Source organism: Corynebacterium sp. ACRQK, from assembly GCF_022345965.1.
In the GTDB taxonomy this organism is placed as follows: Bacteria; Actinomycetota; Actinomycetes; order Mycobacteriales; family Mycobacteriaceae; genus Corynebacterium.
The window spans coordinates 56885-114555 of sequence record NZ_JAKRMU010000008.1 but is presented as its reverse complement, the minus strand read 5'-3'; the positions used below and the strand labels follow the sequence as shown (position 1 = coordinate 114555).

The window sequence follows — 57671 nt, the reverse complement described above, 5'->3', positions numbered from 1 at the left end:
TCCCTCCGGAGTTGACTGTTGGTAACTAACCGCTAGTTCTCGCGCTCCGGCTTCACGATCGGGAACAGCACGGTCTCACGGATGCCCAGACCGGTCAAGGCCATCAGCAGTCGGTCGATACCCATGCCAGTGCCGGCTGTCGGCGGCATGCCCTGCTCCATAGCAGCCAGGAAATCCTCGTCCAGGCGCATGGCTTCATCGTCGCCATTGGCCGCCAGGCGTGCCTGATCCTCGAAGCGCTCGCGCTGGATCACCGGGTCGACCAGTTCGGAATAACCCGTAGCCAGCTCGAAGCCGCGAACGTACAGGTCCCACTTCTCAGTGACACCCGGCTTGCTGCGGTGCTGGCGGGTCAGTGGGGAGGTCTCTACGGGGAAGTTACGCACGAAGATGGGGCCTTCCAGCTGGTCCTCGCACAGGACCTCCCAGATCTCCTCCACCAGCTTGCCGTGACCCCAGCCGCCCTTGGCAGGAACGTCTAGGCCAATGACCTTGGCAATTTCCTTCAGTTCCTCAACGGTGGAGTCGATCGTCACCTCTGGCTGGCCGGAGTACTTGCGCGCAAGTGCCTCGTTCAGCGAGGGGTACATCTCGATTTCCTTCCACTCCCCGCCGAAGTCGAACTCGGTGCCGTCGGCGAGGCGCACCTTGCCAGTGCCCTCCAGGTCGGTGCCCTTGGTTAGCTGGTCCACGATGTACTGGATGGATTCGCGGGTGGTGCGGGCGCAGTCATCGTAGTCGCCCCATGCAGCGTAGGTCTCTAGCATTGCGAACTCCGGGGAGTGGGACTTGTCCACGCCCTCGTTACGAAAGTTGCGGTTGATCTCGAAGACGCGATCGATACCGCCCACCACGGCGCGTTTCAGGAACAGCTCCGGCGCGATGCGCAGGTACAGGTCGATGTCCAGCGCGTTGGAGCGTGTGACGAACGGTCGAGCCGCCGCGCCACCGTGCAGGGTCTGCAGCATTGGCGTTTCGATCTCTACGAAGCCCTCGCCTTCCATGTAGTCGCGCAGCGCGCGGATGACCTTCACGCGCGTCATCGCGTTCTTGCGAGCCTCCTCACGCACGATCAGGTCGTTGTAACGCTGGCGCACGCGGGTCTCTTCGTTCATCTCTGCGAACGCTACGGGCAGCGGGCGCAGGGCCTTGGCAGCCATGACCCACTCGCTGGCCATGACAGACAGCTCGCCACGACGAGAGGCGATCACGCGACCAGTCACACCGATGAAGTCGCCGAGGTCCACGTCAGCCTTCCAGGCCGCGAGTGCGTCCTCGCCAACCTCCGCCAGAGAAAGCATGGCCTGCAGCTGCGTCCCGTCGCCATCCTGCAGGGTGGCGAAGCACAGCTTGCCCGTGTTGCGCATGAAGATCAGGCGCCCGGTCACGCTCACTACATCCTGGGTTTCTTCGCCTGCGGCGAGGTAAGTGACGCCCTCTGCCTCCACCGGCTGCTCTTCAGCTTCACCGTCAGTCTTCTTCACTGCCCACTGTGCGCGCACCTCGGCCAGGGAGTGGGTGCGTGGCACCTCTACCGGGTAAGCGTCCTTGCCGGATTCGAGGATGCGCTGCCGCTTTTCACGGCGGATGCGTAGCTGTTCGGGCAGGTCTTGTGCGGGGGTATTTGCTGCGTCAGTCACGCTTACAAAGCCTAGCGCATGGGGCGGACAGGTAATCGATTGAGGCATGCAGGTCGCCCGGGGGTGTTAGCTTTAGGGAACATAAGACGTTTTGTTCCCCTTACTCCTAGGTAACTTCCACCAGTCAGTAAGTTTCACCAGTCATAACCGGAAGTAGTCACAACCAGAAAATAAAGGAAGCACTCGACATGTCTTCTTCACGCCCCACTACCCGCAGCCACGCTCGTGCTTACGCCCGCGCTCTGACAGCCTGTCTAGCTGCAGGCGCTTTGACTTTCACCGCCAGCTGCTCTGCTTTCCAGCGCCCGGAGGGCGCCAGTGAAGAGATCTCCTACGGGGGCCAGAACGGCGACTCCGGTGGCGACAAGGGCCAGCCAGCTCCGAGCAGCTACTCGGAGGTTTCCACGGAGATCAGCGACGACCAGCTGCGAGAGATCTTCGCCGATGGCAAGTTCAGCGACTGCAAGCTGGACCAGAAGTTTTACGACAGCGCCTACGTGGATGGCGCGAAAATGATTCCGCTAGATTCGGCCGATGTCTACGTCAACGAGGAGACTTGTTCTGGTTATGTAAAGCCACAGGTAAGCGGCGACCAGCCAGAAGAGCTCAAAGATACGTCGATTTATGCCGGACTATCCGCCACTAAGCACGGCTCCAACCTCGACAACATGGCCCCCAACGATGCCGAATGGAACGATCTATCCGATGAGGGCCTTAAGGGGTGGCAATCCATCGAGATGCAAGATATGTGCGTGCTTGCCGGCCCGGAGGGCACTCCACTGGAATACGCGGAGGTTATCTCCACCTTCACCTGTGATTCCGTCAAACCCCTGCTGCGTTCATTGACAAACCTGGCAAACCGCTACCAGGAGCTCGAAGGTAAGGAAGCGAACATCGGCGAAGCTGACGGTCCGCTGGAGATCGGTGATCGCGTCGAGATGGATCTCGTGGACGATAGCTTCCGCGAAGCCCGCGACAAGGCCAAGGGCAAGGACGAGTCGACCACTGAAGAGGTGGGAATCGGCAAGGTGGAGATGAAACTGAAGGACTCTGAGATCCTCATCGACAATCCGCGGGACTACAGCAGGCTCTGTGTTGAGGTGGAGTATGCCTACGAGGATGAAGCACCGATCACTCCGCCGACCGAGATCGGCGTACAGGCTCCCAACGGTGAGTTCGAGGTGTTGAGGGCGGAAGGCGCTCTGCAAGCCTTGTCCGATGAAGGTAAAGGCAGCCAGCGTTATTGCTCGGAGGTTGGCATACGATTCGGCAACACCGACTTCGTTGTTACGGGCCTGAAGACTCTCTCGGCGACTAAAGAAGCTCTAGAGAAAGAAGGAATCCCGCTGTGGCGCATCCACGTAGAGCGCAACGACGACGGGAACTACGAGATCAGCTAGGTCTCCGGGTGGCGCGGGTTCTTTAACCCCGAGCCGTCCGGCACGTGGGCCGGGTCTCCGCCCAGCTCCACCTGCTTGTTGTTTTCGTCCACGAAGACCACGCGCGAGGCGTAGTTCTTCAGGTCTTCCTCGCTGTACTGGGCATAGCCGATGATAATGACGAGGTCACCGGGGCTGATCAAGTGCGCGGCGGCACCGTTGATGCCGATCACGCCGGTACCCCGGTCGCCGGTGATGGCATAGGTCGTCAGGCGATTGCCGTTATCGATATCGACGATATCGATCTGCTCGCCTTCGAGGATGTCGGCGGCTTCCATCAGATCAGCGTCGATGGTGCACGAGCCGACGTAGTGCAGGTCGGCCTGTGTGACCGTCGCACGGTGGATCTTTGATTTCAGCATGGTTCGCAACACGGGTGAACACCTTACTCGGGGCTAACCAAATAAGCTATTTAGCTGTTACTTTGCGCGACGCAGATCGGGCGCCCGGGTGGCGCCCGAAGCGGAGCCTAAGCGTTCCGGTGCGCGCCGTCGCTCGGCAGGGCGACCACGAACTCGGGCTCGTTGAAGCCCTTCCCCGCGAAAGCCCTGGAGACTGCCGCGGCCGTCGCCTCCACCCGATCCTCGCGCAGCAGCGCAATCGCGGAGCCGCCGAAGCCGCCACCGGTCATGCGGGCACCCAGCGCGCCCTCGGCCATCGCAACGTCCACGGCAGTATCCAGCTCCGGGACAGTGACCTCGTAGTCATCGCGCAGGGAGGCGTGACTACCCTGCATCGATCGCCCGAAGGCCTCCATGTCCCCGGCGCTGACCTGGCGGATCGCCTCGGCGGTGCGCTCGATCTCGCTGACCACGTGGCGCACGCGGGCGGCCACCACCACCGGATCCATGTCGTTGGACTTGGCCCAGCCCACGGAGGCATCCTCGGCCTCCTCGGCGAAGCGCAGGCTGCTAACCCCCAGGTCTGCGGTTACTCCGTCGATCACCGCGCGTCGCGCAGCATACTGTCCGTCGTTCAGCTGGTGCGGGGCGTTCGTGTTCATGATGAGGATCGCCAGCCACCGCGCCGCAATGTCGAAAGGCACTGGGGTAGCACTATCTTCGGCGAAGTCGATGGCCAGCGCGTGGCCGGCCTGGCCGAACAGCGAAATGCGCTGGTCAAGACCGCCCGTCGAGGCGCCGACTACCTCGTTCTCTGCTCTTATGGACGCCCCCATGAGCTCGTTGCGAGCCGCATCATCGAGGGGCGTACCGCCGTAGAGGTCGTAGGCCGCGAGAGCCGCCGAGCATTCCAGTGCAGCGGAACTGGAGAGCCCCGCGCCGACGGGAACGTCTGACTCGATGGCGAGGTCCAGGCCACCAGCGGGCATCAGACCAGCCTCGGTAGCGGCCCAAATGGCGCCGACGGCGTACCCCGCCCAGTTGGCGGGATTACCGGGGCCGACCTCGGCGACGGGGATCTCAAAGTGGACAACCTCCGCGGGCTCGCCGAAGCGGGAGGCCACGCGGTACACACCGTCGTCGTTCTTGGCCGCAGCTACGTAGGTGCGCTGGGAAAGCGCGAAGGGCAGGCTGATGCCATCGGCGTAGTCGACGTGCTCGCCGATCAGGTTCACGCGCCCCGGCGCGGACCACACGCCCGCCGGTTCGTAGCTGTAGACCTGCTGGAACAGGGACTGCACGTCGGCAGTGCCCTGCTCCTCGGAGCGGGTCTGCAGCCAGCGCGGGGTGCCCGCGTCCTGTGCCGCGTTGGTTTTCTTAGTTGGCATTGTCGGCGACCTCCCGGAAGCGCTCCGCGATCCTCTCCGGGGTGGTGTCGGAGATCCAGGCCTCCTGGCCCGACTCGCTACCGGCCAGGAACTTCATGCGTCCTGGGGATCGCATCATCGAATACAGCTGCAAGTACAGGCGACCGTTCTCCCGGTCCTCCCCCACCGGCGCCTGGTTCCAGGCAGCGATGTAGGGGGTGCGCTCCACTCCCTCGAAGAAGCGGTCCATGCGACCCAACAGGTCCAGGTAGAAGCGGGTCAGCTCGTCCTTCTCCTCGTCACTCAGCGCCGCGAAATCCGGGACCGCCCGGTTAGCCATGAGGATGACCTCCACCGGCCACTTCGCTGCCGCCGGAACATAGGCCGTGAAGTGCTCACCGGCCAAGAGTACGCGGGTGCCGGATGCCTTTTCGGCGGACAAGATGGCGTCAAAAAGATCCTTTCCGGTTTGCTCCCTAAACGCCCGAGCGCGTGCAGCCACCTCGGCGGCGCGCGGCGGGACGAAAGGATAAGAGTAGATCTGGCCGTGCGGGTGCTGCAGGGTCACGCCGATCTCCTTGCCGCGGTTTTCGAAGGGGAAAACGTAGCGAATGCCCTCAATGGCGGAAAGCTCGGCGGTGCGGTGCGCCCAGGCCTCAACGACCGTGCGGGCGCGCTCGTAGGGCAGATCCCTAAACGAGGAGTTCACGTCCGGGGTGAAGCAGACGACCTCGCAGCGGCCGATGGCGGGCTTGCGGGGAAATAGCTCCTGGCCGTCGACGTTGGTGGCGAAGTCCTCCGGCACCTCCATGTGGACCGACAGGGACGGGAAGCGGTTCTCGAAGACCACCACGTCGTAGTCGTCGGCGGGCACCTCGGTGGACAGCTCGCCGGGCTTGGTGGGAGCCAGTGGGTTCTCGTTGGCCGGGGGCATGAACGTGCGGTTCATGCGGTGCGCAGCGTAGACGTACCACTGGCCTGTCAGGGGATCCTGGCGCATTTCGGATTCCGTGGTGGCCTGCGGCAGGTCGCGGGAATCGTGCAGCTCGCGCTGCTTCTCCCCCGCAACATAAGCCGGTTCGTCGTCGAAGTACAGCAGCTCGCGGCCGTCCGCCAGCGTGGTTCGGGTTACTTTAAATTCGTGCTGCACAGCGTGGATCACTTCCTAGAAAGTCCTTGGGTGGGATGGTGCTTAGTTTAAAAATGCCCGCCTCCGGGTGAGGCGGGCAAGTGTGGTTACTTAGATTGCGAGGCCGGTGAGTCGGCGGAGTCGGCGGGATCTGCAGACTCAGCAGTTTCAACTGGTTCGTCAATCTTGACTGGATCCAGCTTGGTCCACAGGAAGAAGACCGCCGCCACAGCAACCATGGCAAGCCCGCAGACCAGGTTATACGTTTCGTTCTTCGGCTCGCCGGTGGTCACATCCATGCCCGGGTCCAGCAGGAAGTAACTGATCAAAAGCACAAGTCCGTACAGCCCCATGAGGGAGCCGATGACGTTGCGGATGTCGAAAGCTCCGGCCATGTGGGAACGCTTGGTTTTCTTAGCCGTGTTGTTAGCCATTGTGTCCGTTCACTCCTTTCTGAAAGTTTAAGCGCTCTTAGGCGAACACGATGTTGAGGACAAGTGCCATAACCAGGCAGAGGATACCCAGCGGGACGGTGCGGCGGTACCACGGCAGGGTGGCCTCGGCGGCGTCCGTGAGGTTTTCCTTCGGGGTGACGGACTTGACGAAGCCCACCAGCTCCTCGTCCGGCTTCGGCTCGGTGACCAGGGAGACCAGGACGGAGGCGATGATGTCCGTGACGAACGCCAGGGAGGCGGCAACGAAGGCCGTACCCTGACCCGGCAGGTTGAAGAACGTTGCGTCGGTGCTGCCGAAGGTGGCCACAGCCCAGTAGACGATTGCCACACCTGTACCGGAAACGAGGCCCACCCAACCTGCGGTGGGCGTCATGCGCTTCCAGAACATACCCAGGATGAAGGTGGCGAACAGCGGCGCGTTGAAGAAGCCGAACAGCGTCTGCAGGTAGTCCATGATATTGCCGAAGTTGGAGGCCAGCAGGGCGGTGAACACGGCAATGACGGTGGCGCCGACGGTCGCGATACGGCCGACCTTGAGGTAGTACTCGTCGTCGCGATCCTTGACGATGTAGGACTCCCAGATGTCGAAGGAGAACACGGTGTTGAAGGCGGAAATATTAGCCGCCATGCCGGCCATGAACGCGGCCAGCAGACCCGCGATAGCCACGCCCAGCAGGCCGTTCGGCAGCAGGTCGCGCATCAGGTACAGGATCGCGTCGTTCGGCTCGGCGGAACCATCCATGATCGGGGTGACTGTAGCGCCCGCGACCATGCCCGGGATGACCACCAGGAACGGGATGAACATCTTCGGGAACGCACCGATGATCGGGGTCTTGCGCGCAGACGACAGCGAATCGGCTGCCATGGAGCGCTGCACCTCCACGAAGTTGGTGGTCCAGTAACCGAAGGACAGCACGAAGCCCAGGCCGAAGACCAGGCCGATGGCCGAGACGATCGGGTTATCGAAGCCCGAGATCTCAGTGCCCGGCCAGGTGTGGAAGTGCGACGGGTCCGCTACCTTCTCCTGCAGGCCGGACCAGCCGCCGACTTGGTGCAGGCCGATCATCGTCAGCGGCAGCAGGGCCGCGATGATCACGAAGAACTGCAGAACTTCGTTGTAGATGGCGGCGGAAAGGCCACCGAGGGTGATGTACGACAGCACGATTGCCGCGGCCACCACCAGCGTGACCCACAGCGGCCAGCCGAGCAGGGAGTTAACCACCTTGGCCAGCAGCAATAGGTTCACACCGGCAATCAGCAGCTGGGCTACGGCGAAAGAGAGGCCGTTGACCAGGTGTGCGCCCTTGCCGAAGCGGCGGAGCATGAACTCCGGCACGGAACGCACCTTGGAGCCGTAGTAGAAGGGCATCATCACGATGCCGAGGAACACCATTGCTGGGATCGCGCCGATCCAGAAATAGTGCATGGTTTCGAAGCCGTACTGCACGCCGTTGGCCGAGTGGCCCACGATTTCTACGGCGCCCAGGTTGGCGGAGATGAAGGCCAGGCCCGTCACCCATGCGGGTAGCGAGCGGCCGGAGAGGAAGAAGTCAATTGAGCTGGACACTTTGGACTTTGCTGCCCAACCGATGCCCAGGACGAACGCGAAGTATAGGGCGACCAGCGCGTAGTCTACCCAGCTTGCGTCCAGGCGTAGTCCTTCAGCTGTCATAGCTGCGAACCTCCAGGAACGTCATGTTCCCGTCCCAGGCGCCAATCGTCTTATTTTTCAACTACCAGCGACGGAAACTATTGGATACTTTATGCATCTCGTATTCTAACGCCGCGGGGCGTACTAACGGAAATTTTTTTCTATTTCCAAAAGTACTTTTTCTAATTTGTGACGCCCTCACTCGGAACAAAAGAAATTCCACATTCGAAGCTGTGTTTTTCGCCTGGTTGTAGGCGAATGAGGTCTCGACCGGAGCGTAGTGCGTCCGGCGGGCACGTCATCGGTTCGACGGCCAGGGCCCGCCCCACACCGGGGTAGCCCTCGCGGCGGGCTGGGTCGGCAGTGAACACCTGAAACCAGTTGAAGCCCTCGCCTACCCATAGACGCACGCCCTCGCCGTCCGGGTTGAGCAGGCGCGCCTCGGACGGCGCATCCTCCTGCGCACTGATACCGCCGAAGCAGTGGTCCAGCCACACCCCGGCCATGCGCTGGCCGGTATCCAGGTCCGGAAGCACCCGGCAAGCCGGAAACTCCGGGCCGGCCGGCAGATTACGCACAGAATCCAAAGGCAGATTCGTGCCGACAGGCAGGTGCAGCACGCAGTCATCCAGCGGAGCTCCCAGGGCACTCAGGTAGGGGTGCCAGCCCAGGCCGAAGGGGCAGGAAGCATCGGCCTCGTTGCGGACGTCGAAGGCGGCACGCAGCCCCTCATTCGCGTCGAGGAACCACGTCACCCGCATGCGCAGCGGCCACGGCCATCCCTGGCGCAGGCCGGTGGACAGCTCCAGCGCCACGAAGTCCTCGCCTTGGTCGGCAACGTGCCAGGCCATCTGCCCCACGAATCCGTGGATCGCGGTGGCGCGGCCCGGCTCCGTGATGTCCAAACGGTGCAGCACGCCGTCGTGGGCGAAGACCCCATCGGCAGTGCGGTTCGGCCATGGGGCCAGCACAATTCCGGAGGATAGCGGCGGGTAGGCGCCCTCTGGGTAGGAAACCACCAGGGGCTTGCCCGCGTACTCCAGGCTGCGCAGCCCGCGACCGAAGGTAGAGATGCTGGCGCGGTACTCCCCAGCTGAAATGTCCACGAAGGGGTGCGAGTGTCGCTGCAGGGTGTCTAGATCGTCGCTCATGGTTCTACTCAGCTCTACTCAGTTCTGCTCAGCTCTACTCGCCAGCGTTGTCGGCAGGTGCGCTGCCTTCGCCGCCGTCATCCAGCCCCTTGAAGCCGGTGCCCAGGGGGACGCCCACATTGTCGATCAGGCGCGTGGTCCCAACGCGCGCCGCCACCAGCAGGCGGGCCTCGCCGTCCTCCGGGGTGTCGGAAAGATCCGTACCGCGCAGCTCAAGATAGTCGACGTCCACGCCCGAGGCGGCGTCCAGAATAGATCCAGCAGTCTGCAGCACTGCCGCAGAGCCCTGCTCGGCCACGAAAGCGCCGGCAGTCAGGGCGGCGGACAGAGTGAGGGCGAGCTCGCGCTCCTCGTCGGAAAGGTAGACGTTGCGGGAGGACTTCGCCAGGCCATCGGCCTCGCGCACGATCGGCACGCCGTGGACCTGCACCTCCATGTTCAGGTCCGTGACCATCTGCTGGATCAGCAGCAGCTGCTGGTAGTCCTTCTCCCCGAAGAAGGCGTGGTCGCAGTGCGTGATGGTGAAGAGCTTGTTCACCACCGTCAGCACGCCCGCAAAGTGAGTCGGGCGATGGGCGCCCTCCAGAATGCTGCCGGCTTCGCCCGGGTGGATAGTCGTGCGCGGGCCGTTGGGGTACATCTCGCGGGGGTTGGGGGCGAATACCGCGTCCACGCCCGCGGCTTTCAGTTTCGCGACGTCCTCGTCGAGGGTGCGGGGGTAGGCATCCAGGTCCTCTCCCTCGGCGAACTGCAGGGGGTTCACGAAAATGCTGACCACAACCAGTGCGCCCGGTATCTGCTGGGCGGCCTGCACCAGTGAGAGGTGCCCCTCGTGCAGCGCGCCCATCGTGGGCACCAGCGCCACGGGGCGGCCCGCCTTGCGCATGGCGCGGGTGAGCTGCCCGATCTTCTCAATCTCAGTGAAAACCTCTGCTTGGCCAGGTGTGAACGTCATGGCTCTTACTCTAGATCCAGCAGTCTTTCGACCTCAATAGCCCCCGCTTTAAGTGCAGTGCGGCGGGCCATCGCGGTGTAGGCGGCCTCTGCTGGCCCTTCCGCGGCTGAATCTGCCCCGTCCCCCAGCTCCCGCAGCGCTGCGCGGTGGCGCATCACCGCCTCCGCATCGTCGCGGGCGACTGGGCCGGTCAGCCCGTCGATGCGCTTGTCCAGCGCGTTATCCACCGCGGCGTGGGCGATTCGGCGCAGCAGTAGGGCGCTATCGGGGCTCTCCCCTGGCGCTTCCATTACGCGGTCCAGAATCTCCTGGGCATCCGTCAGTAGGGTCACCAGGTGGTTGGCCGCGTGCGCCATTGCCGCGTGATAGGCCGCCCGGTGGTGTTCGGGGATGGCAACGGGGACACCTCCCAGGCTGGCCACGAGTGTTTGCGCGACCACGTCGCCGACCTCGGAATCGCTGGTTACTCCCCACGCACAGCCGTCCAGCCGCTCGCTATCGACGGGGGTTCCGGTGAAGGTCATCGCCGGATGCAGAGCCAGCGGCAGCGCGCCGGTATCGGTGATTGGCTGCAGGATCTCGCAACCAAACGCCCCGGAGACATGCGCCACGATCTGCCCATCGCGCGTGTGCTGCGCGACTTCTTCTACCACTTCGGGAAGCTTCGGATCCGGCACCGCCAGCACCACGAGCGCGGCATGGGCGGTGCTGTCTAGGTTGATGCGGGGGAGGTTCGGGATTCTTTGTGACGCCAACTCTTCCGAACGCTCCGAATGCGCATAGATGCCATGCACGTGGTGGCCGGCGCGTGCGAAGGCCTCCGCCAAAGCCACGCCTACTTTCCCGGCGGAGATGATGCCGACGGAAAGGCGTGGCTGTTGAATGTCCGAGTTAGTTTCCGGGCCTGTCACAGGTGGTTTTTACTTCTCTCGATTCTTGAAGCGCTGCATCAGTTCCGCGACTGTAAGGCCATTTTCCACTTCGTCGGCGCGACGGCGACCGTGGGTGGTTCCCGTCGACCCAGCCTGCTCCTTAGCCTGCTCAGCCTGCTTCGCGTCAGCGTCTTGGGCGCCAGCTTCCTGGGCGGCGCCGGTGCTGGCATGGTTGGGACGAACGGCCTCTGCGCTCGGCATCTGAGCGCGGCGCTTCTGCGCGGGCTTCGGCTGAGTGGTCTTTTGCTGAGCGACCTTGTGCTCTGCGCGCTTGGCCTCGTCCATCGCGGTAGTGTCCACGACCAGCGGCAGCTGGGAGGTCTCCTCGGAATCCTGGCCGGTCCAGTTCACGGCAGCGAAAGTGCCAGTGTTGAACTTCGGCTTACTGCGGTGCTGTGCCTTGTGTGGCTGTGCTTGCTGGCCCGGCTGCTGCTGGCCTGCCGACTGGTGCGCCGGGCGGCCTGCAGTTTGTAGCGCCTGGCCGCCGACGCTATGTCCCAGCTCGCGGACTCGCTCGGCGGTCGCACGCACTGCGCGCTGCTCGCCCTCGTCGAAGTCCTCGCCGGTCAGCTCCGAGAGCTGCTTGCGCATGTGAGCCAGCTCCGCACGCAGCTCCGCCAGGTGCTTATCTCGCTGATCCTGGGACTTCTTGGCCTCCGCCGCGTACTTTGCCTGCGTCGCAGCCTCGCGCCTTTCCAGCTGAGCACGCTCATGCTCCAGCTGCGACTGGAAGTAACTCTCCTGGTTCTCGGCCTGCTCGCGCGCCAGCTTCAAAGCACCCGAGTATCGCAGCACCAACACCACGCCGAAGAAGGCAGCCCAGAGGGCAGCGATAAGCGCCACCTTCAGCCAGCCATCGGAATCCATAAACAGCATCAGCACGCTGGCCAGCAGCGCCAGCACCACCAGGCCAAACATCAGGAAGCGGGAGAGTCCCGAAGGCTCGTTGGAAGCCACGGAAGATCCCTGGAAGTCGGAGCCCTGAAAGTCCGAGCCCTGACGCGCGGAGTCGTCGTATCCCAGGGATTCCGGGGACTGGTGCCCGTCGAAGGGCTGCGACTGCGGCTGGTGAGACTGCTGTGGCTTAGGGGACTGCTGGAAGCTCATGGACAACACACTACCCAACGTCGAGCCCGTTGGGCGTTAATGGCGCATCCGGCGGTGGCGCTTCGCAGCTGCGTTCCAGCCAAACCCCGGCCACTACGGCTGCCAAAGCCCCCAGAGCCCCGGCAATCACGCCCGGCACATCGGCCTCCGCGGCCATAAGGTGCCCCGCATTCGGCAGAACATAGATTCCCACCCCGACGAACACTCCCAGGAACACCGACCCGGCCCACGCCGTGGCCTGGCCGAGCGCCAGCCACTGAACCACCGTCGTCGGCTGCATCTGCGTGCGATCCATCCCCACCCCGCTGCTGCTGCCGATGCGCTTGCGGATCACCCAACCCGCCACGGCGCACACGATTGCAAAGATCCACAGAGGCACGGAGCCGGTGATCTTAATCGGCGGGAAACTTCCATAAAAGCTCAGCGTGCTGACCCCGGCGATGAGGGCGCACACGATCGCCACGACTGCCAGCGTGGAAATCTTCGTGCGCTTCAGCGGGCTCATGTGCTGCCTCTTTATCCCTCGTCTTTGGTTCTATCCTTTGGCCCTAGCCTTTAGCCTTCGCCAGGGTCCGATAGTTCGGATCGATCCGCCGGGACGATAGCCTCCCGCTCGGCCGGATCAACATCTTCCAGCCACTCCAGGATGCCTCGCCCGCCCAAGGTACACCAGGGTTCCCGGACCAGCTGCAGGTCGCTCAGCGGCACCAGCACAAACGCCCGCTCGTGGGCGTAGGGGTGCGGAATAACCAGCTCAAACCCCCACTTTCCCTGGGATTGCAGGGGCTGGAACTGGGCGTCAAAACAAAAAAGAATGTCCACATCGACGGTGCGCGGGCCCCACCGGACCTCGCGCTCCCGCCCCGCGACGGCCTCGGCGAATTGGCAGTGGTGCAGCAGTGCGAGCGAGTCCAGCGACGTGCGTACGGCCACCACGGAGTTGCGGAACTCCTGCTGCTCCACCCCACCCCATGGCGGGGTGACGAAGATCCGCGACTTCTCCACGATCTCGATGGCCGGGTGCATCGCCAGCAGCTCGTAGGCGCGTTCGATCTGTGCGGTGGGGCTGCCCACGTCGCCGGGCATATTCGAACCGATTCCCAGGAAGGCTGTGATCATCGCTTGGACCTCCGAGCCACTACCCGCACGTCGCCGAACGGGTGGGCGATCGGCGCCTGCGGCTTGTGCACCGTGACCTCCACGGCGTACACCCCGCCCAGCTCCGCAACCTGGTCGGCAATCTTCGAAGCCAGCGTTTCGATCAGGTCGTGCCCCTCCTGCACCTCGACCGCGTTCACGGCGATGTCGGCCAGCTGCACGTAGTTGATCGTGTCTTCCAACGAGTCCGAATCTGCCGCGGCGCGGAAGTCCGTCCACACCACCATGTCCACGATGAACTTCTGGCCGGTGTTCTTTTCTTCCGAAAACACGCCGTGGTGGCCGAAAGCCTCCACGCCGATGAGCTCGATGCGGTCAGCCACGTCGCGCCCTCCATTGCTCGTCGATGTCGGGGCCGCGTCCGGTGGCCATTGCGTGTGCGACGTCCACTGCGGCCCGTGTCGGGGCTACTTTATGCACCCGGACGGCCCATGCGCCAACTGCCGCCGCCAGCGCGGAGGTGGCCGCCGTCGCATCGTCCGCCGATTCCGGCGTGCCGGGGTTGCCGTCGCTAGCTGGGCGCAGCGCGGTGAGGAAGCGCTTGCGCGAGGCCCCCACCAGCACCGGATAGCCCATCTGCACCAGCCGTTCAGTCGCGCCAAGGAGTTGCCAGTTTTCCTGCGGAGTCTTCGCGAACCCGATCCCGGGATCCAGGTAAATCTGTTTCTTTGTGACGCCTACTGCCTCCGCCGCTTCGATCCTCTGCTCTAGCCAACCGATGACGTGGCCAACGATGTCCTCGCCGTGGTCGTGGTAGCCCTCAGCTCCGGCAAAGTCCGCGGCGTTTCCTTTGTTCCAGTGCATCAGAATGATCGGCAGGCCGGATTCCGCGGCCAGCGGAAGCATGTCTGGGTCCGCCAGGCCGCCGGAGACGTCGTTGAGGTAGGTGACGCCCGCTTTCCAGGCGGCCTGCGCTGTGGATGCCCGCATCGTGTCGATGCTGGTGGCGATTCCCCGGCGGGATAGCTCCTCGATGACAGGGGTGACGCGGGCAGCCTCGACCTCCGGGGCGACGCGGGTGGCGCCCGGGCGGGTGGATTCCCCGCCGACGTCGATGATATCCGCGCCGTCGGCGACCATCGCCTCGGCGTGCGCCAGCGCGGCTGCGGTGTCCGGGTAGGCCCCGCCGTCGGAGAAGGAATCCTCGGTGACGTTGAGGATGCCCATCACGAGGGTGCGCTGGGGATTGTTGGTGCTGGGGTTGTTCATGCTGGTATCAGCCACGGTAAAACCAGTCACTGGCGGATCAGCGCCATCGCCTCTGCGCGGGAGGCCGCGTTCTTCTGGAATCCGCCACGAACCGCAGAGGTCACCGTGTTGGCCCCGGGCTTGCGGATGCCGCGCATGGCCATGCACAGATGCTCAGCCTCCAGAACAACGATCACTGCGGAGGGGTTCAGCTTGTCCACCAGCGCGTCGGCCACCTGTGAGGTCAGGCGTTCCTGGACCTGCGGGCGCTTCGCCAGGCCGTCGATCAGGCGGGCCAGTTTGGACAGGCCGGTGACCTTGCCGGATTCGCCGGGGATGTATCCGATGTGCGCCTTGCCGAAGAAGGGCACCAGGTGGTGCTCACACATGGAATAGAAGGTGATGTCGCGCACGAGCACCAGCTCGCGGTGATCCTCGCTGAAGGTCTTGTTGAGAACCTCCGTGGGGTCCTCGTATAGCCCGGCGCACGTCTCGCGGTAGGCGCGAGCAACACGGGCCGGGGTTTCCTGCAGACCCTCGCGGTCGGGGTCTTCGCCGATGGCGAAAAGGAGCTCGCGGATGGCCGCCTCTGCCCGCTCCTGGTCGAAGGAGCCGGGGGCGAGCGGCTGCTGTGGGTTATTCACTACTTGTCTTCCTGCCTGTGCTGGCCACCGGACTCGTTGCCGTTGTAGCCACCGTTGTGCCTATCCCAAGGGAACGTCTGCTCCGGCATCTCGCCGCGACGATAACGCGCCTGCGGTTCTTGCGAGCGCTGCTGTTCAGGTTGCGGCTGCTGCTCGGGCTGCACAGCTTGCTTCTGCTGCGCGGGCTTCTCCGGCTGGTGATCCGGCTGCTCGTTCTCGGGCAGGCGGAACCCGCGCTCCTCCTCCTCCGGCGGCACCGGGCGGGCGATGCTTTGACCCTGCTGCCTCTGCTGGGTCTGCTGGCCGTGTTGGCCCTGCTGGGTCTGCGAGAACTGCTGCTGACCCTGCTGCAGGCGCTCGGCCTGGCGCTGCTCGTTCTGCGCCTTACGTTTTTCCATGCGTGCGCGGCGAGCAGCGGAGAAGAAGTTGGTCTTCTCCGGCGGCTCCTCGCCACGCTCGCGAGCCAGCTCGACCGGGGTCTTCACCGGCTCGCGGTGGTCGCACGGACGGTCCAGATCCTGCATCGGGAAGATATCCGAGACTTCGCGGGTCTCAATGCCCTCGAAGATGGCCTCCAGGTCCGGACGGCGCAGCGTTTCCTTCTCCAGCAGCTTGGAAGCCAGGGTGTCGAGGTAGTCCCGGTTCTCGCGCAGCACGTCGTAGGCCACCTGCTGGGCCTTGTTCATCAGCATGCGCACCTGGTCGTCGATCTGATTGGCCACGCTCTGGGACGGCTGGTTACCGCCCTGGCCGCCGCGGCCGACGAACGGGTCTCCGTCGTCCTGGCCGTACTTCACGGCGCCCACAACCGGGCTCATGCCGTACTCCACCACCATCGCGCGGGCGATGTTCGTTGCCATCTCAATATCCGCAGAAGCGCCGGTGGTCGGGTTGCCGAAGACCAGTTCTTCGGCTGCGCGGCCGCCCATGGCGAAGACCAGGCGGGCGAACAGTTCGGAGCGGTTGTACATGCCCTTGTCGTCCTCAGGGGCGGTCATGGCATGGCCACCGGTACGGCCACGCGCGAGGATCGTCACCTTGTAGACGCGGTCGATGTCCTTCATCGCCCAAGCCGCCAGCGTGTGGCCGCCCTCGTGGTAGGCGGTGACCTTCTTCTCGTGCTCAGAGATAATCTTCGAGCTGCGGCGCGGGCCACCCACCACGCGGTCGGTGGCCTCTTCCAGCGCGTCAGCGGTAATCACATTGCCTTCCACGCGGGCGGTCAACAGGGCGGCCTCGTTCAGCACGTTCTCCAGGTCCGCACCGGACATGCCCGCGGTACGCTTGGCCAGCGACTTCAGGTCCACGTCCTTGGCCAGCGGCTTGTCCTTCGCGTGCACGTTCAGGATCTGTTCGCGGCCCGCTAGGTCCGGGTTGGTCACCGGGATCTGGCGGTCGAAGCGGCCCGGGCGCAGCAGCGCCGGGTCCAGGATGTCCGGACGGTTGGTGGCGGCCATCAGGATCACTCCGTCGCGGTCGCCGAAGCCGTCCATCTCCACCAGCAGCTGGTTCAGGGTCTGCTCACGCTCGTCGTGGCCACCACCCATGCCGGCGCCACGCTGACGGCCGACCGCGTCGATCTCGTCGACGAAGATGATGCACGGCGAGTTCTCCTTCGCCTGCTTAAACAGGTCGCGCACGCGGGAGGCGCCCACGCCGACAAACATCTCCACGAAGTCCGAACCGGAGATGGTGAAGAAAGGCACGCCTGCCTCACCGGCCACAGCGCGAGCCAGCAACGTCTTACCCGTACCAGGCGGGCCGTACAGCAGCACGCCGCGCGGAATCTTCGCCCCCAGCGCCTCGTAGCGGCTCGGGTCGGTCAGGAAGTCGCGGATCTCATCCAACTCCTCCACGGCCTCGTCGGCACCGGCGACATCGTCGAAGGTCGTATCCGGGTTGTCCTTATTCAGCTGCTTGGCAGTGGATTTGCCGAAGCCGAAGGCGCCCATGCCGCTGCCTCCCTGCATGCGGGACAGCATGAAAATCAGCAAACCGAAGATCAGCAGCATCGGAAGCAGCATCACCAGCAGGCTGCCCAGGAAGCTATCCTCGGTGACCTTGGTGTTGTACTTCTCCGCCTCGGACTTCTTCACCGCGTCGAAGATCTCGGGCGCTGCCCGGCCTGGGTACTTCGCGATGACCTGCTCGATATCCTTTTTGCCTTCGACCTCGATAGAGTCCTTGAGCTTCAGCTGTACTTGCTGCTCACGATCGTTGATCTGAGCTTCCTTGACGTTCTTGTCTTCCAGCTGCTTCAGGGCTATTGAGGTCTCGACCTCGTCGTAGCCGCGGGCGTCATCAGTTAAAACACCGAACGCATAGATCGCGATGAGGATCACAGAGACAATGCCCGCGATCCTCAGTACCTTCTTCTTGTCCATATTTCCTAGAGTGTTGTTGGTTTAAATTGCCGTGTGAACAGCGCTATTTGGAGCTTAATGGATTTCAGGCCAGCGCTTTACTGGTAAACCCGCGGGTGCAGAGTGCCCACGTAGGGCAGGTCGCGGTAGCGCTCGGCAAAGTCCAGGCCATAACCCACAACGAACTCGTTGGGGATGTCAAAGCCGACCTCGGCCAGGTCGATCTGCACCTTCTGCGCCTCCGGCTTGCGCAGCAGCGTAACGACGGACAGGGACTTCGGGTTGCGGTTGCGCAGGTTCTTCAGCAGCCAGGAAAGGGTCAGGCCGGAGTCGATGATGTCCTCAACGATCACCACGTTGCGGCCCTCGATGTCGCGGTCCAGGTCCTTCAGGATGCGCACCACACCAGAGGAGCTAGTGGAGTTTCCGTAGGAGCTCACGGCCATGAACTCCAGCTGCGTCGGGATGTCGATCGCCCGCGCGAAGTCGGTGATGAAGAACACCGCGCCCTTCAGCACGCAGATCAGGATGAGGTCGTCTTCCTCGTCGCGGAAGCGGTCAGCGGTGGCTTTGGCTAGCTCGTTGATGCGGGTGTGCAGCGTTTCTTCGTCGATGAGGATACTTTCCAGATCGTCGCCGTATGGGTTTTCCGGGACGTTGAAGTTCTTCTCGCTGTGCATCGCAGACCTCGTTTTCCTCATTTGTTTTGCAGTGCTTTCGCAGTGTGGCTTCGCTGTCTAGGCTCCGCTGCAGTGGCTTCGCCGTTTTGTGCCTGCCTGGCATTCTAGCGCGCAGCTGCTACCTGGGGACAGTCGCTAACTTTAGGTAACCATCGCAGCGTTGCACGACGAGTCGGTGGGTGCGCCGTTGCTCGCTGGATGCAGATGGGTTTTGGAGCCACGGCACGGCTGCCCCTCCTTGCCCCTTCCATGCGATGACCAGCGCGTCTATCGCGTTGAGGTGTGCGCTCGTGAGGGGTCCGGCCTTATCTGCCAGCCATTGTTTGAGCACTCGGCGCCGCAGTGCCGCTGGTTGTTGTTGTAGTTCGGCGCAGTTTAATGACGCCCCCTCCTCCGCCGCTTGCAGTTCCCGCCCAGCGAGCTCGTCGAGCAGCTCGACGTCTTCGCGGAGCATCCGTGCGGTACGGGCCATGTTCGCACCGATATGCTCCCCGAGCGCATCTTCCAGGTACGGCAGCACATGGGTGCGGATGCGGCTGCGCAGGTAGGCATCGCTGGAGTTGTGCGGATCCTCCCACCAGCTAAGGCCGGCAGCGCGGCATTCGGACTCAGTCTCTGCGCGGGTGCAGTTCAGCAACGGGCGGCCGAGCCACGTGGCCCCCGCGGCCACGGCCGCGTGGTCGGTGTGTACGGATCGCATCCCGGCGATGGCTTCCGCCCCGGAGCCACGGACCAGCCCGATGAGCATTCCTTCTGCGTCGTCATCCGCCGTGTGGGCTACCAGGAGGGGCCGTCCGGCAGCTGCCGCGCCCAGGGCTTCATAGCGCGCCTGGCGCGCCGGGCCCTCCCCTGGGCCTTCCACGTCGACGGTGCGGATCTCCGCCGTCGCGCCTAGAGACAGTGCGGTATCCGCGGCCTGACACGCCACCTGCGCGGAGCCTTCCTGCAGCTGATGATCCACCACTACCGCGTGTACCTTCACCCCGCAGCGCAGCAGGCCGTGCACCAGCGCCAGGGAGTCCGCCCCGCCGGAAAGCCCCACTACTACCCCGGCGCGAACCTGTGTTGCACACGCTGCGGGCTCGGGGCTGGTTCCGCTCGCTTCCCCGGTTTCCAGCTCTCGCAGCCAGGCTCGGATCTGAGACTGCACACTCATGGCTTACTCGGTTTGCTGTGCCTACTTGTTACTGGGCCTACTTGGCTGAACGCACCGCGTTCGCCAGCCGATCCAGTGCCGGACGGGCGGAGTTGGGATCGGACTCATTGGAGAGGAACGCAAACGTCAGCGCCCGTCCGGAATCCGTCATAACCGTACCGGCCAGAGCGTTCACGCCGGAAAGAGTGCCGGTCTTGGCGCGCACCCAGCCGGCGGAGCCCTCCGCGCCGGAGCCGGAACCATAGCGCGCCTCCAGTGTGCCCTCCACGCTGGATACCGGCAGCATGTCCAAGATGTCGCGCACCTCCTTATTAGAGAGCACCCCATCTAGCTCGTGGGCGGTCAGGCGATTCTTCTCGCTCATGCCGGAATTGTCGAAGAGGGTCGCATCCTTGGTATCGATGCTGTGCCCCTTCAGCACGTCGAGGGTCGCGCTCGTGGCGCCCTCGAAGGTCTGCGGCTTGCCCTGGGACTCCGCAATCTCCCGGCCAATGGCTTCGGCCATGATGTTGTCGCTGTGCACCAGCATGTCGCGCAGGCGCACGTTCAGCGGTGCGGACTTAACGCTTGCGATGGGGTCTTGGTCACCGAGACTGGGCGTCACTTCCGCAGAAACAGTGACTTCCGCATCCGCGCCGAGCGCATCGGCTAGAGCGCGCCCCACATCCTCACCAGGGTTGTGGGAGCGGGCGGAATCGGACTTATAGGGGTTGAGGCGGCCGGCATCGAGCATGACGGCATCCAAGTTGGCGACGTTGCCACCTTCGATGTCCTCGCGGTCCCAGGTCTTGTTGAAAAGATCGCCGGAGCGGATCGAGTTATCCACGACGATGGAGGTCACAGCTTGGCCCCCCAGCTTCTTCTTCGCCTTCTCGGCCAGCTTGGCTACCGAGGCTGCATCGGTGAAGAAGCCCTCGCCATCGCGGGACAGCGAAACATCGCCATCGCTGCGCAGGACCAGCCGACCCGGATCGTTCGGATCCTGCAGTAAGTCGGTGGACCAGCGGCCATCTTCGTCCAACGCCAGGATCGCGGCTGCTGCAGTGTACAGCTTGGTGGCAGAAGCTGGGGTGAGCTTCCGGTCTTCGTCCTTCGCCCACAGCACCTCGCCGGTCTCGACGTCGGTGACGGAAGCAGACAGTACTCCCAGCGCCGGATCCGCTGCAGCGCGCTGAATGGCTGCCTGCACATCCGGCACTTCCCCCTCGGGCGCGTGCATCACCGGCGTGGGCTCAGCCAGCTGCTCGGCGGCCTGCACCTCGTAGCGACCGTTTAGCGACCACACCACAGCAGCCCCCACCACGACCGCGACGACGACCACGAAGGCGAGGATGCTCCACAGCCATACTTTCAGGGACTTCTGCTCACTCACTCGTTTCACCCTAGCCGATAAAAGGCGCTCGGTTAGAATGGTGCACATGAGCAAAAAGATCGAAGTAACCATTGAAATCCCGAAGGGTTCCCGCAACAAGTACGAGATCGACCACGAGACCGGCAAGGTCCACCTCGACCGCTACCTGTTCACCCCGATGGCATACCCGGCCGACTATGGCTTCATCGACCACACCCTGGGCGAGGACGGCGACCCGCTGGACGCACTGGTGATCCTGCCGGAGCCGGTTTTCCCTGGCGTGATCGTTGAGGCCCGCCCGGTTGGCGTGTTCAAGATGACCGACGAGGCCGGCGGCGACGACAAGCTGCTGTGCGTGCTGGACGACGTCCGCTTCGACCAGTTCCAGGACATCGAGGACATCGATCAGTTCACCAAGAACGAGATCGAACACTTCTTCGTCCACTACAAGGATCTGGAGCCGGGCAAGGAAGTCAACGGCTCCGGTTGGGGCAACGCCGAGGAAGCAGTAAAGATCCTCGACGAAGCCATCGAGCGCTACAAGGGCTAGTTCGGACTAGCTCCGGCAAGCTAGGGCTCACGCAGAGCCGCTTGCCGGCGGGCGGCGATCTGGTGCACAACCTCAATGAGCGCCGCCCCGCCCGCACCCACGGCCAACCCCGTAAACATGAGCTTCAGGTTGCCCGTGTGCAGAATCAACAACTCGCGTAGCGGCGACACCAGGAAGATCACCAGGTAGCCACCCACGCAGCCGGCCAGCAGAAGCACCTTCCACCAATTCAGCGGCCGCGCCACAATACCCAGCACCCACAAACCCATGACGATCAGCGCCAGCAGCACGGCAGTACCGGCCTGTTGTCGCTGAATTTCCGGCACCTCCGCACCGGGGTAGATGATGATCCACATCGTCACGCAGATGCCGCCGATGAGCACGCCAGAGGGAATCGCCAAAGACAGCACGCGCCTGACGAAGCCGTCCCGCGGACGTTCCGTGTTCGGAGCCAGCGAAAGAATGAACGCCGGGATGCCGATGGTGAACCAGCCGGTGATCGTCACGTGAATCGGCTGGAATGGGAAAGAGATCCCCAGCACCGCCACCACCAGCGCCAGAACCACCGAGTAGACCGTTTTTGTCAGGAACAGGTGCGCCACGCGCTCGATGTTGCCGATCACCCGACGCCCCTCGGCTACCACGCGCGGCAACGCGGAGAACTTGTTCGTCAGCAGCACTAGCTGCGCCACGCTGCGTGTCGCCGGCGCGCCCGAGCCCATGGCCACCCCAATGTCCGCCTTCTTTAGCGCCAGCACGTCGTTAACACCGTCGCCGGTCATGGCCACCGTGCGGTTCTGGCGGTGTAGGGATTCCACCATCTGCTGTTTTTGCTCCGGGCTGACCCGCCCGAAGACGTTTCCGCGTTTGATCTCCGCATCGAAGGCTTCGTCGTCCAGGCTGTTCAGCGTGCGGGCATCCACCGCCACGAGCTCCCGGTCGGTCGCCTTGCGCGCGACCGCCGCCACGGAATCCGAGTTATCGCCGGAGATCACCTTGATGTCCACGTTCTGCTCGTCGAAGTACGCGAGCGTTTCGCGGGCGTCGGACCGCAGTTGCTGGTGCAACACCACGAGCACCGGTTCGGCCAGCTGCGGGGCGGAATCCATACTGAGGTCGTCTGTGCTGGCCCAGGCCTCCCCAGCGGTGTCTTCGAGCTTGCCGAACACAAGGACGCGCAGCCCCCGATCGCCCAGCTGCTTGGCGGTATCTGCGGCCGTTTCTGCGCTGCGGCCACCTTCCCGCAGAAGCACATCGGGGGCGCCCATGATCCAAGCGGTGGCGTCAGAGCAAGCGAACCCGGAAAACTTGTAGCGCGAGTTAAAGGGAATCTCGCGGCCCTGCCACTGGCCGGGCTCCACACCGCGCTCGCGCAGCCCGGCCGCGATGGAGCGGGCGGTGTCGTTCAGATCGTCCTGGGCGTTCAGCATGGAGGCGAGGTTGCGTGCCCAAGCTCCGTCGGCTTCGCTGCCGTCGGCGGCGACGATGGAATCCAGCTCCATCTCATTGGTGGTGAGGGTGCCAGTCTTGTCAGTGCAAACCGTATCGACGCGCGCGAGCCCTTCGATGGCGACGAGCTCGTTGACCAGGGCTTTGTACTTGCCGAGGCGAATCACGCCCGCGGCGAAGGCGATGGAGGTCATGAGCACCAGCCCCTCCGGCACCATCGGGACGATCGCAGCAGCCATGGAAAGGATGGATTCGCGCAGACCCGTATCGGAGCGAACCAGCTGGGTCCAGATCGTAAGGATGCCGGTGGGGATAAGCAGCCAGGTGATTACCTTGAGGATGCTGTTGATGCCGTTCATAAGCACGGAGTCGGTCAGCGAAAACTCGCTGGCCTGGGAGGCCAGGCGTGCAGCGTAGGCCTCATCGCCGACCCTATCTGCGCGGAAGACGGCGGAGCCTTCGTTGACGAAGGACCCGGAGAGAATCCCGTCGCCCTCGCCCTTACTCACGGCATCGGCTTCGCCGGTGAGCTGGGACTCGTCGACGCGCAGCGAACCCGCCACCACCGTACCGTCCACCACGACCTCGTCCCCACTGCGCAGCTTGATGATGTCCCCGAGGACGACCTCGTGCTGCGGGATGGTCTTTTCCTCACCATCGCGGATGACGCTGGGTTCTGATTCGCCGACGATGCGCAATTTGTCGAGGGTTTTCTTCGCGCGCAGCTCCTGGATCACGCCCACCGCGGAGTTGGCAATGATGAGCAAGCCGAAGGCTGCGTTGATGACCGAGCCGGTAGACAGAACGATCGCGCACAGTACGCCGAGGATGGCATTGACGCGGGTGAAGATGTTGGCCCGCAGGATCTGGGCCACGCTCCGGCCGGTTCCGCGGCTCTGTGTATTCACCTCGCCGCGCCGCGTGCGCTCCTCTACCTCGGCAGCTGTGAGGCCCCGCGAAAGGTCAGCCAGCTCTTCGGCACCGGCTTGCTCGCTGGCGTGCGCCAATTCAACCTCCTACGTAGATGGCCCGGCGGCATTCCACCAGGGTGCCCCATCCATTTAACTCCACGCTATTTAACTTCACGCCATTCGACTCCACCCTGCCGGCTGCCCCACCTTTGCCGCCTTTGCCTACAATGGGGCGCCATGAGTGAATTCGAAACCGTACAGCCCACCGATGTTCCTGCTGGCGCTCAGCTAATCGACATCCGTGAGGTGGATGAATACAACCAGTGGCACGCCGAGGGCGCGACCAACCTGCCTCTCTCCGAGCTGCAGGCTCGCTACGGCGAGCTGGATCTGAACGAGGATATTTACCTGATCTGCCTGTCCGGCGGCCGCTCCGCACGCGCCTGCCAGTGGCTGGAGCAGAATGGCATCGACGCAATCAACGTTGCTAACGGCACGGCCGGCTGGCGAGACGCCGGACTACCTATCGTGGGGCAACCCCACAATTAGACAACCCCCATAGTCAGCGTTATATTTAAGGCATGTCCGAAAACACGCCGCTACCCGCTGACTTGTTGTCTTCGCCCTCATTCCAGCTAGAGCGCCTACGCCGCCGCACCCGCGACTTCGTAGAGACCGCGCTCGCGGAAAAGGGCTTCAACCTGCGCGAATTCTGGGTTCTTGCCTGCCTCGTCGATGGCGATGCAGCAAGCCAGGCCACGCTAGGCGAAATCCTCGGGGTGGATCGCTCCGATATGGTTCGCCTGGTTGACTCCCTGGAAAAGCGCTCCCTTGCTAAGAGAGTTAAGGATCCCAAGGATCGTCGTCGCCAAATCATCTCGGTGACCAAGAAGGGCACCAAGACCTACACCAGCCTCTCCCCTCTGGTCGCCTCCGCAGAGGATAAGGCGCTAGACGAATCCACTTCCAAGCAGCTTAAGCACTTGAGCAAGCTGGCCAAGGCCATCATCTCTACCGAGGAGGCCTAGGCAAAAAGTGCAGATTCCTTCCCGGTACCTCCGTTCCCACGAGGCACCGGAGCCTCGCACGCTCATCGACATTGTGCGTGCGACGGCTTCAGCGTGCCCTGAAGCCCCCGCCATCGACGACGGCAAGGGGGTAATTACCTATTCCGAACTGCTCGACGAGATCAACGAAACCGCCGAGTGGCTACATAGCCGTGGCCTCGGGCGCGGCGACCGCATCGGCATTCGTATGCCCAGCGGTGATCGCTCGCTCTACATCGCTATTTTGTCCACCCTGGCTGTCGGTGCTGCCTATGTACCTGTTGACGCCGACGACCCCGAAGAACGAGCTTCCCTCGTATTCGGCGAGGCCGGCGTGGCCGCGATTTACGGCGCTGATGGGCTGCAGCTAGTCGACGAAAACCTGCAGGCAGATCTTGGGCCAACCTCCGGCAAGGCATTCGGCCCGAACCTGGAGACCGATGCCTGGATCATTTTCACCTCCGGTTCCACCGGCAAGCCGAAGGGCGTGGCGGTAACCCACCGCAACGCGGCTGCCTTCGTGGACGCGGAGGCAGAGATGTTCCTACAGGACGAGCCACTGGCTCCGGGCGACCGCGTGCTGGCCGGACTGTCCGTGGCCTTCGACGCTTCCTGTGAGGAAATGTGGCTGGCTTGGCGCCATGGCGCCTGCCTGGTGCCAGCCCCGCGTGCCCTGGTTCGCTCTGGTGTGGACCTGGGCCCGTGGCTGGTTTCCCGCAGCGTCACGGCCGTTTCCACTGTGCCGACCCTGGCCGGTCTCTGGCCCGATGAAGCTCTGGATGCCGTCCGTCTGCTGATTTTCGGCGGCGAAGCCTGCCCGCCGGAGTTGGCCGTCCGCCTGGCCACCGATTCCCGCGAGCTGTGGAACACCTACGGTCCGACCGAGGCCACTGTCGTGGCCTGCGGCACCACCATGGACGGGGTGCGCCCGGTTTCTATTGGCACTCCCCTGCGCGGCTGGGATCTGGCAGTCGTTGACGAAAACAACCAGCCGGTGGGCTGGGGCGAGACCGGCGAGCTGATCATCGGCGGCGTCGGCCTGGCCCGCTACTTGGATCCGGAAAAGGATGCGGAGAAGTTCGCACCCATGCCGGAGCTCGGCTGGGAGCGCGCCTACCGCTCCGGTGACCATGTACGCCTCGAGGAAGACGGCCTGTACTTCGTCGGTCGCATCGACGACCAGGTGAAAATCGGTGGGCGTCGAATCGAACTCGGTGAGGTAGACGCCGCGCTGTCCGCCCTTCCCGGAGTGCGCAGCTCCACCGTCGTGGTGCAGACCACCGGCGGCGGAGACAAGGTACTGGTGGGCTACGTCTCCACCGAGGGCAACGTCGAGGATTTCGACCAGCAGCGGGCGCTGGACCAGCTGCGCGACTCCATGCCCGCTGCCATGGTTCCGCGCCTATGCGCGCTGGACGAGCTGCCAGTGACGACCTCCGGCAAGGTGGACAAGAAGGCTTTGCCGTGGCCGCTGCCTTCCAGTGGCAACGCGGAGTTCGATAACCCGACTCAGCAGTGGCTGGCGGGGCTGTTCGCCGACGCGCTCGGCACGGCCGTGACCAGCCCGGATGCGGACTTTTTCAACCTCGGCGGCACCTCTCTGGGCGCGGCCACGTTGATCAGCCGCGTGCGCCAGGAGGTTCCGACCGTCAGCGTGCGCGATCTCTACGATCACTCCCGCCTGGGCGCGCTGGCCGAACACATCGACTCTCTACGCGAAAAGACCGGCAGCGCGGGCACTGGCCAGGCCGCACAGGCCAAGGACGTCAAGCCTGCCAAGCCGGTGGGCATCGGCACTCGCATTGCACAGGCCCTGATTCAGGTTCCGGCGCTCACTCTCGCGGGTGCGCAGTGGGTCACCTGGATCCTGGTGTTCAACGCAATCCTGTTCCACGGTTCCTCGTGGGCGGGCGACCTACCCTGGGTGGTCGACGTGCCGTGGGCCGTGGTCATCGCCGCGGTGGTTGTCTTTGCCACTCCGCTGGGCCGTCTGCCACTGTCCGCGCTGTTGATCCGTCTAATTACGGCAGGCATCGGAGAGGGCGACTACAAGCGCGGCGGCTCCGTTCACCTGCGCATTTGGGCTGCGGAGCGCGTGGCGGATTCCTCCGGCGCGCGCGATGTCTCGGGTGCTGCATGGATCACTACTTATGCCCGTTGGCTGGGCGCGAAGGTCGGCAAGGGCGCTCAGATGCACACCCTGCCGCCCGTCACTGGCCTGCTGACCCTGGGCAAGCACTGTTCCATCGAACAGGAAGTGGATCTTTCCGGCTACTGGCTGGAGGGCGATGTGCTGCATGTCGGACGCATCGAGGTCGGCAAGGACGCCTCCGTCGGCGCCCGTTCCACCCTATTCCCCGGTTCCCGCATCGGCGCTCGTGCTCACATCGAGCCCGGCTCCGCCGTAACGGGAGCCAAGAAGGTCAAGGCCGGTTCGCAGTGGGCGGGCTCGCCAGCGGTGAAGGTCGGCAAGGCGCATAATCGTTTCCCGGAGCAGGCCGCCCCGCGCCGTACCATGTGGTTCTGGCTCTATGCGCTGAGCGCCATCGTGATGTCTTTCCTGCCCCTGGTGGCTGTGTTCGTCGCTGCGGCGTTTGTGCTGTGGCTCGTTCCTGTTGACGCCCCCTTGCTGGCACTTCCCATCGCCGCAGTCGGTGGCCTGGTGGCATTCGCAACGTACGCAGCACTGACGTGGCTGTCCGTCCGTCTGCTGTCCGCAGGCCTGCAGCCGGGCGTGGTGGCCGTGCGCAGCCTCAGCGGCTGGCGCGTTTGGGCGGTTGAGCGTCTGATGGATAGCGCCCGTACTCAACTGTTCCCGATGTACGCGGCACAGCTAACCCCGCTGTGGTTCCGCAGTCTGGGCGCCAAGGTGGGCAAGGATGCGGAGATCTCCACCGCCGTGATGGTGCCGCGCTTCGCCGAGGTGCGCGAGGGCGCGTTCCTGGCGGACGACACGATGGTCGGCGGCTACGAGCTCGGCGGTGGCGGGTGGATGCTTACCGGTAACACGAAGGTGGGTAAGCGTTCCTTCCTGGGTAACTCCGGCATCGCCGGCCCGGATCGCACGCTGAAGAAAAATTCTCTGGTGGCCGTGCTCTCCTCCACTCCGGTGAAGACGAAGTCCGGCAGCAACTGGCTGGGTTCCCCGCCGGAGCGTCTGCGCCGCGTGGCCGTGGAGGCCGGTGGAGATTCCCGCACCTACAACCCGGGCTTCGGCCTGAAGGTGGCCCGCGGCATCATGGAGACCCTGCGCTTGTTGGCGCCGATGACCTCCGCCATGATTGCGGCGGGCGTGGTGCTGGCGCTGCAGTGGATGCTGGTAAACCAGGGCATTTGGCAGACCTTCGCGGTCTCCGGCCTGGTTCTGGTCGGCGCTGGCTTCGTGGCAGCGGCGGTGACGGTGCTGATGAAGTGGCTGTGCGTGCAGCGCATCAAGCCGGGCGAGCACGAGCTGTGGTCGGCCTTCGTGTGGCTCAACGAGCTGCAGGACCAGTTTGTGGAGACCGTGGCCGGCCCGTGGTTCCTGGCGCACACGATGGGCACCGGCAGCCTCAACATGTTCCTGCGTGCACTGGGCGCGAAGATCGGTCGGGGCGCTTGGTTGGATTCCTACTGGCTGCCCGAGGCAGACCTGGTCAGCATTGGCCGAGGCGCCAGCGTGGGCCCGGGTTGTGTGGTGCAGACGCACCTGTTCCAGGATCGTGTGATGAGCCTGGATACCGTCACCCTCGGTGACGGCGCGACGATAGGACCCCACAGCGTGGCTCTGCCCGCCGCAGCGATCGAACAGGCCGCGACGGTCGGTCCGGCGTCACTAGTTATGCGTGGCGACCACGTGCCCGCCGCAACGAAGTGGCAGGGCAACCCGATCGAAATCGTGGAAAGCTAGCCTCCACATACACAAGCCCCGGCCGCCCTGTGTAGGGCAGCCGGGGCTTGTTCGCGTACTGGCTCGATCCGGCCAGTCCGAATGGGTTCTATTAGTCGCCGATCTGGTCGCGGCCGCGCTTGACGATCTTCGGATCCGGCTCGCCGACAACCTCGTGATCCTTGTCCGCGTACTCGAACTTGGACAGGACGTAACGCATCGCGTTGATGCGGGCGCGCTTCTTGTCGTTGGACTTAATGGTGATCCACGGGGACTCATTGGTGTCCGTGTAACGGAACTGCTCTTCCTTGGCGCGGGTGTAGTCATCCCACTTATCCAGGGAGGCCAGGTCCATCGGGGAAAGCTTCCACTGGCGAACCGGGTCTACCTGGCGAATGGCGAAACGGGTACGCTGTTCCTTTTGGGTGACGGAGAACCACAGCTTCGTCAGGGAGATGCCCGAGCCCATGATCATGTTCTCCAGCATCGGAACCTCACGCAGAAACTCTGCGTGCTGATCGTTGGTGCAGAAGCCCATCACGCGCTCCACGCCGGAGCGGTTGTACCAGGAGCGGTCAAAAAAGACGATCTCGCCGCCGCACGGGAAGTGCTGGACGTAGCGCTGGAAGTACCAGGAGGTGGACTCGCGCTCGGAGGGCTTCTCCAGGGCCACGATGCGGGCACCACGGGGGTTCAGGTGCTCGTTGAAGCGCTTAATGGTGCCACCCTTACCGGCAGCATCACGGCCCTCAAAAATGATGATGTGCTTCTGGCCCGTGTCCTTGGTCCAGTTCTGGAACTTCAGCAGCTCAATCTGCAGGGCGCGCTTGGTGGTCTCGTACTCTTCACGGCTCATGCGCTCGTCGTAAGGGTACTGGTCGCGCCAGGTATCAACCCGATGGCCGTCCGGAGTGATCAGTACCGGATCGTCTTCATCCGAGTCGTCCACCAAGTAGCCCTCGGTAGCGGCAAGATCAACCATGTGGAATTCTTTGTCGGCCATGTGCCTGGGTTCTCCTTCGCCTGAAGATTTCTAAACTCTATTAGCACTTTCCATTCTAATGCTTTTGGCCCTGACATACAGATGTGCCGGAACCATACGGGGTAGGAAGAGCATGAAAAAACCCCGGCCGAAGCCGGGGTTTTAGCTGTTGAGCGGAAGCTTACTTCTCGCCGCCGCCGATCCAGCCGAAGATGGTGTCCAGAACGTCCTTCAGGCCACCGAAGATGTCGCTGAAGCCGCCGAAGAAGGTGGACAGCTGGTCCAGGATGTTGGTATCGAACATTGTGTTCTCCTCTTAAGAGATCGGGGGCGCCAGGTTCCCTGGGCCCGATAATTTCCTTGTGGTAGTGACGCCCCCTCTAGGCCGTCTGGGGAATAGAGTAGCGGATCTGCGAAAAGATACAACCCCTGTGCGGAACCTCCCTAAAACCCACCCCAACCGGGGGGTAACGATTTGGTATAGCTCCAGCTCAGGGGCTGTCTTTACGCCTAGTCTACCTAGGTTAAATCTAGGAAAACTAGCTATTTTTAATTGTTTTACACAGGGCTTAGAAGCCGCCCATGCCACCCATCTCATCGGCACCCGGCATTGCCGGCGCCTCCGGTTCCGGCTTGTCCGCGACGACAGCCTCGGTCGTCAGGAACAGCGCAGCGATGGAAGCAGCGTTCTGCAGTGCGGAACGAGTCACCTTCACCGGGTCGGAGATGCCAGCGCCCAGCAGGTCCACGTACTCGCCGGTTGCGGCGTTCAGGCCCTCGCCTACCGGCAGGTTGGCAACCTTGTCTACAACCACGCCCGGCTCCAGGCCGGCGTTCTGGGCGATCTGCTTCAGCGGAGCCGCCAGGGCTGCGCGTACGATCTGCACGCCGGTAGCCTCGTCGCCTTCCAGGCCCAGGTTGTCGTCCAGCACGCTGGCGGTCTGCAGCAGAGCTGCGCCGCCGCCGGCGACAATGCCCTCTTCTGCGGCTGCCTTAGCGTTGCGCACGGCATCCTCGATGCGGTGCTTGCGCTCCTTCAGCTCCACCTCGGTGGCGGCGCCGACCTGCAGCACTGCAACGCCGCCAGACAGCTTAGCCAGGCGCTCCTGCAGCTTCTCTGCGTCGTAGTCGGAGTCCGCGTTCTCAATCTCCTGGCGGATCTGCTTGATGCGGCCAGCCAGCTGCTCTGCGGAGCCTGCGCCGTCAACGATGGTCGTATCGTCCTTGGTCACCACGACCTTGCGGGCGGTGCCTAGCATCGGCAGGTCAGCGGTCTCCAGGGAGAGGCCGACCTCTTCAGCGATAACCTGGCCGCCGGTCAGGATCGCGATGTCCTGCAGCTGCGCCTTGCGGCGGTCGCCGAAGCCCGGAGCCTTCACAGCGACGGACTTGAAGGTGCCGCGGATCTTGTTAACAACCAGGGTGGACAGAGCCTCGCCCTCGATATCCTCGGCAATGATCAGCAGCGGCTTGCCGGACTGCATAACCTTCTCCAGCAGCGGCAGCAGGTCCTTCACGTTAGAGATCTTGGAGCTAACCAGCAGGATGTACGGGTCCTCCAGCACGGCCTCGCCGCGCTCCACATCGGTAGCGAAGTAGCCGGAGATGTAACCCTTGTCGAAGCGCATACCCTCGGTGACCTCGAGGTTCACGCCGAAGGCGTTGGACTCCTCGACAGTGATCACGCCGTCCTTGTTCAGCTGGCCGTCGCCGACCTTGTACATAGCCTCGGCGATCAGCTCGCCAATCTTCTCGTCAGCAGCGGAGATACCGGCGGTAGCGGCGATCTGCTCCTGAGTCTCGATCTCCTTGGCGTGGCCCAGCAGCTCTGCCGTGACCTTCTCCACGCCAGCCTGGATGCCGCGCTTGATACCCACCGGGTTGGAGCCAGCGGCAACGTTGCGCAGACCCTCGCGCACCAGGGACTGCGCCAGAACGGTAGCGGTGGTGGTGCCGTCGCCGGCGACGTCGTCGGTCTTCTTGGCAACCTCCTTGACCAGCTCAGCGCCGATCTTCTCGTAGGGGTCTTCCAGCTCGATTTCGCGAGCGATCGTCACACCGTCGTTGGTGATCGTCGGGGCACCCCACTTGCGCTCCAGGACAACGTTGCGTCCCTTCGGGCCGAGGGTTACCTTAACCGCGTCTGCCAGGGTGTTTAGACCCTTTTCCAGTCCGCGGCGTGCTTCTTCGTCGAATGCAATCATCTTAGCCATGAGGCTTTTCGATCCTCCGTTTAGAGTTGGCGACACATACGGCTCAGATCAAGCGCCCGCGACGGCACGGGTGAATGAATGTCGCGACATTCACCCTCACTTCATCTGACGGTTATTTTCTGGCACTCCCTTAGTTCAAGTGCTAATCCCGTTTTTAGCACTCTCCCCCACCGACTGCAAGGTGCCGTGCATGCAAATCGGCTGTCTCGTCCGATCGCTTCCGATCGCTACAGTAGTTATCTATGAGCGATACCAACAGTGAATCCAACCGTGAATCCAACACCTCACAGCTAGACCTAGCCCGTGCCGCCATCGCGAAGCAGATGCCGCAGCTTAAGGAAGACCTCACCGCCCTGGTCTCCTTCGAGTCGGTCCACTCCACTCCGGGCCTGGAAGAGGCCAATACTGCTGCCGCACAATGGGTCATCAACGCGTTCACCAGCGTAGGCATCCCCGTCGAAGGCCACGTCACCACCGATGGCTCCACCTCCGTCATTGGCCTGCGCGAGCCCGCCGAGGGCTACCCCACCATCCTCCTGTACTCCCACTTCGACGTGCAGCCCGCCGGCGACATCGAAGCGTGGACCGATGACCCGTGGACCCTCACCGAGCGCGATGGCCGCTGGTATGGCCGCGGCACCGCCGACTGCAAGGGCCACGTCGCCATGCACGTTGCTGTGCTGCGTGCTCTTTCTATTCTTTCGGACGCCCACTTCCCCGCCGCCAAGAATCTCGGTATCCGGATCGTCGTCGAGGGCTCGGAGGAGCGCGGCGGTTATGGCCTGGAGGACCTGCTGGCCGAAAAGCCGGAGCTCTTCGCCGCCGACACTTTCCTCATTGCCGATTCCGGCAATGACGCCCTGGGTGAGCCGAGCCTGTGCACCGCGCTGCGCGGTTCCGCGCCGGTCACGGTGCGTACCCGCACGCTGGCACAGTCGATGCATTCCGGCCAGTTCGGTGGCTCGGCGCCGGATGCCTTGGTCGAGCTGGTGCAGCTTCTTTCCACTCTTCACGACGAAAACGGTCTGGTGGCCGTCCCGGGATTGGAGCCGAAGGAGCGCTGGGGTGGCGTCGGACCAACAGAACAGGAATTCCGTGACAACGCCGGGGTAACCGACGGCGTGGAGCTGTACGGCGCCGGCGAATGGCAGCCGAACGACCTGACGGTAATGAATCCGTCGATCACGATCACGGGCCTGGATGCACTGTCGGTGGCGGACTCGGTGAACTCCGTGCCCGCAACCGCCGCGGCCGTGGTGAGCCTGCGCGTGCCGCCGGGACGCGAACCGCAGGAGTGCCAGGATCTGCTGGTAAAGCACCTGGAAAGCCAGAAGACGAACGCGCAGGTGGAGATCGAGCGCGGCTCCCTGGCCGAGGCATTCCAGGCGGATACCTCCGGCCCGGCACTGCAGCGGCTCGGCGAGGCGCTGGGCGAGGTGTACGGCAAGGAGACGATGGAGGTTGCCTCCGGCGGTTCGATTCCGCTGACCAACAAGCTGCTGGGCGCGTACCCACAGGCGGAGCTTGCGCTGTACGGCATCGAGGAGCCGAAGTGCGCCATCCACTCCGCGGACGAGTCCGTGGATCCGGGCGAGATCGAGGCCATCGCAACGGCCGAGTTGCTATTCCTGCTGCGCACCGCAGAGGCGCACAGCTAGGCGCCTAAAATCTCACTTAATGAGAAATAGGCAACAGTTTGAATCTCAGAGTGAGACGGATTACATTATTTAACTAACAGTACTTTATATAGGTACCGAACTATATAGGCACCCATTCAACGGGTGCCTGCGGCCAACTAGATCTTGTTCCAGAAAATCGAGTCATCATGAACGTTTCCTCTACGAACACCACGACCCTGATCCGCTTCGCTAGCTCGGACCAGAACCTAGATCTAGACGCGCCTGTATACACCCCGCTCCCCAGTGGCCGCCGTTCCACCGCGAAGACGTACAGCGAGCCGGTGCACACCCGCATCGAGAAACGCCGCAAGCGCACCCGCACCTTCGCGGAGGATCCGTTCCGCGCCCGCTTCGGCCAGCGCCTGCCGGTAGGCATGCGCCAGGAAGCGCGCGGCATGGAGTGGAAGAAGTTCATCCGCACCTACGCGCCCGCGGCGATCCGCGTGGACTACTTGAAGGCCACCCGTCGCTCCCTGGGACGCCACGACTTCGACATGCAGGTCAGCGGCCTGCGCGCTGACGGGCAGTCCACCCGCGTGGAGATCACCGCGATGGGAGCCTCCTCGGCAACGACGGAGATCCTGGCTGACCACGGCTTCCCGGTGGAGGTCGCGGAGTTCCACCAGTACGACATCTTCGAGGCCACCGTGACCTTCATCTACGCGGTGCACAAGTCCAAGCGCGTGTGGGCGGTTGGTTTCGGCGCGGACCGCGATACCTCCATCGCTAGCGCCCTGTGCAACGCGGCTGCCCGCCTGCACTTCTAGCGCGGCTGCCCGCCTCTAGGCCCTACACCTCTAAGCTCAGCCGCGTAATCGTGGCTAGCCCACGCAACTGTCACGTAATTTTCGCGTACCTACAGTGACTTCCGCAGGGAATCGACCGTCAGGTCCACCGCAGCGATCCACGCCTCCGGCTGCGTAAAGCCGCCCTCCACCCCGTCGTCTCCACGGGTGCGGGTGCCAGGCTCCGGCGCCGCACCGTGCTCGCGGGCCGCGGCGCGCTGCAGCGCATAGTCTCCGCCACGGGCGATCAGCTTGCGCACATCCTGCAGCTCCGCTGCGCACCCCAGCTCCTCGGACAGCGGGGTGAGCCTATCCACCCAGGCCTCCAACTCGTCGGTGACCAGCGCTTCGCTGGTCTGCCGATCGGTAATGATCAGCGCGTCCAGGCCATAGCGGGCCGCGCGCCACTTGTTCTCCGCCACGTGCCAGGGCTGCAGGGTCGGCAGCTCGTGGCCGGCGTCCAGGCGGCGCTCAAAGTACACCACCAGGCAGTGGGTGTAGGCGGCGATGGCGGCAAGCTCCCACAGCTCCATCGTGGCATCCGCGAAACGGGTTTCCACCGTGCCGTACTTGGTGGGGCGCACGTCGAAGTGCATGGAGCCGGTGTGATTAATCACTCCCGATAGGTCCTGATCCCGGTTGAACTCCTCCCACTGCTCCCAGTTTTCAAACTGGTAGGGCATGCCCGCGGTCGGTAGCTGCTGGTACAGCAGGGTGCGGTTGGAGGAGTAGCCGGTATCCAGCCCCTCCCAGGCGGGCGAGCTGGCGGACATGGCCAGAATGTGCGGGTAGTGCGTCATCAGCGCATTGATAATGGGCCACACCTTTTCCTTGGAACCCACGCCCACGTGCACGTGGATTCCCCAGATCAGCATCTGGCGGCCCCAATACTGGGTGCGCTCGATGATCTCCTGGTAGCTGCTCTTCTCGTTGAGCTTCTGGTCCCCCCAGTGCGCGAACGGGTGCGTGCCCGCGGAAAACAGGTTCACCCCGATGTCGTCCGCGCATTCCAGCAGCTGCTTTGCCTGCACATGCAGGTCCTCGACTGCCTCCGGGACCGTGTCGTGCACGTTGGAGACCATTTCCACGGTGTTGGCCAGGAACTCGCGGACGACCTTGTGGCCGGGGTGTACCTCGTCCATCCGCTCTATTAGTTCGGCGGCGCGCGGAACCAGGTCGCGAACCTCGGGGTCGACGAGGGCTACTTCCCACTCAATACCGACGGAAGGTGCGGAACCCGGGAAGTCCATTGCGGCCCCTTAGAAGATATGTAGACAGAAGTTAAAAGAACGCTTTTACTTTAGCGGGGCATGTCATTTGTTGTCACAACCACGACACCCGCGGGGCGCTCCCCCTCCAGCATCTCTACGCCTTCGATGGCCCGGTCGGTAGCCTCGTCACGCTCGCGTGCCTCGATCCCTAGATCCTTGGCGAGCTGCTCGGCCAGCTGGCGCTCGGCGTCATTACCCTTCGGGTAGAGCACCACAGACGTCGGGAAGACACCCGACTCATCCGGTAGGTTGCCCACACCGGTCTTGTTCCACTGCTGGTCGCGCATCTTGTTGGCGACGTCGCCGGCGAGCCCGGCGATGGGGCTGTTGTTGAGGACAGCTACGTAAGTGTCTTCTTTTTTGACGCCACCTTCCGCCGCTGCAGCGTCACCCTCGGGGCGACCATCAGCGCGATCACCTTCCGGGTTTTCGCGCTCGTCTTCCAGCTTCGGCTTCTCAGCATCTTCCGCGTCCGGGCGCTTGGGATCCTCACCCTCGGGGGCGGGGGCCTTCTCATCCTGCTTAGCTTGCTCACCCTGCTGACCCTGCTGACCTTGCGTCTGCTGGGTCTGGCTAGCCCGCTCGGTTTCTTCCGAGTCCTTGTCAGACAGGGAGAATACGCCCCAGCCGATCAGCAGAACGGCTACGGCAATCAGGATCATGGCCAGGCCGCGTAGCGGGAGGCCGAGGTTCTCATTGTCCGTGTCGTCTTCGAGTGCATGGCGTGGTCGATTCGGTTCAGTCACGCCACAAATCTTAACTCCCGTAACACTAGTAACAAGCTTGACACGCGAGGTGCCTTATTCTTCGTTATTCTTCGTCACTCTTCGTCACTCTTCGTCAGAGTTCTTCATCGCGGCGGCGCAGCAGCATCCGCACTAAGACGGGGTCGAAGTCCAGCGCCTCCGGACGCTCGATCAGACGGTTGAGCTGCTGAAAGTAGCGGACCGCATCCACCCCAAACTCGCCGCGAATATGCTCGTTTTTCGCGCTGGCATCCAGCCACCAGCGGCGCTCGAACTCCAAAATGGCGATCTCTCGGTCTGACAACATGGAACTAGATTCTAGACTGTCTGTTATGACCATCATGCCTATCGTCATCTGTGGCGACCCTGTACTGCACAACCCCACCACCAAGGTGGACCCCAGCGAGATCGCTGACCTCGCCCCGCTGATCGCGGACATGTACGAAACGCTTTCCGCCGCCAACGGCGTGGGCCTGGCCGCCAACCAGGTGGGCGTAAACAAGCGATTCTTCGTCTACGACTGCCCCGATACCGAGCGTGGCGAGATGCGCCGCGGCTGCGTGATCAACCCCGTCCTCGAAACCAGCGAAATCCCAGAAACCATGCCGGACGAGGAGGAAGATGAGGAAGGCTGCCTTTCCGTTCCCGGCTACTCCTTCCCCACCGGCCGCGCGGACTGGGCGCGGGTAGCCGGCCTGGACGCAAACGGCGAGGAAGTCACCGTCGAGGGCACCGGCTTCTTCGCCCGCTGCCTGCAGCACGAGGTTGGCCACCTGGATGGCTTCCTGTACACCGACACCCTGATCGGCCGATGGAAGCGCAAGTCCAAGAAGGCCATCAAGGCCGAGGGCTGGGACCACGCGGGCAACACCTGGACCCCCGGCGTGGACGAGGACCCGTTCGGACATGAATAAAGACACGACGTTCTCCGCCGCCCACGCAGGGGCGCGGCGCGTGGAGGGCTTCGGGTTCCCCATCAGCCGCCGCACCGACTCCGTGAGCATCCGCCCGGGCACACGGGTCGTCGTACGCTACCGCGTGCCGGGCGATGCCGCCTCCGGCCACGGGGCGGGTAGCGCCGTCACCGACGCGATCGGCGTGCTGCGCAGCATAAATCCGCTGCAGGTGGACGACCTAGTGATCGCCGACGAGGACGTTGTGGTGCTGAAGACCCTCAGCGCCAAGCCAGTGCGCAATAGCGACATCCGCGCCCTCGAGGCCGCCAAAGCCTCGGCCTTCCCCGGCATCGAAAACCAGATGATCGGCGGATGGCTGGCGCGCGCGGGCGATGGCATCACCGAGCGCAGTAACTCCGCCGTACCCATCGGCCCCAGCGCAGGGTTGCAGGAGGTTCCGCTGGCGCAGCTGGAGGAGTTCTACCGCTCCCACGACCTGCCCTGCCAGCTGATGATCCCCGACCGGATCGGCCGACCCGCCGAGCACCTGCCGGGCGAACGTGGCCCGGAGATTCTGGTGATGAGCAAGGAGCTCGGCGACTCGGCGGTGAATCCAGAGCAAACCCCGGCCCCGGACGCGCCTCTGGACGACACGCTGGATCCGTCCCTTGCCGACGCACGGATCGAGCTGGCCGTCGACGACACCCCGGATGCCGACTGGTTCTCCATGTACAAGTTCCGCGGCCAGCCCCTGCCGAAGAAGGCCCTGGACCTGCTGTGCCACCGCATCGACGGCCAGCTGGGCTTCGCCCGCCTCACCGTCGACGGCCAACTCGCGGCCATCACCCGCGCCACCATCACCGACGGCTGGTTGGGATACTCCGCAGTGGCGGTGGCCCCGAAGTTTCGCCGCTGCGGCCTGGGCACCCTCCTGTGCCAACACCTGCTTAGCTGGGGTGCGGACAACGGTGCCGAGCACGCCTACCTGGATGTTATCGATTCCAACACCGCCGGAAAGGCGCTGTACCACAAGCTGGGTTTCAGCGAACACCACCGCAGCCGTAGTCTGCGCACGCGCTAGAATGCTTAACCATGCGCATCGCCACCTGGAACATCAACTCCGTACGCACCCGCGAGGAACGGGTGCGCGAGTTTTTGCAGCGCAGCGACGTGGACGTGCTGTGCCTGCAGGAGACCAAATGCACAGACAAGCAGTTCCCCGACTTCACTGACACGGGCTACGAGCAGGCCCACTTCGGGCTGCACAGCTTTAATGGCGTGGCCATCCTGTCGCGCGTGGGGCTTGCGGACGAGCAAACCAACTTCGGCCAGCCCGGCTTCAACAAGGATCTGGATGCCGAACAGGCGCTGGAAGCCCGCGCAATCGGCGCAACCTGCGGCGGCGTAGAGGTATGGAGCCTGTACGTTCCGAACGGCCGCGAGATCGCGGATCCGCACTACTCCTACAAGCTGCGGTGGCTGGACGCCCTCGCGGCGTATGCGACGGGTTCGATCGTGGGGGCGTCCCAAAGAAAGAGCAGCGAGAAGCTGTGCCTGGTCGGCGACTACAACATCGCCCCGCGCGACGAGGACGTGTGGGATCGCAGCTTCTTCGACGGCCGCACGCACGTGACCCCCAACGAGCGCGCCCGGCTGCGCGCCCTGGAGGACGCGGGGATGATGGCAGCGACGGACCTGATCGCCGACGAATTCACCTACTGGGACTACCAGGCCATGCGCTTCCAAAAGGGCGAGGGCATGCGCATCGACCTGCAGTATGTTCGCGGAATCACCCCCACCACCGCGCGGGTGGACCGCGATGAGCGCAAGGGCAAAGGGGCCTCCGACCACGCGCCGGTGATCGTGGATTACAACGTTGACGGCGAGGCTTAAGCCATGCCCTTCCCCGACCTCCTCGGCCTGTTTAGCGAGTTCACGGACGACCTGCAGTGGTGGCAGATCACGCTGGTCGTTCTGGACTACTCGCTGAAGATCTTTGCGCTGGGCTGGGTTCCTAAGGAACGACGCCCAACGTCCGCCATGGCCTGGCTACTCGCCATCTTCCTGATCCCCTTCATTGGCATCTTTCTATTCCTGCTGATGGGATCGCCGGCGATCAACCGGCGACGCCACCGCATCCAGAACCAGGCGAATGAGCTGATCCGCACGATGAGCGCCGACGAGCCTGACGTTCCCGAGGGCAGCGAGCTCAGCGACGAGCTGCGTTCGCTGGTGCGGCTCAACCGGGAGCTCACGGCACTGCCCGCCGTGAACGGCACCATGCAGGCCCTGCATTCGGACTACGAGGAATCGATCGCCGCGATGACCCGCGCGATTAACTCGGCCAAAGACTATGTGAACGTCGAAATCTACATCATGGCCTGGGACGATACGACCGAGCCCTTCTTCGAAGCGCTCGGGCGGGCCGCACAACGCGGAGTCACCGTGCGCGTGCTGTGGGATCACATCGGCGCACACAAGTACAAGGGCAACAAGAAGCTGGGCAAGAGGCTACAGGCCATGGGCGTGGACTGGCAGGTCATGCTGCCCCTGCAGCCGTTCAAGTGGCGCTTCCGCCGCCCCGATCTGCGCAACCACCGCAAGCTGGTGGTCGTGGACGGCCGGGTGGCCTTCGTGGGCTCACAAAACATGATCGAGGCCCCGTACCAAAAGCCGAAGAACCACAAGATCGGCCGCGAGTGGGTGGATGTAATGGCGGAGCTTACCGGCCCAATCGTCAGCACCATCAACTCGGTGTTCGCCGTGGACTGGTACACCGAAACCAACGAGGAACTGGACCTCATCAACCCCACCGACGCCAAGCAGTGGCTGGATACGCACGACCAAGATACTGGCGCGGACATCATGCAGATCATTCCCTCCGGCCCCGGCTTCACCACGGAGCCGAACCTGCGCCTGTTTACCTCCATGGCCCACCACGCCAAGCACACCCTCAAGCTGATTAGCCCGTACTTCATCCCCGACGAGTCCCTCATGGAAGCCGTGACCACCGCCTGCTACCGCGGAGTTCGAGTGGAACTGTACGTCTCGGAGAAGTCGGACCAGATGCTGGTGGGCCACGCGCAGGCCTCGTACTATTCGGAGCTGCTGAAGGCCGGGGTGCACATGTACCTGTACCCATACCCCAAGGTTTTGCACTCTAAGTTCGCCATTGCCGACGGCGAGGTAGCCGTGATGGGCAGCTCCAATATGGATATACGCAGCTTCGGCCTGAACTATGAGATTTCGCTGATGGTCGGCAAGGGCGATTTGCTGGAGGCCCTGCGGGCCCTGACGGAGGAGTACCGAGGCCGCTCCGCCCTATTGACCGCCGAGCAGTGGAGCACCCGCCCGCTGCACAAACAGTACGTGGATAACGTCGCGCGCCTGACGAGCGCACTGCAGTAGCGCGCCGTGTTGGCGAATTGATTGTTTTCATTATCGCCGATTAGTGCAATAGCACTTTTGCCGTCATATAGGGTGAATCACAAGTTACTTACATACGCACACCAAAAGAAAGTTTCGCCCGATGACCCCGTCACCCCAGAAGTCGCCGCAAACGCCTTCCCACCCCCCGGTACGCGGCCGCAAGGCACCCGAGATTCTGCCGGAGATCGACGTCGCAGAGATCGCCACGGCAGTGTACGACTTTCTTTCCGCCACCCGTCGCCTCATGGAGCGCCCCAACCAGTCCCTGGAGATCTCCCAGTCGGAGATCGAGGTACTGCAGTTTATTTCCCAGCATCCCGGTTGCGGTGTGTCGGACGTCGCCCGCCTGCGCTTCCTCCGCGCCTCTAACGTTTCGGCGACCGTTCGCCGCCTTATCAACGGCGGGCTGATCCGCCGCCGGGCCAACCCGGAGGACAAGCGCGCTCAGGATCTTTACCTCACGGACGAGGGCGTGGACATGATGAACTCCATCACTGACGAGTGGGCGCTCATCATTACAAAGGCCACCGACCGGATGGACGCGCGCGATATCGCTAAACTGCGCCGCGGCGTGCCCGCCCTGCGGAACCTTTCCCTAGCTGCGGAGTCCCTCGTCGACGACCTGCAGCGCAACCCCGACTAACCCCGGTAAACGCAAGCCAGATCCAAAACTAAAAAGCCCCACCCGGCACCTCAAGGCCGGTGGAGCGAAGGGGGCGTCACTAAGAAAAAGCGTTTAAGCGTCCCGCTTCTTTAGCGTCACTACGCCGACGATGAAGAGCACCACACACCAGGCGGCGAAGTACAGGATCGAGCCGGTTTGACCCCATGGCGCCCCGTCGAGATCCCGCATGCCGGTGTACGCATCGGCGTTAGTGAACGGCATGTACGGCGGCAGCCAGTCGCGGACCTTCGGTACCAGCTGCACTAGCGTGCCCTCGATCACCAGGTTCCACAGCAGCATGATTGCGATGCCGCCGGCGGTGTTGCGTACCAGGTAGCCCACGCCGATGGCGGCGGCGATGGTCAGCAGCAGGTACAGCTCGATGCGCCCGATCTGCTCCCACAGGCCATCGGCGCCGAGGCCGACCTTGCCCAGCAGCTCTTCATCCTCCAGATTCCAGCCGAGCGACCACTTAGCGAGAATCGTGCCTACGACGTTGGAAATGAACGCAAGCACCGAGGCGATCACGCCGTAGACCAGGAACTTTGCGATCGGCACCTGCCAGCGCGTCGGGGTGGCCAGCAGGGTGGTTTTGCTGGTGTTCGCGCCATACTCGGTGGTCACCAGCATCACGGCTTGGATCATCACGATCATCATGCCGAAGGAAAGGAACCCGCTGAGGCCCATGTCAGAGCCGATGCCCGCGACGACGGACATGTACAGCTCTGGGTCTTTCTGCGCCTCTTCGCTGGTCAACAGCGAGCCGGTCATGGCGCCATTGAGCAGTGCGAAGCCGAGCGAGAAGAACAGGATCAGCCCGGAGGTCCACCACAGGGCTTTGGTGCTGCGGAGCTTAATCAGCTCCGATTTGATCAGGTTCACCATTACTTGTCCCCTTCCTTCTGCACGCGCACGGCGTTGCCGGTTGCCTCGCTCTTTTCTGTAGCGCTCTTCTCTGGGGCGCTCTTTTCTTTATGACGCCGACCTGTGGGCTCAGCCCCTTCTGGCGCCACCTTGGGAACGGCCTTTTCCTCTGTCTCGGACTTGCCCTGCTTGTCAGCCTCAGCCTTGCCGGCCTCCACGCTGGCGTGGTACTCGACGTGCTCCTGAGTCATGCGCAAGTATGCATCCTCCAAGCTCGGGCGCTTCTCCGACAGCTCGCGCAGGCGCAGGCCATAGCTGTAGGCCATGGCACCGATCCAGTCGCTTTCCTGCTGTGGGATGGTGAGCGTCGGACGGCCATCCAGATCCTTCCCCTCCTGGAAGGCAACAGACTCTTCCCTCAGCGCGGCCTTCATCTCCGCGATGTGATCGGTACGCACAACGGTGGATACCTCGGAGGTGGACTTGATGAACTCGTGGGTGCTCTGGTTAGCCACCAGGCGCCCCTTACCGATGACGATCAGGTGGTCGGCGGTCTGCGCCATCTCGCTGAGCAGGTGCGAGCTGATCAGCACGGTGCGGCCCTCCCGCGCCAGTGCGCGGACGAAATCGCGCACCCAGCGGATGCCCTCCGGATCCAGGCCATTGACGGGCTCATCCAGGATCAGTACCTCCGGGTCGCCTAGTAGGGCACAAGCCAGGCCCAGGCGCTGGCCCATGCCCAGCGAGAACTTGCCGGCCTTGCGGCCTGCCACATCACTCAGGCCCACGATGCCCAGGACTTCATCCACGCGCTTGTTTGAGAACCCGTTGGCTGCAGCGACCCAGCGCAGGTGTGCCGCGGCGCTGCGGTTGGGGTGGACCCACTTGGCGTCCAGCAGCGTGCCGACCTTCTCCAGCGGACGCTTGTAGTCGGCATACGCCTTGCCATCGATACGGGCAGTTCCCTTGGTCGGCTCATCCAGCCCCACGATCATTCGCATAGTGGTGGACTTGCCGGCACCGTTAGGCCCCAAGAACCCGGTGACGATGCCGGGTGAGACCTCAAAACTCAAATCGTTGACTACCGTATTGCCTTTATAGGCTTTGGTTAGGGAACTGACCGTAATCATGCGTTCTAGTCTGCCACAATGAGGGTAGTTTAAGCAGAGTTTGTGGGCAGAGGTTTACTTAGGCTGTATATACTTTATGGCTATGCCCCCTGTGACTGCGTTCGAGGCAGACCGGTGGATGGAAAGCGATGAGCACCCCACCGGTCGAGGCAGCTCGTTCAAGGGGTTTGTGAACCCGGCGCTCGAAGCCCCGCGCCGGTTCCTCAAGTTCGCCTCCACCTCCCCCGGCCTACTCACCATCGTCTCGACGATCCTGGTTTTGGCCATTCTCGCCGCCGGCGGGGCCATGGTCTACAGCTCGCAAAACCGCCAGGCACAACTGAACACCTTGGTCAGCCGGACCGAGCCCCTGTCGGACGCGGCGCAGGAACTCTTCAACTCCCTTTCCGTGGCAGATTCCGTGGCCACCACCAGCTTCTTGCGCAAATCCACCACCGACACTGCCACCCGGGACTACGACGCGGCAATGTCCAGCGCTTCGACCTCCCTGATCCGTGCCACCAGCGGCATTGACAACATCGAGTCCCGAGAAATGGAGCTGGTACTGCACATCCAGAACTCCATGCCGGAGTACGTGAAGCTGATGTCCAACGCGCAGACACACGACCGCCTGCGCAACCCCGTCGGCGCCTCTTACCTGGCCCAGGCCTCCACACTGATGCAGGACACGATGCTGCCAGCCGCTCAGGAGCTCTACTCCCGCACCTCGGAGGAAGTCTCCACTCAGCAGGCGAAGCTCTCCGCTCCCCTGTGGTTCCCACTATCCGGCATCGTGGCGGCAATCATCATGCTGGTGATAGCCCAATTCTGGCTCGCGGCATTGACCAACAGGTGGTTTAACCTCGGATATGTAGCCGCTACTGGGCTTATGTTGTTCGCCCTCGTGTGGGCGTCAATAAGCGCTGCCTTGACGTGGCACGCGGGTAACCAAGACGTGCAAGGCACCGTGCGGCCACTCGAGCAGCTCACGGCAGTGCGCATCTCGGTGCAGCAGTCGCGCACTCAGGAAGCGCTGGGGCTGATTCAGCGCGATTACGGCGAGGATCGCCAGCAGGAGTTCTCCGACGCCATGGCGGACATCGACAGCAAGCTGGAAGACCTGCACAGCCAGGTGAGCCAACCCGAACGCATCGATACCGCCCGGGAAGCGCTGCGTTCCTGGGACGAATCTCACGCAAAGATGGTCTCTGAACTGCAAAATGGCCGCTACACCGAAGCACTGGCCGCGGCCCTGGACACAAAGGTCAGCGAAGAAAAGCAAGACGGAAAGAGGGACCTGCGCGCCGCCGACGAGGATACTTCCGACTACACCGTCGTGGACAATGAAATGCAGGAGCTCATCAGCAGCACCCGCGAAGAACTGCGCGACATTCTGGTGGAAGGCCGCACCGCCGCCGGCCGCGTGACCAACCTTGTACTAACCCTGACAGTGCTTTCCGCGCTGTGCGTCTTCTTTGGCACTAGGCCCCGACTGCAGGAGTTCCTCTAATGAGAAAGCAAGTGTTCAAGCCTGTAGTCGCCGCCCTGACCGTTGCGGCCATTGCCGCCACCTCGGCCTGTTCCACAGAAAGCCCCAACCTGCCGGAATGGCCTTCCGTACAGCACAATTCCAGCGACGACCTACCCTACGGCGCAACGTATGTACAGCCGGAGGATGTTCCCAACGACGGTGACGCCGCAGCAGATACCAACGCAAGCATCGACAACACCGGCGACGAAGAACCGTTTGGCTCTATCAAGCCAGATACCCGCAAGCCGAAGGAACGCGTGCCGCAAATCATGCGCCGGGGTCGTCTGGTGGTTGGCGTGGCCCAATCCCTGAACCGGCTGGGGTTCCGCGACCCGGTATCTGGAGACGTCGCTGGATTCGAGGTGGACCTGGCACGCGAGATCGCGCGCGACATTTTCGGCGACCCGAACAGAATCGAATTCCGCTACGTGGAAAGCCGCGAGCGGGCCGAGGCTCTGAAAAGCGGCGACGTAGACATTGTGGTGCGCACTATGTCGCCGACGCTTTCCCGCCAAGCGAAGCTGGAGTTTTCCATCCCCTACCTGCGGGTTCACTCGCGGCTGCTGGTTTTGAGCAACTCACAGATCCAAAGCTTCGACGACCTGCACAACAAGACAGTGTGCGTGACGCGCGACTCGACCTCCGCGGTGCGCATCAAGCAATACGACGTGGGGCGCCTGCTACTGACCCAGGCATGGACTGATTGCCTGATGGCCATGCAGCGCTTCCAGGCCGATGCGATCTATACGGATGACGCTATCCTCACCGGCCTGCGGGCTCAGGACCCCTACACGACCCTGGTCGCTGACGCGCCGGAGACCAGCTACTACTCGGTGGCTATCTCCCCACCGGGCTTCCCAAAGAAAACGACCGGACTGGTGATGCAAGTGAACTCCACCATGGAGAGGATTCGGCGCGACGGAACGTGGAAGAACCTCTATGACAAGTGGCTGGCGGACTACTTAGGGCCGGCGTCATCACTACCGATTAAATACCGCACCGAGGAAGAGACAAAGGAACTCAACAAGATCCGGCGAAGGGAGGCGAACGTCAATGCAGAGTAACGACCGCGCCGACAGCGAGCCGGAGGAGCGCACCGAGGCCGTAGAGTTCGACCCCTTCGCCGACAGCGAACCAGAAGAGCGCACCGAAGCCGTCGCCTTCGACCCCTTCGCTGACGACGAAGACACAGACGCGACGGTGCAGCACACCGAACCCGTGGGCACCCCGGCGAATGCCGTGGACTCCGGCGAACGCTCGCGCATCGAAGCACTATCGACGTTCCGCAAGAGGCGCGGTACCCACCGCTCCGGCGCCTCCGTGGCCGACGGCATGGTGCAACTTCCGTTCATCGCACCGACGAACCCGGAAGACGCAGTAATCGACCCCAGCTCGGCGATCGAGAAGGGTGTGGAAGCGCCGACGTTGAAATCCGGCGACATCATCGCCGGCCAGTACGAGATCCTGGGCCCAATCGCGCACGGTGGTCTGGGCTGGGTGTACATCGCCATCGACCACAACGTCGCCGACCGCTACGTAGTGCTCAAGGGCATGATGGCCACAGAAAACGAGCGAGAGCGTGCAGTCGCGGAATCCGAACGGGCGTTCCTGGCGGACATCACGCACCCGGGAATCGTGAAGATCTTCAACTTCATCGACGACCCCCGCTCCCCCGGTGGCTTCATTGTGATGGAGTACGTCGGCGGGCCATCGCTGCGCGGGCAGCGGCGGAAGCTGGCGGCCGGAGTGCTGGACCTGGACGTAGCGATTGGTTACATCCTGGAGATCCTGCCCGCGCTGGACTACCTACACTCCCGTGGCGTGGTCTACAACGACCTGAAGCCGGACAACATCCTCATCACCGAGGATCAGGTAAAGCTGATCGACCTTGGCGCGGTGACGGGCATCGGCGCCTTCGGGCATATCTTCGGCACCAAGGGCTTCCAGGCTCCGGAAATTGCCAAGACCGGACCGACCGTGGCCAGCGACATCTACACCGTCGGCCGCACCCTGGCCGCACTGATTGTGAAGCTGCCAGTGGAGAACGGAGTCTACGCCCCGCAGCTTCCCACCCCGGATGAAGAGCCACTGTTCCGCGAGTACCTGTCCCTGTACCGCCTGCTGCTGCGGGCCACGGACGAGGATCCGGAGGCGCGCTTTAGTTCCGCCACCGCCATGGCGAACCAGCTGATTGGCGTGCTGCGGGAGATCCTGGCCATTCGCGACGGCCGCCACTTCCCGCACCTGTACACTCGGTTCACCGCGCAGCGCAGTACGTTCGGCACCAAGCACATTGTGTTCCGTACCGACCAGCTGGTCGACGGCGTGGTGCGTTCCGTGGAGATCTCCGTTCCGGAGGTGGTGAGCGCCCTGCCGACCCCGCTGGCCGATTCTCAGGACCCGGGGTATGGGCTGCTTTCCGCCACCAGCTTCACCGAGGCCGGGGACCTGCTGGATACCCTGCGCGCTGCTTATGCCCAGCCGGAGCTGAAGTACTCCGTGGAGATTCCGCTGACGATGGTGCGTGCGCTGCTGGACGTGGGCCAGACCCGCGAGGCCCACGATCTACTGGACGAGCTGAAGCCGTGGTTGGAGAAAGACTGGCGCTTCCAGTGGCACTCTGGCGTGGCGGCGCTGCTGACGGGGCAGTTCGCGGAGGCACAGAAGTTCTTCAACCGAGTGCTTTACATATTGCCTGGTGAGCCCGCGCCGAAGTTGGCGTTGGCCGCCACCGATGAGTTGTTGCTGCAACAGCAGGGTGTGAATTCCACGAAGCTGCTGAGCGAGCACGTTTCCCGCGCCGCTTCCGCCCTTGCTTATGCGCAGAAGCTGCCGGTGAAGGATTACACCGGGGTACCCGGTTGGGAGCACGTCACGCTGGATCCGGTTTCGCTACGTTTCCACGCCATGCGCCTTTATGGGTTGGTGTGGGCCACGAACCAGTCCACTGTTTCCAGCGCGTTTGGACTGGCCAGGCAGCTGCGCGCGGAGGGTATGGTCGATTCGGCGGTGGCTGCGTTGGACCGGCTGCCGCAGGCCTCGCGGCACAATCGTCTGGCACGGTTGACGTCTATTTTGTTGCTTATTTCTGACGCCAACAGCCTCACCGAGTCCCGCATCCGCCGTGCGGCTAGACGTTTGGAGACGCTGCCGACCAACGAGCCGCGCCTGCCGCAGGTTCGCATCGCGGTGCTGAGCGCGGGCCTGAATTGGCTGCGTGGCGCTAGCGATGGCCTGGATGGCGCGGCGGGGGGTGCCGGGGACGGCAGAAGCCGCGGCTCTCGCAAGTCCAAGGGCAAGCGAGGTTCTCAGGTCAAGCGGCAAGCAGCGACGGCTCCCCTATTTGACGTGCAGTTTACCGAGCGTGGCCTGCGGACCGGCTTGGAGACAAGCTTGCGCCAACTGGCTCGCCAGGCCCCCTTCGCCCGCCACCGCTATGACCTGGTGGACATGGCCAACCAGATCCGCCCCCGCACCTGGTTCTAGCTGCGCACATTGTCCTAGTTGTGCGCTAACTGCGCACCTGTCCCTCAGGTTCTAACTGCGCACATTGTCCTATTTGCGCCCAAACTGCGTACCCGATGATTTGCGCCGGACCAAAATGTCGGAAAAGTTGCAAAACGTGGAGAGGCGAAATCAGACACCACTGAGCACAAGTCCATAACCTGCACCTTTACATTACCGAAAATTACCACCCTTAACGAATTGCAAATTCTCCGACATTTCAGCCCCAGTGAGCACAAAATCCGCACGGCGAGGCACGCATTCGCGTTCTAACGACATTTCAGCGCCAGCAGGGGCAGCCAGAGCAACCCGGCGCCCCGGGCAGACCCTACTGCTGCTCGGCCAGCTCCGTCGCCTGGCGCGCGATTGCCAGCTCCTCATTCGTCGGAACCACGAACACCTTCACCGTCGAATCGTCAGTAGAGATCTCCCGCGCGCCGACAATCCCCTCGGAGTTCTCATTCCGCGCATCATCAATCTCAATGCCAAAGTTCTGCAGGTCAGCCATCGTATCGCGGCGCACCTGCACCGCGTTCTCGCCCACGCCCGCGGTGAACACAATCGCATCCACGCCACCGAGGGTCAGCATGTAAGACCCAATGAAGCGACGCAGCGCGTGGATGTACACGTCGTAGGCCAGCTGAGCATTTTCATCGCCGTCCTCGATCAAGGTTTTCAGCTCGCGGAAATCGTTCACGCCAGCCATACCCTTCAGACCGGACTCGCGGTTCAACAGCTTATCCGCCTGATCCACCGTCATCCCGCCGGAGCGCGCCAGGTGGAAAATAATGCCTGGGTCAATGTCGCCGGAACGGGTGCCCATCACCAGGCCGGCGAGCGGCGTCAATCCCATCGTCGTATCTACTGCTTCACCGCCACGAATCGCGGCGGCCGAGGCACCGTTGCCCAGGTGCAGGGTGATCTGGTTGACCTCCTCGGCGGGCTTGCCCAGCAGGTCCGGAACCTTGGAGGACACGTACTCGTGGCTGGTGCCGTGGAAGCCGTAGCGGCGGATGTTGTACTCGTCGGCGATGTCCTTCTTGACGGCATAATTCGCCGCGTGCTCCGGCAGTGTGGAGAAGAACGCGGTGTCGAACACTGCCACGTGCGGGACGTGTTCCAGCAGCGCTCGGGCGTTTTCGATGCCGTCGATGTTGGCGGGGTTGTGCAGCGGCGCCAGCGGGATGAGCTCCTTGAGCTGCTCAATCACCTCGTCGTCGATGAGCACGGGCTCTGTGAACGTTGCGCCACCGTGGACCACGCGGTGCCCTGCTGCTACCAGGTCTAGGTCTTGGGGTCCGACGCCCAGTAGCGTCATCATGCCGAAGGCGCGTTCTAGGCCAACAGAGTGGCTGAGGATAGGGCGATTGTCTTCCATTTTCGACGTTTCCGTCTGAATCTGGATGTGTCCCTTCTTTTCGCCGATTTTCTCGACGATGCCGGAGACGAATGGGTCCGCCGTTGCGCTTGCCTCCGGGTCGAGAACTTGGAACTTGATGGAGCTGGAGCCTGAGTTGAGGACGAGTACGTACTTGGTCACTTTTCTTCTCTGTTCTTCTCTCTTCTTCTTCGTCCGGCCTGCCGGCTAGTTGGCCTGGATCGCAGTAATCGCCACGGTGTTCACAATGTCCGGCACGGTCGCACCACGCGAGAGATCATTCACAGGCTTGTTCAGGCCTTGCAGGATCGGCCCCACGGCCAGCGCATCGGCGGTGCGCTGGACCGCCTTGTAGGTAATGTTTCCGCAGTTCAGATCCGGGAACACGAACACGGTTGCCTGCCCGGCCACGTCAGAGCCCGGCAGCTTCTTCTGGCCGACGGATTCCACCACTGCGGCGTCGAACTGCAGTGGCCCGTCCAGAGGGAGGTCTGGGTTGTTCTCCTGCGCCTTCTTCACGGCGGCGGCCACAGCCTCCACGTCCGCACCGGCGCCGGAGGTGCCGGTGGAGTAGCTCAGCATCGCCACCTTCGGCTCGATGCCGAACTGCGAGGCGGTCTGCGCGGACACGGCGGCGATCTCCGCCAGCTGGTCGGGGGTGGGGTTCGGGTTCACGGCGCAGTCGCCGAATGCCCACAGCACGCCGTCCATGACCATCAGGAAGATGGAGCTGACCACCGACGCACCCGGTACAGTCTTGATGATCTGGAACGAGGGCTTAATGGTGTGCGCGGTTGTGTGAGCCGCGCCGGAGACCATGCCGTCGGCGATGCCCTTGTGGACCATCATCGTCGCGTAGTAGCTGATGTCCTGCATCGTCTCGCGCGCCTGCTCCAGCGTGATTCCCTTGTGCTTGCGCAGCTCAGCGAACTCGGCGGCAAATTCTTCCAGCTGGTTGCCTTCGCTCGGGTCGGTCAGAGTGGCGCCGGACAGGTCCAGTCCCAGCTCCTTGGCGCGGTGGGCGATGTCGTCCGGGTTGCCCAGGATGGTTAGTCGGCACACTTTGGCGCGCAGCAGCTGGTCAGCCGCGGTGAGAATGCGGTCGTCCTCGCCTTCCGGCAGTACGATGTGCGCGTTCTTTTCGCGGGCCTTGATCAACAGGTTGCGTTCGAACAGCTCGGGCCCGATCACGGGCTCCTTCGCGGCACTCGCACCAGCATCAGCCCCACCGACCGCTGCCTGCGCGATGCCTTCCAGAGCGATGTGGCGGATTGCCTGCCCCTCCGCCTCTACAGCATTGGCTGTGGCGGCAGCTGCGGAGGCGGTGGCGTCAATAAAAGAAATACCGGCGGGCTTGCGACCGGAGCGCACGAGCTGCCCGGACGCCAGCTGCAGCGCCGTGGCGTCGGCTGGGCTGCCCGCGAGCAGGTAGTGGGATGCGCCCGCGGCGGCGGCAAGGCGCGAGTCGAAGGTGATCTCTCCGGTGCCGAGCAGTACGGCACCAGCACCGGCAGCGGCTCCGGAGTCGACCTTAGCGCCGTAGGCCGCGTCGAGGGCGGCGGCGAAGTCGGGCGCGGAGGGGCGAATGGTGTCGAAGATGTCGACTGCCTCTGCCTCCCCCAGTGCGTCCAAGATGTCGGAGCGGCGCACGGCGGCGCTCGCTATCGGCGAGATGACGGCGTTCGTGCCAGTTCCTTGGGGCGCGATAGACGACGCGATAGACACAGCTCACATACCTTCCTCGATGGAGTTTCACTTCACTTCCATTGTGCCTTGGTAGCCCCGTACCAGCGAGGTTTACACGTAAGGTTCGCCCTCGCTCTACCCCCTGGCGCGCTCTTTCTCGCGCTGTTGTACTTTCGTTCTTTCTTCGTAGTGACGCCCACTTGCCCGCCCCTCGATAGCCTCCGCGTCGCTTGCCGCGGTGGCCTGCTGGGAGTTCTCCGGTGCATCGTCGCCGGTCAGGGAGCGTTCCAACAGGGAGCGCTTGCGGACGACGACGAGGGCGACGATCACGGCCAGGCCGATCAGGATGACGGCGACCACGCCGAGGAAGCCGAAATAGTTCACCAGGCGGCTGGAGTTCAGCAGCATCAGCAGGGCTCCGACCACGCCGCCAAGTACTTCTGGCTTCATAATGGTTACGATCCATGCGGCGATCGGGGCGGCGATGGCTCCGCCGACCAGCAGGCCGACGACTGGTTGCCAGTTTTCCGCCAGTTCCGAACCCATGCCGGCAACGAAGCCAGCGGAGGCGGAAACGGCAACCAGGAACTCGGCGGTGTTTACCGTGCCGATAATGCGGCGTGGCTCGGCTTTGCCCACGCTCATCAGGGTGGAGGTGGTTACGGGACCCCAGCCGCCACCGCCGGAGGCATCCAGGAAGCCACCGGCCAGGCCCAGGCCCGCCAGGCCGAAGCGGGAGCGGCGAGTGGTGGATACCGGCTGGGTGTTTTCATTCTTTTTCCACGGCACGGCCACGCTGCGCACCAGCACGTAGGCGCCGAGAAGCACCAGCAGGGTGGGCACAACTGGCTCGGCCGCCTCGGTGGAGAGGTTGCTGAGCACATAGGCGCCTGTGAACGCGCCGATGGCGCCCGGCACACCGAGAGCCAGGACGGTCGGCCAGTGGACGTTCTTCAGCCGCCAATGGGACAGGCCGGAGAACAGCGTGGTGCCGACCTCCGCGAGGTGAATAGCGGCGGAGGCGTGGGCGGGGCCCAGGCCGGAGAAAATCAGCAGAGTGGTTGCGGTGATGCCGAATGCCATGCCCAGCGCACCGTCGACCAACTGGGCGACCACGCCGACGAGGGCAAAAATCAAGATCTTCATGAGGGGTTAGTCCTTGCTGTCTGTGAGGGGCTATCCGTGAGGGAAAACGTGTTGTGAGGGGCTAGAAGGGCTAGTGCGCTTGTTGCAGGGCGCGACAGGCGCGGTTGATGACGACCGGGGCTACCGCGTCACCGAGGTGGCGCGTACACTTCCGGCCGTTTGGCATTCGGATCTTGGCCTTGTCCCACAGCAGGCCGGGGCTGACGAACAGCGGGACGGTGACGGTGCGTTCGTCTGCGAATTCCAGCAGCGCCTCCGTGTCTCGGCCCGGGTTGTCCCCGGTGGCGACGAAGGCGCGGGCGCTGCGCATGTTCAGGCGGGCGCCAACGCGGCCGGCGAACTCGGCGACGGCCTCGTTCGCGCCCGGCTGGCTGGAGCCCACGGAGTACAGCGCGAGCTTGTCGATGCTGCTGCTGTCTGCGGCGTTCGCGGCGTCAGCGTTCTCAGCGTTCTCAGCGTTCTCAGCGCTCACAGTGCCAGCAATCGCGGGAACTTCAGCGAGGTACTGGGCCGTGAAGTCGGCGACCAGCTCCTCCATATCCGCGCCGATTCCCAACCCATCCGTGAGGCGAAGAGTCAGGCCGGCGGACGAAGTGGCGTCAATAGACTCAACAGCCTCGGCAATCGCGGCAGGAACGTCGAAGCGAGCGTGGAAAGCCTGCGTGAACAGCAAAGGAACCACTACCGCCTCCGTGTAGCCCGCCGCGACAACACGATGGGCGACCGTCGTGAGGGTGGCGGGGTGAAAGTCCAGGAAGGCGGCGAAGGCCGGCAGCCCAGTGCTCGCGGAAATGCGCTCGGCGATCTCGAAGACCGCCTGATCCGCCTGCGGGTGGCGGGATCCATGCGCCAAGCAGATGATGGGTGCCGGCCAGGTCATGCTAGTTCACCAGACCTGCGGACAGGGTGTCGCCACTACCGGGGTTAATCAGCAGCAGCGAACCAACGCGGCCGCCACGGCGATAGGTTTCAACGGGCAGCGGCTCGGCCACCGTCACGCGCACCTCCGCGATGTCGTTGAGGGCCAGCTCATCGGCGTTTCCGTGAGCGATCTCCTCCTCGCTGCGGTTGCGGCCGGAGATGTCCACCCGGCGGATGACCTCGTCCACGCGGCCACGCACCAGCGCGGTGCCGTAGCGCACCAGCACATTGCTGCGCAGGCGCACCGGGGACTCGGACAGGTGGAAGACCGTCGCGGTGAAGGACTGCTGCGGCTCCGGCAGGTCCGGGGCGGCGATGATGTCCCCGCGGGACAGGTCGATGTCGCGGTCCAGGCGCAGGGAGACTGACTCGCCGCGGGTGGCGGTCTGCTGCTCCCCTGCCGGACCGTCGATCCCCTCGATGATCGCCTCACGGCCATCGGCCAGCACCTTATCGCCGACGGACACCTTGCCCGCGGTGAGGCGACCTGCGTAGCCGCGGTAGTCGGTGGCGTGATCGCGGATGACGATCTGGATCGGGAAACGCAGTCCGCGCTCCACATCGGCGCTGTTCTTCGCCGGCTCGGTGGTCTCCAAAATCTCCAGCACGGACGGACCCGTGTACCAGGGGGTGTTCTGGCTGCGCTCGACGACATTGTCGCCCAGCAGCGCGGAGGTCGGGATCACGTCGACGTGCGCCAGGCCCAGCTCGGAGACCAGCGCGTCCACGTCGGACTTCACGTCGTTGAAGACCTGCTCGCTGAAATCGACCGCGTCGATCTTGTTGACGGCCACGATCACGTGGGAGATCTTCATCATCGCCGCCACGGTCAGGTGGCGACGGGTCTGCTCGATCACGCCGTTGCGGGCGTCAACCAGAACAATGACAAGCTCCGAGGTGGACAGGCCCGTGACGGTGTTGCGCGTGTACTGCACGTGCCCCGGGGTGTCGGCCAGGATGAAGCTGCGCTTGTCAGTGGCGAAGTAGCGGTAGGCCACGTCAATGGTGATGCCCTGCTCGCGCTCGGCGCGCAGGCCATCAACCAGCAGCGACAGGTCCGGGTTCTCCAGGCCCTTGGCGGTGGAGACGCGCTCTACGGACTCGTACTGGTCGGCCAGGATGGACTTCGTATCGTGCAGCAGGCGACCCACAAAGGTGGACTTGCCGTCGTCGACGGAGCCGGCGGTGCACAGGCGGAGGGTCGGCAGGTTGGTGGACATCAGAAGTAACCTTCCTTCTTGCGATCCTCCATGGAGGACTCACTGAGCTTGTCGTCGGCACGGGTGGCGCCGCGCTCGGTGGTGGTGGACTGGCGGATTTCGTCGATCACGTCCTCGATGGTCGTGGCGGTGGAAAGGACGGCGCCGGTGCAGCTCATGTCGCCGACGGTGCGGTAGCGCACGGTCTTCTCGACCAGCTCCTCGCCTTCCTTCGGGCCACCCCACTCGCCCGGGGTTAGCCACATGCCGTTGCGGTTGAAGACCTCGCGCTGGTGGGAGTAGTAAATCGCCGGGACCTCGACGTTGCGGTCGCGGATGTAGTCCCACACGTCGGCCTCGGTCCAGTTGGAGATCGGGAACACGCGGATGTTCTCGCCCACTTGGTGGCGGCCGTTGTACAGCCCCCACAACTCGGGGCGTTGGCGGCGCGGATTCCAGCCGCCGAAGCTATCGCGCACGGAGAACACACGCTCCTTGGCGCGAGCCTTCTCCTCGTCGCGGCGGGCGCCGCCCAGCACCGCGTCGTAACCGCGATTCTGGATGGTCTCCACCAGCGGCACGGTCTGCAGCGGGTTGCGGGTGCCGTCCGGGCGTTCCTGGATAGCACCGCTGTCGATCCAGTCCTGGACGGCAGCGACGTGCAGGGTCACCTTCGGATCCGCGGCGATCTTGTCGCGGAACTCGATGACCTCCGGGAAGTTGTGGCCGGTATCCACGTGCACCAGCTCGAAGGGAACCGGTGCGGGGTGGAAGGCGCGCTTCGCTAGCTCCAGGACCACGACGGAATCCTTGCCGCCGGAAAACAGCAGCGCGGGGCGGTCGAACTGGCCTGCTACTTCGCGCAGGATCTCGATTGCTTCCGCCTCGAGGCTCGCCAGGTGCGGCGAGAGGGCGGTGGTGTTTTCATTGCTCATGTGTGAAGTCCGCATTCTGTCTTGTTGGAGTCGGCCCAGCGGCCGGATCGGGGGTCCTGTCCTTCGGCAACCGGCAGGGTGCAGGTTTCGCAGCCGATCGACGGGTAGCCCTGCTTGGTCAGGGGATTGATGATCAGGTCGTGGTCGGCGATGTATGCCTCCACGTCCTCGTCGCTCCAGGCGACGATAGGGTTGATCTTCAGCCGGCCGGTGCGGTCCACATCCAGCACCGGGGTGTTAGCACGCAGGGCGTTATCCACGCGGCGCACGCCGGTGATCCAGGCATTGAAGGGGTTCAGCATCCGTGCCAGTGGCTCGACCTTGCGCATGCGGCAGCAGGCGGTGTTGTCGCGGGCGTACAGGCGCGGGCCGTAGACCTTGTCCTGCTCCTCGCGGCTGAGCACCGGGGTGATGTTCTCCAGCGGCAGGTTGTAGCGCTGTTGGACCTTGTCGCGGGTCTCGAGCGTTTCGGCGAAGTGGTAGCCGGTATCCAGGAACACCAGCTCTGCGCGATCTTCCGCCAGGCGGCCTTCTGCCAGTTCAGCCAGGACGGTGTCCTGCATGGACATGGTCACGGCGATCTTGCCGGGCACGTGCTCGGCCACCCAGTCCATGATTTCTTCGGCGCTGGCGCCCTCTAACTTGTCGTTCCACTCTGCGACGAGCTGCTCGTTGGTTGCTCGTTCCTCGTCGCTCAGCGGCGTGGTCTTGGTTGGCGCGCCCTGCGGACTCTCGGCGGGGTCTCGGAAGTCATCCGAATTCCCGCCGAGCAGGCCGGTCGCATCTACCAGGCTCATGAGCTCCTCTTCTCGGGGTTGATGGTTGGTTTGTCGAAGTGTGCTTCTCAAGAACTCGAGGGAACTCTTGGCTATTCCCTAGACAGACCGATCGGTCTGTTATGGCTTTCACCACAATAGACCAATCTGTCCATTCCTACAACCGGGTTCAAGATTCTTTGTGACGCCCCACCACCGCGAACTGCACAAAAGCCACGAATGACCCCTTAAGAGGTGGGGCGAGGTAGCGTCAATAGAAGGTCAGTTACAACAGCTGTCCGTGGAACTTGACGGAGAAAACCCGCATACACTCCCGGCACTGCCAGGCGTTGTCGGTCTCCGCGTCCGGGAACAGGTTCTGGGACATGCAGTAGGGACAGTTGTTCACCGTCGCACGACGGGCATTCGGGTGGCCCACACGGCCGCCGACCTGCTCGTTCACGCTCGGCAGAGAGTCTTTATCCGGAACACTCATCAGCTACACCAACAGCTCATCGTCGGCGCGGACAACCCAATCGCGGAACTCCTCGCCCTCGGCGCGGTGGGACTTGAAGTTCTCCACCACGCGCACCACATAGTCGCCCAGATCCTTGGAGTAGACCTGGTTGCCGCGCACCTTCCTGCCGAAGTGCGGCTCCAGGCCGATTGTTCCGCCGAGGTGCACCTGAAAGCCCTCCACGCGCTCCCCCTCGTCGGTGGTAAGGATCTTGCCGGACAGGCCAATATCCGCAACCTGGGTGCGAGCACAGGAGTTCGGGCAGCCGTTGAGACTGATCTTCAGCGGCACATCGAGGTCGCCTAGGCGATCCTCCAACTCGTCCACCAGGGCAATAGCGCGCTGCTTGGTGACGACGTGCGCGAGCTTGCAGAACTCCAGGCCAGTGCAGGAGATAATGTCGCGGCGGAAGGCCGAGGGCTTGGCGGACAGGCCGAGCTCCTCCAGGTCCGCGGCGAGGGCCTCTGCAGCCTCGCGCTCCAGATCCAGGAACAGAAGCTCCTTATCCGGGGTGGTGCGGATGTTGGTGGTGCCGTGCTTTTCCGCCAGGTCCGCCAGCTGCTGCAGCTGCTTGCCGTCAGTGTGGCCGACGGTGGGCTTAACGCCCAGGTAGAAGCGTCCATCCTTCTGCTCGTGCAAGCCGACGTGGTCGCGGTAGCCCGGGTACACCTCCGGCTCCGGACCGTCCAGCAGCGGGCGCTTGAGGTACTCGTTTTCCAAGACCTCACGGAATTTCTCTACGCCCCAGTCGGCCACCAGGAACTTCAAGCGGGCGCGGTTGCGCATACGGCGGTAGCCATAGTCGCGGAAGATGCGAACCACACCAGCCCAGACCTCCGGCACCTCGTCGATCGACACCCACACGCCCAGGCGCTGGGCGAGCATCGGGTTGGTGGACAGGCCACCACCGACCCAGACGTCGAAGCCGGG

52 protein-coding genes (1 of these 52 cut by a window edge) are annotated in these 57671 nt (G+C 63.5%); 15 read left to right on the top strand and 37 right to left on the bottom strand.

Features of this window, described 5'->3' with window-relative positions; all coding sequences use genetic code 11:
* Positions 1 to 32 precede the first annotated feature (32 nt).
* The gene (lysS, locus tag MHX63_RS09295) at positions 33 to 1640 is read right to left on the bottom strand and encodes a lysine--tRNA ligase (RefSeq protein WP_239388370.1); all 1608 of its coding nucleotides are present in this window, start codon (positions 1638 to 1640) and stop codon (positions 33 to 35) included.
* A gap of 188 nt (positions 1641 to 1828) precedes the next feature.
* Here lysS and MHX63_RS09290 point away from each other — a divergent pair, with 188 nt between their 5' ends.
* Complete coding sequence (locus tag MHX63_RS09290) at positions 1829 to 3040, top strand: hypothetical protein (RefSeq protein ID WP_239388368.1); 1212 nt, start codon at positions 1829 to 1831, stop codon at positions 3038 to 3040.
* Here MHX63_RS09290 and panD read toward each other — a convergent pair.
* From panD to dacB, 18 genes are all read right to left on the bottom strand, one after another.
* The gene (gene panD, locus MHX63_RS09285; protein ID WP_239388366.1) at positions 3037 to 3453 is read right to left on the bottom strand and encodes an aspartate 1-decarboxylase; all 417 of its coding nucleotides are present in this window, start codon (positions 3451 to 3453) and stop codon (positions 3037 to 3039) included. The genes MHX63_RS09290 and panD overlap by 4 nt on opposite strands.
* Positions 3454 to 3548: 95 nt before the next feature.
* The gene (galK, locus tag MHX63_RS09280; protein ID WP_239388364.1) at positions 3549 to 4808 is read right to left on the bottom strand and encodes a galactokinase; all 1260 of its coding nucleotides are present in this window, start codon (positions 4806 to 4808) and stop codon (positions 3549 to 3551) included.
* Positions 4798 to 5949 carry a galactose-1-phosphate uridylyltransferase gene (gene galT, locus MHX63_RS09275; protein WP_239388362.1) on the bottom strand — a complete coding sequence of 384 codons (1152 nt, stop codon included), beginning with the start codon at positions 5947 to 5949 and terminating at the stop codon, positions 4798 to 4800. Before galT ends, galK begins: the two co-directional genes overlap by 11 nt.
* Before the next feature lie 74 nt (positions 5950 to 6023).
* Positions 6024 to 6350: a hypothetical protein gene (locus MHX63_RS09270; RefSeq protein ID WP_239388360.1), complete on the bottom strand. Its 327-nt coding sequence runs from the start codon at positions 6348 to 6350 to the stop codon at positions 6024 to 6026.
* Positions 6351 to 6387: 37 nt separating this feature from the next.
* Entirely contained in the window at positions 6388 to 8043 is a 1656-nt protein-coding gene (locus tag MHX63_RS09265) for a sodium:solute symporter family protein (RefSeq protein ID WP_239388358.1), read from the bottom strand.
* Between the two features lie 161 nt (positions 8044 to 8204).
* Entirely contained in the window at positions 8205 to 9173 is a 969-nt protein-coding gene (locus MHX63_RS09260; RefSeq protein WP_239388356.1) for an aldose 1-epimerase family protein, read from the bottom strand.
* A 34-nt stretch (positions 9174 to 9207) separates the two neighbouring features.
* Positions 9208 to 10128, bottom strand: coding sequence for a pantoate--beta-alanine ligase (gene panC, locus MHX63_RS09255; protein WP_239388354.1), 921 nt, complete (start codon positions 10126 to 10128; stop codon positions 9208 to 9210).
* Positions 10129 to 10133: 5 nt separating this feature from the next.
* Complete coding sequence (locus MHX63_RS09250) at positions 10134 to 11039, bottom strand: DUF2520 domain-containing protein (RefSeq protein ID WP_239388352.1); 906 nt, start codon at positions 11037 to 11039, stop codon at positions 10134 to 10136.
* A gap of 9 nt (positions 11040 to 11048) precedes the next feature.
* Positions 11049 to 12167, bottom strand: a complete 1119-nt coding sequence (locus tag MHX63_RS09245) for a DUF6779 domain-containing protein (RefSeq protein WP_239388350.1) — start codon at positions 12165 to 12167, stop codon at positions 11049 to 11051.
* A 10-nt stretch (positions 12168 to 12177) separates the two neighbouring features.
* Entirely contained in the window at positions 12178 to 12672 is a 495-nt protein-coding gene (locus tag MHX63_RS09240; RefSeq protein ID WP_239388348.1) for a DUF3180 domain-containing protein, read from the bottom strand.
* A gap of 50 nt (positions 12673 to 12722) precedes the next feature.
* Complete coding sequence (gene folK, locus MHX63_RS09235) at positions 12723 to 13286, bottom strand: 2-amino-4-hydroxy-6-hydroxymethyldihydropteridine diphosphokinase (RefSeq protein ID WP_239388346.1); 564 nt, start codon at positions 13284 to 13286, stop codon at positions 12723 to 12725.
* On the bottom strand, positions 13283 to 13648 hold the full coding sequence (folB, locus tag MHX63_RS09230; protein WP_239388344.1) for a dihydroneopterin aldolase: 366 nt from the start codon (positions 13646 to 13648) through the stop codon (positions 13283 to 13285). Before folB ends, folK begins: the two co-directional genes overlap by 4 nt.
* Positions 13641 to 14534: a dihydropteroate synthase gene (folP, locus tag MHX63_RS09225; protein WP_239388342.1), complete on the bottom strand. Its 894-nt coding sequence runs from the start codon at positions 14532 to 14534 to the stop codon at positions 13641 to 13643. Before folP ends, folB begins: the two co-directional genes overlap by 8 nt.
* 26 nt (positions 14535 to 14560) lie before the next feature.
* Positions 14561 to 15157: a GTP cyclohydrolase I FolE gene (gene folE, locus MHX63_RS09220; RefSeq protein ID WP_239388340.1), complete on the bottom strand. Its 597-nt coding sequence runs from the start codon at positions 15155 to 15157 to the stop codon at positions 14561 to 14563.
* Entirely contained in the window at positions 15157 to 17541 is a 2385-nt protein-coding gene (gene ftsH / locus MHX63_RS09215) for an ATP-dependent zinc metalloprotease FtsH (RefSeq protein ID WP_239388338.1), read from the bottom strand. The genes folE and ftsH overlap by 1 nt, the downstream gene beginning before the upstream one ends.
* Before the next feature lie 77 nt (positions 17542 to 17618).
* Positions 17619 to 18200: a hypoxanthine phosphoribosyltransferase gene (gene hpt / locus MHX63_RS09210; protein ID WP_239388336.1), complete on the bottom strand. Its 582-nt coding sequence runs from the start codon at positions 18198 to 18200 to the stop codon at positions 17619 to 17621.
* Between the two features lie 118 nt (positions 18201 to 18318).
* Positions 18319 to 19356 (bottom strand): tRNA lysidine(34) synthetase TilS, encoded by a 1038-nt coding sequence (tilS, locus tag MHX63_RS09205; RefSeq protein ID WP_239388334.1) that lies wholly within the window; start codon positions 19354 to 19356, stop codon positions 18319 to 18321.
* A gap of 37 nt (positions 19357 to 19393) precedes the next feature.
* Positions 19394 to 20728 (bottom strand): D-alanyl-D-alanine carboxypeptidase/D-alanyl-D-alanine-endopeptidase, encoded by a 1335-nt coding sequence (gene dacB, locus MHX63_RS09200; protein WP_239388332.1) that lies wholly within the window; start codon positions 20726 to 20728, stop codon positions 19394 to 19396.
* 46 nt (positions 20729 to 20774) lie between these two features.
* Here dacB and MHX63_RS09195 point away from each other — a divergent pair, with 46 nt between their 5' ends.
* Positions 20775 to 21257 carry an inorganic diphosphatase gene (locus MHX63_RS09195; RefSeq protein ID WP_239388330.1) on the top strand — a complete coding sequence of 161 codons (483 nt, stop codon included), beginning with the start codon at positions 20775 to 20777 and terminating at the stop codon, positions 21255 to 21257.
* A gap of 20 nt (positions 21258 to 21277) precedes the next feature.
* On the opposite strand, the gene MHX63_RS09190 is transcribed toward MHX63_RS09195, so the two are convergent.
* Complete coding sequence (locus tag MHX63_RS09190) at positions 21278 to 23713, bottom strand: HAD-IC family P-type ATPase (protein ID WP_239388328.1); 2436 nt, start codon at positions 23711 to 23713, stop codon at positions 21278 to 21280.
* Between the two features lie 141 nt (positions 23714 to 23854).
* Here MHX63_RS09190 and MHX63_RS09185 point away from each other — a divergent pair, with 141 nt between their 5' ends.
* The 3 genes from MHX63_RS09185 to MHX63_RS09175 are packed head-to-tail and all read left to right on the top strand — an operon-like array spanning position 23855 to position 28552.
* Positions 23855 to 24166 carry a rhodanese-like domain-containing protein gene (locus MHX63_RS09185; protein WP_005296869.1) on the top strand — a complete coding sequence of 104 codons (312 nt, stop codon included), beginning with the start codon at positions 23855 to 23857 and terminating at the stop codon, positions 24164 to 24166.
* A 32-nt stretch (positions 24167 to 24198) separates the two neighbouring features.
* Complete coding sequence (locus tag MHX63_RS09180; protein ID WP_011272986.1) at positions 24199 to 24645, top strand: MarR family winged helix-turn-helix transcriptional regulator; 447 nt, start codon at positions 24199 to 24201, stop codon at positions 24643 to 24645.
* A gap of 7 nt (positions 24646 to 24652) precedes the next feature.
* Entirely contained in the window at positions 24653 to 28552 is a 3900-nt protein-coding gene (locus MHX63_RS09175; RefSeq protein WP_239388326.1) for a Pls/PosA family non-ribosomal peptide synthetase, read from the top strand.
* A 91-nt stretch (positions 28553 to 28643) separates the two neighbouring features.
* Here the strand turns inward: MHX63_RS09175 and ppk2 are convergent, their stop codons facing one another.
* From ppk2 to groL, 3 genes are all read right to left on the bottom strand, one after another.
* Positions 28644 to 29534, bottom strand: a complete 891-nt coding sequence (ppk2, locus tag MHX63_RS09170; RefSeq protein WP_239388324.1) for a polyphosphate kinase 2 — start codon at positions 29532 to 29534, stop codon at positions 28644 to 28646.
* 160 nt (positions 29535 to 29694) lie between these two features.
* Positions 29695 to 29817, bottom strand: coding sequence for a PorACj family cell wall channel-forming small protein (locus MHX63_RS09165; RefSeq protein ID WP_239388322.1), 123 nt, complete (start codon positions 29815 to 29817; stop codon positions 29695 to 29697).
* 265 nt (positions 29818 to 30082) lie between these two features.
* Positions 30083 to 31726, bottom strand: a complete 1644-nt coding sequence (groL, locus tag MHX63_RS09160) for a chaperonin GroEL (RefSeq protein WP_239388320.1) — start codon at positions 31724 to 31726, stop codon at positions 30083 to 30085.
* Between the two features lie 242 nt (positions 31727 to 31968).
* Here groL and MHX63_RS09155 point away from each other — a divergent pair, with 242 nt between their 5' ends.
* Positions 31969 to 33384, top strand: a complete 1416-nt coding sequence (locus MHX63_RS09155) for a dipeptidase (protein ID WP_239388318.1) — start codon at positions 31969 to 31971, stop codon at positions 33382 to 33384.
* A gap of 167 nt (positions 33385 to 33551) precedes the next feature.
* On the top strand, positions 33552 to 34172 hold the full coding sequence (locus MHX63_RS09150; RefSeq protein ID WP_035004736.1) for a hypothetical protein: 621 nt from the start codon (positions 33552 to 33554) through the stop codon (positions 34170 to 34172).
* 89 nt (positions 34173 to 34261) lie between these two features.
* On the opposite strand, the gene MHX63_RS09145 is transcribed toward MHX63_RS09150, so the two are convergent.
* The 3 genes from MHX63_RS09145 to MHX63_RS09135 form a co-directional block, all read right to left on the bottom strand.
* Complete coding sequence (locus tag MHX63_RS09145; RefSeq protein WP_239388316.1) at positions 34262 to 35440, bottom strand: glutamate--cysteine ligase; 1179 nt, start codon at positions 35438 to 35440, stop codon at positions 34262 to 34264.
* 50 nt (positions 35441 to 35490) lie between these two features.
* Positions 35491 to 36207, bottom strand: coding sequence for a LytR C-terminal domain-containing protein (locus MHX63_RS09140; RefSeq protein ID WP_239388314.1), 717 nt, complete (start codon positions 36205 to 36207; stop codon positions 35491 to 35493).
* A gap of 94 nt (positions 36208 to 36301) precedes the next feature.
* Positions 36302 to 36514 carry a DUF3263 domain-containing protein gene (locus MHX63_RS09135; RefSeq protein WP_239388312.1) on the bottom strand — a complete coding sequence of 71 codons (213 nt, stop codon included), beginning with the start codon at positions 36512 to 36514 and terminating at the stop codon, positions 36302 to 36304.
* A gap of 25 nt (positions 36515 to 36539) precedes the next feature.
* Between MHX63_RS09135 and MHX63_RS09130 the strand changes: the two genes are divergently transcribed.
* The 5 genes from MHX63_RS09130 to MHX63_RS09110 all read left to right on the top strand — a co-directional run bounded on the left by MHX63_RS09130 (position 36540) and on the right by MHX63_RS09110 (position 41175).
* A complete protein-coding gene (locus MHX63_RS09130; RefSeq protein ID WP_239388310.1) occupies positions 36540 to 37121 on the top strand; it encodes a peptide deformylase in 582 nt (193 codons plus the stop codon).
* Positions 37114 to 38184, top strand: a complete 1071-nt coding sequence (locus MHX63_RS09125) for a GNAT family N-acetyltransferase (protein ID WP_239388308.1) — start codon at positions 37114 to 37116, stop codon at positions 38182 to 38184. Before MHX63_RS09130 ends, MHX63_RS09125 begins: the two co-directional genes overlap by 8 nt.
* An 11-nt stretch (positions 38185 to 38195) precedes the next feature.
* Positions 38196 to 38996 carry an exodeoxyribonuclease III gene (locus tag MHX63_RS09120; protein ID WP_239388306.1) on the top strand — a complete coding sequence of 267 codons (801 nt, stop codon included), beginning with the start codon at positions 38196 to 38198 and terminating at the stop codon, positions 38994 to 38996.
* A gap of 3 nt (positions 38997 to 38999) precedes the next feature.
* A complete protein-coding gene (cls, locus tag MHX63_RS09115) occupies positions 39000 to 40511 on the top strand; it encodes a cardiolipin synthase (protein WP_239388304.1) in 1512 nt (503 codons plus the stop codon).
* A 121-nt stretch (positions 40512 to 40632) separates the two neighbouring features.
* Positions 40633 to 41175 (top strand): MarR family winged helix-turn-helix transcriptional regulator, encoded by a 543-nt coding sequence (locus MHX63_RS09110; protein ID WP_239388302.1) that lies wholly within the window; start codon positions 40633 to 40635, stop codon positions 41173 to 41175.
* Between the two features lie 93 nt (positions 41176 to 41268).
* Here MHX63_RS09110 and MHX63_RS09105 read toward each other — a convergent pair whose 3' ends face one another.
* Both MHX63_RS09105 and MHX63_RS09100 read right to left on the bottom strand, forming a co-directional pair.
* Complete coding sequence (locus tag MHX63_RS09105) at positions 41269 to 42081, bottom strand: ABC transporter permease subunit (protein ID WP_239388300.1); 813 nt, start codon at positions 42079 to 42081, stop codon at positions 41269 to 41271.
* Positions 42081 to 43190: an ABC transporter ATP-binding protein gene (locus tag MHX63_RS09100; RefSeq protein WP_239388298.1), complete on the bottom strand. Its 1110-nt coding sequence runs from the start codon at positions 43188 to 43190 to the stop codon at positions 42081 to 42083. Before MHX63_RS09100 ends, MHX63_RS09105 begins: the two co-directional genes overlap by 1 nt.
* A gap of 76 nt (positions 43191 to 43266) precedes the next feature.
* Between MHX63_RS09100 and MHX63_RS09095 the strand changes: the two genes are divergently transcribed.
* From MHX63_RS09095 to MHX63_RS09085, 3 genes are read left to right on the top strand one after another with little or no spacing between them, the layout of a single operon-like run.
* Entirely contained in the window at positions 43267 to 44679 is a 1413-nt protein-coding gene (locus tag MHX63_RS09095; protein WP_239388296.1) for a hypothetical protein, read from the top strand.
* Entirely contained in the window at positions 44679 to 45764 is a 1086-nt protein-coding gene (locus tag MHX63_RS09090; protein WP_239388294.1) for a transporter substrate-binding domain-containing protein, read from the top strand. Before MHX63_RS09095 ends, MHX63_RS09090 begins: the two co-directional genes overlap by 1 nt.
* Complete coding sequence (locus MHX63_RS09085) at positions 45754 to 48186, top strand: serine/threonine protein kinase (RefSeq protein ID WP_239388292.1); 2433 nt, start codon at positions 45754 to 45756, stop codon at positions 48184 to 48186. Before MHX63_RS09090 ends, MHX63_RS09085 begins: the two co-directional genes overlap by 11 nt.
* Before the next feature lie 346 nt (positions 48187 to 48532).
* On the opposite strand, the gene MHX63_RS09080 is transcribed toward MHX63_RS09085, so the two are convergent.
* The 9 genes from MHX63_RS09080 to MHX63_RS09040 all read right to left on the bottom strand — a co-directional run.
* Positions 48533 to 49744 carry an acetate kinase gene (locus MHX63_RS09080; protein ID WP_239388290.1) on the bottom strand — a complete coding sequence of 404 codons (1212 nt, stop codon included), beginning with the start codon at positions 49742 to 49744 and terminating at the stop codon, positions 48533 to 48535.
* A 45-nt stretch (positions 49745 to 49789) separates the two neighbouring features.
* Positions 49790 to 51307: a phosphate acetyltransferase gene (gene pta, locus MHX63_RS09075; RefSeq protein WP_239388288.1), complete on the bottom strand. Its 1518-nt coding sequence runs from the start codon at positions 51305 to 51307 to the stop codon at positions 49790 to 49792.
* Between the two features lie 96 nt (positions 51308 to 51403).
* Positions 51404 to 52414 (bottom strand): sulfite exporter TauE/SafE family protein, encoded by a 1011-nt coding sequence (locus MHX63_RS09070; RefSeq protein WP_239388286.1) that lies wholly within the window; start codon positions 52412 to 52414, stop codon positions 51404 to 51406.
* 70 nt (positions 52415 to 52484) lie between these two features.
* Positions 52485 to 53294: a sirohydrochlorin chelatase gene (locus tag MHX63_RS09065; protein WP_239388284.1), complete on the bottom strand. Its 810-nt coding sequence runs from the start codon at positions 53292 to 53294 to the stop codon at positions 52485 to 52487.
* Between the two features lies 1 nt (position 53295).
* Complete coding sequence (locus MHX63_RS09060; RefSeq protein ID WP_239388282.1) at positions 53296 to 54555, bottom strand: sulfate adenylyltransferase subunit 1; 1260 nt, start codon at positions 54553 to 54555, stop codon at positions 53296 to 53298.
* Positions 54555 to 55469, bottom strand: a complete 915-nt coding sequence (gene cysD, locus MHX63_RS09055) for a sulfate adenylyltransferase subunit CysD (RefSeq protein WP_035004792.1) — start codon at positions 55467 to 55469, stop codon at positions 54555 to 54557. Before cysD ends, MHX63_RS09060 begins: the two co-directional genes overlap by 1 nt.
* Positions 55466 to 56266, bottom strand: a complete 801-nt coding sequence (locus MHX63_RS09050; protein ID WP_239388280.1) for a phosphoadenylyl-sulfate reductase — start codon at positions 56264 to 56266, stop codon at positions 55466 to 55468. Before MHX63_RS09050 ends, cysD begins: the two co-directional genes overlap by 4 nt.
* A 244-nt stretch (positions 56267 to 56510) precedes the next feature.
* Complete coding sequence (locus MHX63_RS09045; protein ID WP_005296957.1) at positions 56511 to 56720, bottom strand: hypothetical protein; 210 nt, start codon at positions 56718 to 56720, stop codon at positions 56511 to 56513.
* A 3-nt stretch (positions 56721 to 56723) separates the two neighbouring features.
* Positions 56724 to 57671: the 3' portion of a nitrite/sulfite reductase gene (locus MHX63_RS09040; RefSeq protein ID WP_239388278.1), read on the bottom strand. The gene runs 768 nt beyond the window's last position; the window shows 948 of its 1716 coding nt (coding positions 769–1716); its start codon lies off the right edge, out of view; the stop codon is at positions 56724 to 56726.

Bases quoted from the DNA above. Each gene is read 5' to 3' on its own strand.
- MHX63_RS09045 (WP_005296957.1), bottom strand. From the start codon at position 56,720: ATGAGTGTTCCGGATAAAGACTCTCTGCCGAGCGTGAACGAGCAGGTC.
- MHX63_RS09095 (WP_239388296.1), top strand. From the start codon at position 43,267: ATGGCTATGCCCCCTGTGACTGCGTTCGAGGCAGACCGGTGGATGGAA.
- MHX63_RS09155 (WP_239388318.1), top strand. From the start codon at position 31,969: ATGAGCGATACCAACAGTGAATCCAACCGTGAATCCAACACCTCACAG.
- panC (WP_239388354.1), bottom strand. From the start codon at position 10,128: ATGACGTTCACACCTGGCCAAGCAGAGGTTTTCACTGAGATTGAGAAG.
- MHX63_RS09185 (WP_005296869.1), top strand. From the start codon at position 23,855: ATGAGTGAATTCGAAACCGTACAGCCCACCGATGTTCCTGCTGGCGCT.
- MHX63_RS09245 (WP_239388350.1), bottom strand. From the start codon at position 12,167: ATGAGCTTCCAGCAGTCCCCTAAGCCACAGCAGTCTCACCAGCCGCAG.
- folP (WP_239388342.1), bottom strand. From the start codon at position 14,534: ATGAACAACCCCAGCACCAACAATCCCCAGCGCACCCTCGTGATGGGC.
- MHX63_RS09265 (WP_239388358.1), bottom strand. From the start codon at position 8,043: ATGACAGCTGAAGGACTACGCCTGGACGCAAGCTGGGTAGACTACGCG.
- MHX63_RS09060 (WP_239388282.1), bottom strand. From the start codon at position 54,555: ATGTCCACCAACCTGCCGACCCTCCGCCTGTGCACCGCCGGCTCCGTC.
- MHX63_RS09240 (WP_239388348.1), bottom strand. From the start codon at position 12,672: ATGAGCCCGCTGAAGCGCACGAAGATTTCCACGCTGGCAGTCGTGGCG.
- MHX63_RS09120 (WP_239388306.1), top strand. From the start codon at position 38,196: ATGCGCATCGCCACCTGGAACATCAACTCCGTACGCACCCGCGAGGAA.
- MHX63_RS09065 (WP_239388284.1), bottom strand. From the start codon at position 53,294: ATGACCTGGCCGGCACCCATCATCTGCTTGGCGCATGGATCCCGCCAC.
- MHX63_RS09165 (WP_239388322.1), bottom strand. From the start codon at position 29,817: ATGTTCGATACCAACATCCTGGACCAGCTGTCCACCTTCTTCGGCGGC.
- MHX63_RS09110 (WP_239388302.1), top strand. From the start codon at position 40,633: ATGACCCCGTCACCCCAGAAGTCGCCGCAAACGCCTTCCCACCCCCCG.
- cls (WP_239388304.1), top strand. From the start codon at position 39,000: ATGCCCTTCCCCGACCTCCTCGGCCTGTTTAGCGAGTTCACGGACGAC.
- galK (WP_239388364.1), bottom strand. From the start codon at position 4,808: ATGCCAACTAAGAAAACCAACGCGGCACAGGACGCGGGCACCCCGCGC.
- groL (WP_239388320.1), bottom strand. From the start codon at position 31,726: ATGGCTAAGATGATTGCATTCGACGAAGAAGCACGCCGCGGACTGGAA.
- MHX63_RS09070 (WP_239388286.1), bottom strand. From the start codon at position 52,414: ATGAAGATCTTGATTTTTGCCCTCGTCGGCGTGGTCGCCCAGTTGGTC.
- MHX63_RS09150 (WP_035004736.1), top strand. From the start codon at position 33,552: ATGAACGTTTCCTCTACGAACACCACGACCCTGATCCGCTTCGCTAGC.
- MHX63_RS09260 (WP_239388356.1), bottom strand. From the start codon at position 9,173: ATGAGCGACGATCTAGACACCCTGCAGCGACACTCGCACCCCTTCGTG.
- MHX63_RS09090 (WP_239388294.1), top strand. From the start codon at position 44,679: ATGAGAAAGCAAGTGTTCAAGCCTGTAGTCGCCGCCCTGACCGTTGCG.
- MHX63_RS09100 (WP_239388298.1), bottom strand. From the start codon at position 43,190: ATGATTACGGTCAGTTCCCTAACCAAAGCCTATAAAGGCAATACGGTA.
- MHX63_RS09145 (WP_239388316.1), bottom strand. From the start codon at position 35,440: ATGGACTTCCCGGGTTCCGCACCTTCCGTCGGTATTGAGTGGGAAGTA.
- MHX63_RS09085 (WP_239388292.1), top strand. From the start codon at position 45,754: ATGCAGAGTAACGACCGCGCCGACAGCGAGCCGGAGGAGCGCACCGAG.
- MHX63_RS09105 (WP_239388300.1), bottom strand. From the start codon at position 42,081: ATGGTGAACCTGATCAAATCGGAGCTGATTAAGCTCCGCAGCACCAAA.
- MHX63_RS09125 (WP_239388308.1), top strand. From the start codon at position 37,114: ATGAATAAAGACACGACGTTCTCCGCCGCCCACGCAGGGGCGCGGCGC.
- tilS (WP_239388334.1), bottom strand. From the start codon at position 19,356: ATGAGTGTGCAGTCTCAGATCCGAGCCTGGCTGCGAGAGCTGGAAACC.
- MHX63_RS09050 (WP_239388280.1), bottom strand. From the start codon at position 56,266: ATGAGCCTGGTAGATGCGACCGGCCTGCTCGGCGGGAATTCGGATGAC.
- folK (WP_239388346.1), bottom strand. From the start codon at position 13,286: ATGATCACAGCCTTCCTGGGAATCGGTTCGAATATGCCCGGCGACGTG.
- MHX63_RS09135 (WP_239388312.1), bottom strand. From the start codon at position 36,514: ATGTTGTCAGACCGAGAGATCGCCATTTTGGAGTTCGAGCGCCGCTGG.
- MHX63_RS09130 (WP_239388310.1), top strand. From the start codon at position 36,540: ATGACCATCATGCCTATCGTCATCTGTGGCGACCCTGTACTGCACAAC.
- ftsH (WP_239388338.1), bottom strand. From the start codon at position 17,541: ATGGACAAGAAGAAGGTACTGAGGATCGCGGGCATTGTCTCTGTGATC.
- ppk2 (WP_239388324.1), bottom strand. From the start codon at position 29,534: ATGGCCGACAAAGAATTCCACATGGTTGATCTTGCCGCTACCGAGGGC.
- MHX63_RS09195 (WP_239388330.1), top strand. From the start codon at position 20,775: ATGAGCAAAAAGATCGAAGTAACCATTGAAATCCCGAAGGGTTCCCGC.
- MHX63_RS09270 (WP_239388360.1), bottom strand. From the start codon at position 6,350: ATGGCTAACAACACGGCTAAGAAAACCAAGCGTTCCCACATGGCCGGA.
- MHX63_RS09180 (WP_011272986.1), top strand. From the start codon at position 24,199: ATGTCCGAAAACACGCCGCTACCCGCTGACTTGTTGTCTTCGCCCTCA.
- cysD (WP_035004792.1), bottom strand. From the start codon at position 55,469: ATGAGCAATGAAAACACCACCGCCCTCTCGCCGCACCTGGCGAGCCTC.
- hpt (WP_239388336.1), bottom strand. From the start codon at position 18,200: ATGCACAGCGAGAAGAACTTCAACGTCCCGGAAAACCCATACGGCGAC.
- MHX63_RS09290 (WP_239388368.1), top strand. From the start codon at position 1,829: ATGTCTTCTTCACGCCCCACTACCCGCAGCCACGCTCGTGCTTACGCC.